Origin of the sequence: Streptomyces viridosporus, from assembly GCF_002078235.1 — a bacterium.
In the GTDB taxonomy this organism is placed as follows: Bacteria; Actinomycetota; Actinomycetes; order Streptomycetales; family Streptomycetaceae; genus Streptomyces; species Streptomyces viridosporus.
Map to the genome: position 1 here is coordinate 1 of NZ_MSGP01000062.1, position 57,671 is coordinate 57,671.

At 68.9% G+C, this 57,671-nt stretch carries 50 protein-coding genes and 1 tRNA gene (1 of these 51 running past the window's edge); 20 read left to right on the top strand and 31 right to left on the bottom strand.

Annotation, left to right across the window (positions count from 1 at the left end; all coding sequences use genetic code 11):
- Positions 1-83: 83 nt before the first annotated feature.
- From B7L92_RS04400 to dnaA, 10 genes are all read right to left on the bottom strand, one after another.
- Complete coding sequence (locus B7L92_RS04400; RefSeq protein WP_081236170.1) at positions 84-704, bottom strand: LysE family translocator; 621 nt, start codon at positions 702-704, stop codon at positions 84-86.
- Between the two features lie 164 nt (positions 705-868).
- Positions 869-942 (bottom strand) — tRNA-Ile (locus B7L92_RS04405).
- A 121-nt stretch (positions 943-1,063) separates the two neighbouring features.
- Entirely contained in the window at positions 1,064-1,807 is a 744-nt protein-coding gene (locus tag B7L92_RS04410; RefSeq protein ID WP_174703928.1) for a DUF3566 domain-containing protein, read from the bottom strand.
- Between the two features lie 17 nt (positions 1,808-1,824).
- Positions 1,825-4,419, bottom strand: a complete 2,595-nt coding sequence (gene gyrA / locus B7L92_RS04415; protein WP_081236171.1) for a DNA gyrase subunit A — start codon at positions 4,417-4,419, stop codon at positions 1,825-1,827.
- A gap of 42 nt (positions 4,420-4,461) precedes the next feature.
- Entirely contained in the window at positions 4,462-6,501 is a 2,040-nt protein-coding gene (gene gyrB, locus B7L92_RS04420; RefSeq protein ID WP_174703929.1) for a DNA topoisomerase (ATP-hydrolyzing) subunit B, read from the bottom strand.
- Positions 6,502-6,934: 433 nt separating this feature from the next.
- Positions 6,935-7,489, bottom strand: a complete 555-nt coding sequence (locus tag B7L92_RS04425) for a DciA family protein (protein ID WP_081236173.1) — start codon at positions 7,487-7,489, stop codon at positions 6,935-6,937.
- Positions 7,486-8,607, bottom strand: a complete 1,122-nt coding sequence (gene recF, locus B7L92_RS04430; protein ID WP_081236174.1) for a DNA replication/repair protein RecF — start codon at positions 8,605-8,607, stop codon at positions 7,486-7,488. Before recF ends, B7L92_RS04425 begins: the two co-directional genes overlap by 4 nt.
- A gap of 37 nt (positions 8,608-8,644) precedes the next feature.
- Entirely contained in the window at positions 8,645-9,520 is an 876-nt protein-coding gene (gnd, locus tag B7L92_RS04435; protein WP_081236175.1) for a phosphogluconate dehydrogenase (NAD(+)-dependent, decarboxylating), read from the bottom strand.
- A gap of 241 nt (positions 9,521-9,761) precedes the next feature.
- On the bottom strand, positions 9,762-10,892 hold the full coding sequence (dnaN, locus tag B7L92_RS04440; protein WP_081236176.1) for a DNA polymerase III subunit beta: 1,131 nt from the start codon (positions 10,890-10,892) through the stop codon (positions 9,762-9,764).
- 971 nt (positions 10,893-11,863) lie between these two features.
- Positions 11,864-13,828, bottom strand: a complete 1,965-nt coding sequence (gene dnaA / locus B7L92_RS04450; protein WP_081236178.1) for a chromosomal replication initiator protein DnaA — start codon at positions 13,826-13,828, stop codon at positions 11,864-11,866.
- 375 nt (positions 13,829-14,203) lie between these two features.
- Here dnaA and rpmH point away from each other — a divergent pair, with 375 nt between their 5' ends.
- The 9 genes from rpmH (at position 14,204) to B7L92_RS04500 (ending at position 21,184) form a co-directional block, all read left to right on the top strand.
- A complete protein-coding gene (gene rpmH / locus B7L92_RS04460; RefSeq protein WP_003956500.1) occupies positions 14,204-14,341 on the top strand; it encodes a 50S ribosomal protein L34 in 138 nt (45 codons plus the stop codon).
- A gap of 21 nt (positions 14,342-14,362) precedes the next feature.
- The gene (rnpA, locus tag B7L92_RS04465; protein ID WP_004985924.1) at positions 14,363-14,734 is read left to right on the top strand and encodes a ribonuclease P protein component; all 372 of its coding nucleotides are present in this window, start codon (positions 14,363-14,365) and stop codon (positions 14,732-14,734) included.
- On the top strand, positions 14,731-15,105 hold the full coding sequence (gene yidD / locus B7L92_RS04470; protein ID WP_004985926.1) for a membrane protein insertion efficiency factor YidD: 375 nt from the start codon (positions 14,731-14,733) through the stop codon (positions 15,103-15,105). Before rnpA ends, yidD begins: the two co-directional genes overlap by 4 nt.
- Positions 15,106-15,108: 3 nt before the next feature.
- Positions 15,109-16,374: a membrane protein insertase YidC gene (yidC, locus tag B7L92_RS04475; protein WP_081236179.1), complete on the top strand. Its 1,266-nt coding sequence runs from the start codon at positions 15,109-15,111 to the stop codon at positions 16,372-16,374.
- A 15-nt stretch (positions 16,375-16,389) separates the two neighbouring features.
- The gene (locus tag B7L92_RS04480) at positions 16,390-16,902 is read left to right on the top strand and encodes a Jag family protein (RefSeq protein WP_004985933.1); all 513 of its coding nucleotides are present in this window, start codon (positions 16,390-16,392) and stop codon (positions 16,900-16,902) included.
- Positions 16,903-17,025: 123 nt separating this feature from the next.
- Positions 17,026-17,745, top strand: coding sequence for a 16S rRNA (guanine(527)-N(7))-methyltransferase RsmG (gene rsmG / locus B7L92_RS04485; RefSeq protein WP_081236180.1), 720 nt, complete (start codon positions 17,026-17,028; stop codon positions 17,743-17,745).
- Positions 17,746-18,074: 329 nt separating this feature from the next.
- On the top strand, positions 18,075-19,151 hold the full coding sequence (locus tag B7L92_RS04490) for a ParA family protein (protein ID WP_081236181.1): 1,077 nt from the start codon (positions 18,075-18,077) through the stop codon (positions 19,149-19,151).
- Positions 19,148-20,248, top strand: a complete 1,101-nt coding sequence (locus tag B7L92_RS04495) for a ParB/RepB/Spo0J family partition protein (RefSeq protein WP_081236182.1) — start codon at positions 19,148-19,150, stop codon at positions 20,246-20,248. The genes B7L92_RS04490 and B7L92_RS04495 overlap by 4 nt, the downstream gene beginning before the upstream one ends.
- Positions 20,249-20,566: 318 nt before the next feature.
- Positions 20,567-21,184 carry a GNAT family N-acetyltransferase gene (locus B7L92_RS04500; protein ID WP_081236183.1) on the top strand — a complete coding sequence of 206 codons (618 nt, stop codon included), beginning with the start codon at positions 20,567-20,569 and terminating at the stop codon, positions 21,182-21,184.
- Positions 21,185-21,270: 86 nt separating this feature from the next.
- Here the strand turns inward: B7L92_RS04500 and trxA are convergent, their stop codons facing one another.
- The 7 genes from trxA to B7L92_RS04535 form a co-directional block, all read right to left on the bottom strand.
- A complete protein-coding gene (trxA, locus tag B7L92_RS04505) occupies positions 21,271-21,603 on the bottom strand; it encodes a thioredoxin (protein WP_030847066.1) in 333 nt (110 codons plus the stop codon).
- Positions 21,604-21,647: 44 nt separating this feature from the next.
- Positions 21,648-22,616 carry a thioredoxin-disulfide reductase gene (gene trxB, locus B7L92_RS04510; protein WP_081236184.1) on the bottom strand — a complete coding sequence of 323 codons (969 nt, stop codon included), beginning with the start codon at positions 22,614-22,616 and terminating at the stop codon, positions 21,648-21,650.
- 194 nt (positions 22,617-22,810) lie between these two features.
- Entirely contained in the window at positions 22,811-23,719 is a 909-nt protein-coding gene (locus B7L92_RS04515) for an anti-sigma factor family protein (protein WP_081236185.1), read from the bottom strand.
- A complete protein-coding gene (gene sigM, locus B7L92_RS04520) occupies positions 23,716-24,441 on the bottom strand; it encodes an RNA polymerase sigma factor SigM (RefSeq protein WP_081236186.1) in 726 nt (241 codons plus the stop codon). Before sigM ends, B7L92_RS04515 begins: the two co-directional genes overlap by 4 nt.
- A 30-nt stretch (positions 24,442-24,471) precedes the next feature.
- Positions 24,472-26,172 carry a protein kinase family protein gene (locus B7L92_RS04525; protein WP_081236187.1) on the bottom strand — a complete coding sequence of 567 codons (1,701 nt, stop codon included), beginning with the start codon at positions 26,170-26,172 and terminating at the stop codon, positions 24,472-24,474.
- A 141-nt stretch (positions 26,173-26,313) separates the two neighbouring features.
- Entirely contained in the window at positions 26,314-28,617 is a 2,304-nt protein-coding gene (murJ, locus tag B7L92_RS04530; protein ID WP_081236188.1) for a murein biosynthesis integral membrane protein MurJ, read from the bottom strand.
- Between the two features lie 45 nt (positions 28,618-28,662).
- The gene (locus B7L92_RS04535; protein WP_081236189.1) at positions 28,663-31,047 is read right to left on the bottom strand and encodes a DUF6049 family protein; all 2,385 of its coding nucleotides are present in this window, start codon (positions 31,045-31,047) and stop codon (positions 28,663-28,665) included.
- 254 nt (positions 31,048-31,301) lie between these two features.
- Between B7L92_RS04535 and B7L92_RS04540 the strand changes: the two genes are divergently transcribed.
- Complete coding sequence (locus B7L92_RS04540; protein ID WP_391717060.1) at positions 31,302-32,768, top strand: CCA tRNA nucleotidyltransferase; 1,467 nt, start codon at positions 31,302-31,304, stop codon at positions 32,766-32,768.
- Positions 32,769-32,821: 53 nt separating this feature from the next.
- Here B7L92_RS04540 and B7L92_RS04545 read toward each other — a convergent pair whose 3' ends face one another.
- From B7L92_RS04545 to B7L92_RS04560, 4 genes are all read right to left on the bottom strand, one after another.
- Positions 32,822-33,325, bottom strand: coding sequence for an LppU/SCO3897 family protein (locus tag B7L92_RS04545; protein ID WP_081236191.1), 504 nt, complete (start codon positions 33,323-33,325; stop codon positions 32,822-32,824).
- A gap of 122 nt (positions 33,326-33,447) precedes the next feature.
- Positions 33,448-34,710 carry an MFS transporter gene (locus B7L92_RS04550; RefSeq protein WP_081236192.1) on the bottom strand — a complete coding sequence of 421 codons (1,263 nt, stop codon included), beginning with the start codon at positions 34,708-34,710 and terminating at the stop codon, positions 33,448-33,450.
- A gap of 79 nt (positions 34,711-34,789) precedes the next feature.
- Entirely contained in the window at positions 34,790-35,872 is a 1,083-nt protein-coding gene (locus tag B7L92_RS04555; protein ID WP_004985963.1) for an inositol-3-phosphate synthase, read from the bottom strand.
- A gap of 44 nt (positions 35,873-35,916) precedes the next feature.
- Complete coding sequence (locus B7L92_RS04560) at positions 35,917-36,600, bottom strand: PadR family transcriptional regulator (protein ID WP_004985967.1); 684 nt, start codon at positions 36,598-36,600, stop codon at positions 35,917-35,919.
- Positions 36,601-36,996: 396 nt separating this feature from the next.
- Here B7L92_RS04560 and B7L92_RS04565 point away from each other — a divergent pair, with 396 nt between their 5' ends.
- Entirely contained in the window at positions 36,997-39,681 is a 2,685-nt protein-coding gene (locus tag B7L92_RS04565) for a transglycosylase domain-containing protein (RefSeq protein WP_255310753.1), read from the top strand.
- 99 nt (positions 39,682-39,780) lie between these two features.
- Entirely contained in the window at positions 39,781-41,289 is a 1,509-nt protein-coding gene (locus tag B7L92_RS04570) for a glycosyltransferase family 87 protein (protein WP_081236194.1), read from the top strand.
- Positions 41,290-41,405: 116 nt separating this feature from the next.
- On the opposite strand, the gene B7L92_RS04575 is transcribed toward B7L92_RS04570, so the two are convergent.
- The 3 genes from B7L92_RS04575 to B7L92_RS04585 form a co-directional block, all read right to left on the bottom strand.
- Positions 41,406-42,437, bottom strand: a complete 1,032-nt coding sequence (locus tag B7L92_RS04575) for an alanine racemase (protein WP_081236195.1) — start codon at positions 42,435-42,437, stop codon at positions 41,406-41,408.
- Between the two features lie 83 nt (positions 42,438-42,520).
- Positions 42,521-43,642, bottom strand: coding sequence for a peptidoglycan bridge formation glycyltransferase FemX (gene femX / locus B7L92_RS04580; protein ID WP_004985976.1), 1,122 nt, complete (start codon positions 43,640-43,642; stop codon positions 42,521-42,523).
- A 164-nt stretch (positions 43,643-43,806) separates the two neighbouring features.
- Positions 43,807-44,121, bottom strand: coding sequence for a hypothetical protein (locus B7L92_RS04585; RefSeq protein ID WP_081236196.1), 315 nt, complete (start codon positions 44,119-44,121; stop codon positions 43,807-43,809).
- A 318-nt stretch (positions 44,122-44,439) separates the two neighbouring features.
- On the opposite strand from B7L92_RS04585, the gene rpsF reads away from it, so the two are divergent.
- From rpsF to rplI, 4 genes are all read left to right on the top strand, one after another.
- A complete protein-coding gene (gene rpsF, locus B7L92_RS04590; RefSeq protein WP_081236197.1) occupies positions 44,440-44,730 on the top strand; it encodes a 30S ribosomal protein S6 in 291 nt (96 codons plus the stop codon).
- A gap of 76 nt (positions 44,731-44,806) precedes the next feature.
- Positions 44,807-45,379 (top strand): single-stranded DNA-binding protein, encoded by a 573-nt coding sequence (locus tag B7L92_RS04595; protein ID WP_016825495.1) that lies wholly within the window; start codon positions 44,807-44,809, stop codon positions 45,377-45,379.
- Between the two features lie 42 nt (positions 45,380-45,421).
- Positions 45,422-45,658: a 30S ribosomal protein S18 gene (gene rpsR / locus B7L92_RS04600; protein ID WP_003949403.1), complete on the top strand. Its 237-nt coding sequence runs from the start codon at positions 45,422-45,424 to the stop codon at positions 45,656-45,658.
- An 18-nt stretch (positions 45,659-45,676) separates the two neighbouring features.
- Positions 45,677-46,123 (top strand): 50S ribosomal protein L9, encoded by a 447-nt coding sequence (gene rplI / locus B7L92_RS04605; protein WP_081236198.1) that lies wholly within the window; start codon positions 45,677-45,679, stop codon positions 46,121-46,123.
- Positions 46,124-46,272: 149 nt separating this feature from the next.
- Here rplI and B7L92_RS04610 read toward each other — a convergent pair whose 3' ends face one another.
- Positions 46,273-47,610 carry an MATE family efflux transporter gene (locus B7L92_RS04610; RefSeq protein ID WP_081236210.1) on the bottom strand — a complete coding sequence of 446 codons (1,338 nt, stop codon included), beginning with the start codon at positions 47,608-47,610 and terminating at the stop codon, positions 46,273-46,275.
- 460 nt (positions 47,611-48,070) lie between these two features.
- Here B7L92_RS04610 and dnaB point away from each other — a divergent pair, with 460 nt between their 5' ends.
- Together dnaB and B7L92_RS04620 are read left to right on the top strand one after the other, a co-directional pair.
- Positions 48,071-49,546: a replicative DNA helicase gene (gene dnaB, locus B7L92_RS04615; protein WP_081236199.1), complete on the top strand. Its 1,476-nt coding sequence runs from the start codon at positions 48,071-48,073 to the stop codon at positions 49,544-49,546.
- 374 nt (positions 49,547-49,920) lie between these two features.
- On the top strand, positions 49,921-51,309 hold the full coding sequence (locus tag B7L92_RS04620) for a serine hydrolase domain-containing protein (protein WP_081236200.1): 1,389 nt from the start codon (positions 49,921-49,923) through the stop codon (positions 51,307-51,309).
- A gap of 73 nt (positions 51,310-51,382) precedes the next feature.
- On the opposite strand, the gene B7L92_RS04625 is transcribed toward B7L92_RS04620, so the two are convergent.
- Both B7L92_RS04625 and B7L92_RS04630 read right to left on the bottom strand, forming a co-directional pair.
- Positions 51,383-51,835: a GNAT family N-acetyltransferase gene (locus B7L92_RS04625; protein WP_081236211.1), complete on the bottom strand. Its 453-nt coding sequence runs from the start codon at positions 51,833-51,835 to the stop codon at positions 51,383-51,385.
- 57 nt (positions 51,836-51,892) lie between these two features.
- Positions 51,893-52,357, bottom strand: coding sequence for a MarR family winged helix-turn-helix transcriptional regulator (locus B7L92_RS04630; RefSeq protein WP_004986007.1), 465 nt, complete (start codon positions 52,355-52,357; stop codon positions 51,893-51,895).
- A gap of 140 nt (positions 52,358-52,497) precedes the next feature.
- Between B7L92_RS04630 and B7L92_RS04635 the strand changes: the two genes are divergently transcribed.
- Positions 52,498-53,706 carry an MFS transporter gene (locus B7L92_RS04635; protein WP_081236201.1) on the top strand — a complete coding sequence of 403 codons (1,209 nt, stop codon included), beginning with the start codon at positions 52,498-52,500 and terminating at the stop codon, positions 53,704-53,706.
- Positions 53,707-53,810: 104 nt separating this feature from the next.
- Positions 53,811-54,230: a GlcG/HbpS family heme-binding protein gene (locus tag B7L92_RS04640; RefSeq protein WP_081236202.1), complete on the top strand. Its 420-nt coding sequence runs from the start codon at positions 53,811-53,813 to the stop codon at positions 54,228-54,230.
- A gap of 97 nt (positions 54,231-54,327) precedes the next feature.
- Here B7L92_RS04640 and B7L92_RS04645 read toward each other — a convergent pair whose 3' ends face one another.
- From B7L92_RS04645 to B7L92_RS04660, 4 genes are all read right to left on the bottom strand, one after another.
- On the bottom strand, positions 54,328-55,194 hold the full coding sequence (locus B7L92_RS04645; protein ID WP_081236203.1) for a GNAT family N-acetyltransferase: 867 nt from the start codon (positions 55,192-55,194) through the stop codon (positions 54,328-54,330).
- Between the two features lie 379 nt (positions 55,195-55,573).
- Positions 55,574-56,056: an NUDIX domain-containing protein gene (locus B7L92_RS04650; protein ID WP_004986011.1), complete on the bottom strand. Its 483-nt coding sequence runs from the start codon at positions 56,054-56,056 to the stop codon at positions 55,574-55,576.
- 87 nt (positions 56,057-56,143) lie between these two features.
- Entirely contained in the window at positions 56,144-57,049 is a 906-nt protein-coding gene (locus B7L92_RS04655; RefSeq protein WP_081236204.1) for a LysR family transcriptional regulator, read from the bottom strand.
- Positions 57,050-57,280: 231 nt separating this feature from the next.
- Positions 57,281-57,671: the 3' end of a cystathionine gamma-lyase gene (locus B7L92_RS04660; RefSeq protein WP_081236205.1), read on the bottom strand. 782 nt of this gene lie beyond the right edge of the window; only the last 391 of its 1,173 coding nucleotides appear in the window; the start codon falls outside the window, past its right edge — the gene reads right to left on this strand; it ends in the stop codon at positions 57,281-57,283.

Below are 57,671 nucleotides of genomic sequence, written 5' to 3' on the forward strand. Positions count from 1 at the left end.
GGGACCACCGGGACCACCGGGCCCTCGACGGCGGAGGCGGCTCCGCGTCCTCCCGACGTCCCCACGCCCCGCCCGTCACCGGGTCATGGCCGAGTCGTGGCGACCTTGATGCCGAAACCGATCAGAACGACACCGGTGACACGGTCCATGGTCCGCCGCACGACGGGCCTCTCGAAGAACACGCGGGCCCTGGCCAGCAACAGCACGTAGCCGCCGAGCCAGACGAGGGTGAGCACGGCGTGCAGGAGAACGAGGAGGGCCATCCCGGCGGGCGCCGCCATGCCGGAGGGCGCGAGCGTCGGCAGCAGCCCGGTGTAGAAGACAGCGACCTTCGGGTTGAAGACGTTGCTCAGGAAGCCCGTCCGCCACGGGTTTCCCTTCGGAGCGGGAGGGGCCGGCTCGGGAGTGCCGGAACGGTCACGCCGGCTGTGGAGCAGCGCCTGCACCCCGAGGAGCGCCAGATAGGCGGCGCCGACCAGCTTGACCACCGTGTAGGCGGTGGCGGACGCGGCCAGCACGGCCGCCAGCCCCACCACCGTGAGCACGCCCCAGGTGAGCAGGCCGGCGGTGATGCCGCCGACCGTGCGCAGCCCGTCCCTCCAGCCGCACGCCACGGCTCGTTTCGTCACGACGGCCATGTCCGGGCCGGGAACCATGGTCAGGACGGCGAGCACACCGGCCGCGGCGAGGAACTGCACGAACATGTGTTCATCATCTCAGTCGGCCACAGGCGCCGGACCCGTCCGCGCGGTGCTCGGCCCACGCCGGCAGGACATCGGAATGCGGGACCGACCGCTTCACCCCGGTCGATGTCAGCCGTGGACGACAAAGACCCCCGGTCCTGATCGACCGGGGGTCTTCTCGTCGGTGGGGCTAACAGGATTTGAACCTGTGGCCTCATCCTTATCAGGGATGCGCTCTAACCAACTGAGCTATAGCCCCGCCGCGCTCTGCGGTGTGTGTTCCGCGCGCTGACTCCTGAAGATTAGCGCACGACCGGGGCAGTCCCAAAATCGGTTGCCGGGGGACCGTGGGCGGAGGCCGGGAACGTGATCCGCGCCGCTCACTCGTCCTCGGCCAGCGTGAGCTCGACACCGCCCACGAAGCCCGCGGAGAGGTTGTAGATGAAGGCGCCGAGCGTCGCGAGGGCCGTCGCCAGGACGACGTCGATGACCGCGATGATCGCGGTGAACATCAGGACGTTGGGCAGCGACAGGAACGACTGGAGGTCGAAGCCGTTCGACTCGTTGGAGCCGGTCGCCTCGGAGATCGTGCCGCCGACCGTCGAGAACACGCCCATGGCGTCCATGACCATCCACAGCACGGCGGAGGCGACGATCGTGCAGATGCCGAGCGCGATGGAGAGCAGGAAGCTGACCTTCATCACCGACCACGGGTCGGCCTTCGCCACGCGCAGACGCGCCTTGCGCACGCGCGGCGTGGTGCGCGCCCCCGTGCGCGGCCGCCGCACACCGGCCGTGCCTCCCGCCGTGCCGTCCTGCGCCGGGTAGGCCTGCGGCGGGTGGTACGGCCCCGCCTGCTGCTGCGACTGCCGTTCCCCCGGCAGCGGTGAGGCCGTCTGAGCAGCAGCGCCCTGGTGCGGCGCGGCCTGCTGCGGGCCTCGGGTGTCGGTCACCGTTCCCCCCTGGGATCCCTGCGGGCCGGCCGAGGACGCGTCCTTGGCGGGCGCCTTGATCGCTTTGAGATTGGTCGTGTGCGGATCGGTCGCCCGCGCGGCGGAGCCACGGCCACCGCCGTCCGTTCCCGTACTGGTACCGGCCGATCCGGCGCCCGTGGCTCCGCTCACGTGACTCACTCCTCGTCCTACTCGGACGAGGGCGCCTCACCCTCGTCCGTGCCGGTGGCCGCGGCCCCCTCGCCGGACTCGTCCACGGCCACGTCGCCGTCGACTTCCTCCGCCTCGCGCCCCGCCTCGGCGTTACGGGCGATGCCGACCACGGCATCGCGCTTGCCCAGGTTGATCAGTTGGACGCCCATGGTGTCACGGCCCGTCTCCCTGATCTCATTGACTCGCGTACGAATCACACCACCTGACAACGTGATGGCGAGAATCTCGTCGGTCTCCTCGACCACCAGCGCGCCGACGAGGGATCCGCGGTCCTCGACGATCTTGGCGGCCTTGATGCCGAGACCGCCGCGTCCCTGGACGCGGTACTCGTCGACAGCGGTCCGCTTCGCATACCCGCCGTCTGTGGCAGTGAACACGAACGTACCGGGTCGAACAACATTCATCGAGAGCAGCTCGTCCCCTTCGCGGAAACTCATGCCCTTGACGCCCGAGGTCGCACGCCCCATGGGGCGCAGCGTGTCATCCGTCGCGGTGAACCTGATCGACTGCGCCTTCTTGCTGATCAGCAGCAGATCGTCATCGGCCGAGACGAGTTCGGCCCCGATCAGTTCGTCGTCGGTACCGTCCTCGCGCTCACGCAGGTTGATGGCGATGACGCCGCCCGAGCGCGGGGAGTCGTAGTCCTTGAGCGGAGTCTTCTTCACCAGGCCGGACTTGGTGGCCAGCACCAGGTACGGCACCGCCTCGTAGTCGCGGATCGCCCGGATCTGCGCGATCGTCTCGTCCGGCTGGAAGGCGAGCAGGTTCGCCACGTGCTGGCCGCGCGCGTCCCGGCCCGCCTCGGGCAGCTCGTAGGCCTTGGCGCGGTAGACCCGGCCCTTGTTGGTGAAGAACAGCAGCCAGTGGTGCGTGGTGGAGACGAAGAAGTGGTCGACGATGTCGTCTTCCTTCAGCTTCGTGCCGCGCACGCCCTTGCCGCCGCGCTTCTGGGCCCGGTAGTCCTCGGTCCTGGTGCGCTTGATGTAGCCGCCGCGCGTGACCGTGACGACGATGTCCTCCTCGGCGATCAGGTCCTCGATGGACATGTCGCCCTCGTAGGGGATCAGCTTGGTCTTGCGGTCGTCGCCGTACTTCTCGACCAGCGCGGCCAGTTCCTCGCTGACGATGCCCCGCTGGCGGACCGGGGAGGCGAGGATCCCGTTGTACTCGTCGATCTTCGCCTGGAGTTCGTCGTGCTCCTGGACGATCTTCTGGCGCTCCAGGGCGGCGAGCCGGCGGAGCTGCATCTCCAGGATCGCGTTGGCCTGGATGTCGTCGATCTCCAGGAGGTCCCTCAGGCCCCCGCGCGCGATCTCGACGGTGTCGCTGCGCCGGATCAGCGCGATGACCTCGTCGATGGCGTCCAGGGCCTTCAGCAGGCCGCGCAGGATGTGCGCCCGCTCCTCGGCCTTGCGCAGCCGGAAGCGCGTACGGCGGACGATGACCTCGATCTGGTGCGCCACCCAGTGCCGGATGAACGCGTCCAGGGAGAGCGTGCGCGGCACGCCGTCGACCAGCGCCAGCATGTTGGCGCCGAAGTTGGTCTGCAGGTCGGTGTGCTTGTAGAGGTTGTTCAGCACGACCTTGGCGACCGCGTCCCGCTTCAGCACGATGACCAGGCGCTGGCCGGTGCGGGAGGAGGTCTCGTCGCGGACGTCGGCGATGCCGCCGACCTTGCCATCCTTCACCAGGTCGGCGATCTTCTGCGCGAGGTTGTCCGGGTTGACCTGGTAGGGCAGCTCCGTGACCACCAGGCACTGGCGGTTCTGGATCTCCTCGACCGCGACCACCGCGCGCATGGTGATCGAGCCGCGGCCGGTCCGGTACGCCTCCTCGATGCCCTTGCGGCCGACCACCAGGGCGCCGGTCGGGAAGTCGGGGCCCTTGATGCGCTCGATCAGCGCGTCCAGCAGCTCCTCGTGCGAGGCCTCCGGGTTCTCCAGGTACCACTGGGCGCCGGCCGCGACCTCGCGCAGGTTGTGCGGCGGGATGTTGGTCGCCATGCCGACCGCGATCCCGGCCGAGCCGTTGATCAGCAGGTTCGGGAAGCGGGCCGGCAGGACGGTCGGCTCCTGGGAGCGACCGTCGTAGTTGTCCTTGAAGTCGACGGTCTCCTCGTCGATGTCGCGGACCATCTCCATCGACAGCGGCGCCATCTTGCACTCGGTGTAGCGCATGGCCGCCGCCGGGTCGTTGCCCGGCGAGCCGAAGTTGCCGTTGGAGTCGACCAGCGGCATCCGCATCGCCCACGGCTGCGCGAGGCGGACCAGGGCGTCGTAGATCGAGGAGTCGCCGTGCGGGTGGTAGTTGCCCATGACGTCGCCGACGACGCGGGCGCACTTGTAGAAGCCCCGCTCGGGGCGGTAGCCGCCGTCGTACATGGCGTACAGCACGCGGCGGTGGACGGGCTTGAGGCCGTCCCGGACGTCCGGCAGCGCACGCGAGACGATGACGGACATCGCGTAGTCGAGGTACGAGCGCTGCATCTCCGTCTCGAGCCCGACGGGCTCGACACGCATCGCGACGTCGCCGCCCTGTTCCGGGGTGACGGGAGTGTTCTCGTCGGTCATTGCTGGTGAAGGTCCTTCCTGGTGCGGTCAGCTGAGACCGACTCAGATGTCGAGGAAGCGGACGTCCTTGGCGTTGCGCTGGATGAACTGGCGGCGGGCCTCGACGTCCTCGCCCATCAGGACCGAGAACAGGTCGTCGGCCTGGGCGGCGTCGTCCAGGGTGACCTGGCCGAGCACCCGGTGCTCCTGGTCCATCGTGGTCACGCGCAGCTCCTCGGCGTTCATCTCGCCGAGGCCCTTGAAGCGCTGGACGGAGTCCTCGCGGATGCGCTTGCCGGCCTGGCGGCCCATCTCGATCAGCGCGTCGCGCTCGCGGTCGGAGTACGCGTACTCGAAGTCGTCCTTGCCCCACTTGATCTTGTAGAGCGGGGGACGGGAGAGGAACACGTGCCCGGCCTCGACCAGCGGCCGCATGAAGCGGAAGAGGAACGTCAGCAGCAGGGTGTTGATGTGCTGGCCGTCGACGTCGGCGTCCGCCATCAGGATGATCTTGTGATAGCGGAGCCTCTCGATGTCGAAGTCCTCGTGCACGCCCGTGCCGAACGCGGAGATCATCGCCTGGATCTCCTGGTTTTGCAGGATGCGGTCGATGCGCGCCTTCTCGACGTTGAGGATCTTGCCGCGGATCGGGAGGATCGCCTGGTACTCGGGGTTGCGGCCGGACTTGGCGGAGCCGCCGGCGGAGTCACCCTCGACGATGAAGATCTCGCACTTGGTGGGGTCGTTCGACTGGCAGTCGGAGAGCTTGCCCGGCAGGGACGCCGTCTCCAGCAGGCCCTTGCGTCGGGTCAGGTCGCGCGCCTTGCGGGCCGCCACCCGCGCGGTGGCCGCCGCGATGCCCTTGCGGACGATGTCCGCGGCCTCGTTGGGATTGCGGTCCAGCCAGTCGTTGAGGTGCTCGTAGACGACCTTCTGGACGAAGGTCTTCACCTCGGTGTTGCCCAGCTTGGTCTTGGTCTGGCCCTCGAACTGCGGCTCGCTCAGCTTGACCGAGATGATCGCGGTCAGCCCCTCGCGGATGTCGTCGCCCGTGAGGTTGTCGTCCTTGTCGCGCAGCAACTTCTTGTCCCGCGCGTACTTGTTGATGAGCGAGGTCAGCGCCGCGCGGAAGCCCTCTTCGTGCGTACCGCCCTCGTGGGTGTGGATGATGTTGGCGAAGGAGTACACGCCCTCGGTGTAGCCGCCGTTCCACTGCATCGCGACCTCGAGGGACAGGTGCCTGTCCTTGTCCTCGGCCTCGAGGTCGATCACGGTGGGGTGCACCGGGTCTCCCTTGCGGGAGTTGAGGTACTTCACGAAGTCGACGATGCCGCCCTCGTAGTGGTACGAGACGGCCTTGACCTCGTACTTCTCGTCCTCGCCGGCCTCGTCCGCGCCGGCGGTGGCCTTCGCCGACTCGCGCTCGTCGGTGAGGTTGATCCTGAGGCCCTTGTTGAGGAACGCCATCTCCTGGAAGCGCCGGGAGAGCGTCTCGAAGGAGTAGTCGGTGGTCTCGAAGATGTCCGGGTCGGCCCAGAAGGTGACCGACGTCCCGGTCTCCTCGGTGGCCTCGTGCTTGGCCAGGGGCGCGGTGGGGACACCCAGCTTGTAGTCCTGCGTCCAGCGGTACCCGTCGGTCTTGATCTCGACGGCGACCCGCGTCGACAGCGCGTTGACCACGGAGACACCCACGCCGTGCAGACCGCCGGAGACCGCGTAGCCGCCGCCGCCGAACTTGCCGCCCGCGTGCAGCACGGTCAGGACGACCTCGACGGCGGGCTTGCCCTCGGAGGGGACGATGCCGACCGGGATGCCGCGGCCGTTGTCGACGACGCGGATGCCGCCGTCGGCGAGGATCGTCACGTCGATCGTGTCGGCGTAGCCCGCCAGCGCCTCGTCGACGGAGTTGTCGACGACCTCCTGCACCAGGTGGTGCAGCCCTCGCTCACCGGTGGAACCGATGTACATACCGGGTCGCTTGCGGACCGCGTCCAGACCCTCGAGGACGGTGATGGCACTGGCGTCGTACGAGGCGGCGACCTCGCTGTCCACGCCGGTGTCGGTGGACGGGATGTTCTCGTTGGGGTTGCCGGAATCGGCCACGAAGCGCCCTTTCTGGCACAGCACAAGCCAGGCTCGTCGGCGGGTTGCCGGAGCGGCTGCGGCATGTTGCGTTGGTAAGCCTTGATCAGCGTTGCTCAGCTTTTCCCGGACGGTCCCCACGAGTGGGGCGGGATTGTCTTCCAGTCTACCGGTAGCACTGACATCGATGGGGGTTTGCCGGTACCTGAGTTCGCATGTGCCGCCCTCAACCGGCCTCCTCCGACTCCCGATATGCGGATGGGGGCCCCAGGACGCTCACGAGGGCACTCAGCGCTTCGAGGCGTCAACCCTTGGCTACTTTGGAGTCAGGTATCGGTCCGCCCCTTTGTGCGATCGCACGACGAAGCGGGATCCGACGGCGCGAACCCGCCCCTGAGGAGCACTTTTGTGATGTCTGTCACGCTGGGGCGGCGAGCCGGAAAACGGCCTCCGCTCACCCGTACGTGTCCCCGGGGCCCGAGCTTCCGGGGGCGCGCAGCGGGCCGTAGCGGCGGACGGGCCCCCCGGGGCCGTTGACCTTGATCAGCCTCACGGCGCCGTGGCCGAGGTCCTCGTTGAGGCGGGCCACCAGGGTCGGGGCGAGCAGCCGCAGGTTCGTCGCCCAGGCCGTGGAGTCGCAGCGCACGACCAGCACCCGCTCGTCCTCGTCGTACCGCTCCGGCTCGCAGTGCTTGGCCACGTCCTCGCCGACGATCTCGGGCCAGCGCCCCATCACCCCGCCCACCGCGGCCGGGGCCTCCCAGCCGCGCTCGGACAGCAGGCGGTTGATCGCCGCGCCGAGCGCCATGGGGTCGCGCCGGTCGGCGCGCGCGCCGGAGCGCAGGCCGCCGCGCCGGGCCTGCTTCTTCTGCTGCGCCGCGTCCCCCCGCGCGCGTGCCGCCTCCCTGGCCGCCCGCAGCGCCACGCGCGCGAGGTCGACCCCGGAGGGCTCGGGCACCTTCCCGGGCACGTCCCCGGCCGCGCGGCCGGGCGCGTCGGATTCGCTCATACGCGCTCCACCGTCCCCTCCGCCACCGCGAACCGCGTTCCCGACAGCACATGGGGGACGTCGTCGTCGACGGCCGCGGTCACCAGGACCTGCTCGCCGGGCGCGACCAGCTCGGCCAGCCGCTCCCGGCGGCGCGTGTCCAGCTCGGCGAAGACGTCGTCGAGCACCAGCACCGGCTCGTTGCCCTCGGCCCGCAGCAGGTCGTAGGAGGCCAGGCGCAATGCCAGCGCGTAGGACCAGGACTCCCCGTGGGAGGCGTAGCCCTTGGCGGGCATCCGGCCCAGCTTGAGCAGCAGGTCGTCGCGGTGCGGACCGACCAGGGTGACGCCCCGCTCGATCTCCTGCTTGCGGGCCTCGGCGAGGGCGGCCGTCAGCTGCTCGAACAGGTCCTCGCGCGTGTGGGCCTCGCCGGGTGCGGAGGGCCTGTACTCCAGGGAGAGCGGTCCGCCGCCGGGGGCGAGCCGCTCGTACGCCTTGTCGGCCAGCGGCTGGAGTGTGGTGATCAGGTCCAGTCGCTGGGCGAGGAGCTCGGCGCCCGCGCGCGCGAGGTGCTGGTCCCACACGTCGAGGGTGGACAGGTCCATGGTGCGGCCGCCGTGCCGACGGGCCAGCGCGGCCGACTTCAGCAGGGTGTTGCGCTGCTTGAGCACCCGGTCGTAGTCGGAGCGGACGCCGGCCATGCGCGGGGAGCGCGCGGTGATCAACTCGTCCAGGAAGCGGCGCCGTTCGCCGGGGTCGCCCTTGACCAGGGCGAGGTCCTCGGGGGCGAAGAGGACGGTCCGGACTATGCCGAGCACGTCACGGGGCCTGACCTGCGAGGACCGGTTGATGCGGGCGCGGTTGGCCTTGCCCGGGTTCAGCTCCAGCTCGACCAGCTGCTGCCGCTCGCCCTGCCGGACCTGGGCGCGGATGATCGCGCGGTCGGCGCCCATGCGGACCAGCGGGGCGTCGGAGGAGACGCGGTGGCTGCCCAGGGTGGCGAGATAGCCGACCGCCTCGACGAGGTTGGTCTTGCCCTGCCCGTTGGGCCCGACGAAGGCCGTGACCCCCGGGTCGAGCGGGACCTCGACCCGGGGATAGGAACGGAAGTCGGCCAGCGACAGATGCGTGACGTGCATGGGCGTTTCGCCGGCCTCCCCAGCCCTCGGGTGTTGCTTACTTCTTCTCGACCGCGTGGCCGCCGAACTGGTTGCGCAGCGCGGCGATCATCTTCATCTGCGGAGAGTCCTCCTGACGGGAGGCGAACCGCGCGAACAGCGAGGCGGTGATCGCCGGCAGCGGCACCGCGTGGTCGATGGCGGCCTCCACCGTCCAGCGTCCCTCACCGGAGTCCTGGGCATAACCCCGGAGCCGGTCCAGGTGCTCGTCCTCGTCGAGGGCGTTCACCGCGAGGTCGAGCAGCCAGGAGCGGATGACGGTGCCCTCCTGCCAGGAACGGAACACCTCCCGGACGTCGGTCACCGAATCGGCCTTCTCCAGCAGCTCCCAGCCCTCGGCGTAGGCCTGCATCATGGCGTACTCGATGCCGTTGTGGACCATCTTCGCGAAGTGGCCCGCGCCGACCTTGCCGGCGTGCACCGAACCGAAGTCCCCCTCGGGCTTGAGGGCGTCGAAGATCGGCTGCACCTTGGCGACGTCCTCCTTGTCGCCGCCGTACATCAGCGCGTAGCCGTTCTCCAGCCCCCAGACGCCGCCGGAGACACCGCAGTCGACGAAGCCGATGCCCTTGGCCGCCAGCTGCTCGGCGTGCTTCTCGTCGTCCGTCCAGCGGGAGTTGCCGCCGTCCACGACGACGTCGCCGGGCTCGAGCAGCTCGGCGAGCGCGTCGACGGTGGACTGGGTGGGCTCGCCGGCCGGGACCATCACCCACACCACACGCGGGCCCTCGAGCTTGCCCACAAGTTCTTCCAGGCTGTGGACGTCGGCGAGGTCCGGGTTGCGGTCGTATCCGAAGACGGTGTGGCCCGCGCGGCGTATCCGCTCGCGCATGTTGCCGCCCATCTTGCCGAGGCCGACGAGACCGAGCTCCATCAGTTGTGTTCCTTAGGTTGCGACGTGACGTGGCGGCACGGCCGTGCCGCGGCACTTACGTACCCGCCCAGAGCCTAAACCCGGACGCTCACGCACATCTGTGGGCATACGCGCTCATACGCACGCCCACCTGCGGTTTCCTCCACAGCCGCTTCCAGGGCCCGGCCCGGTCCGGCCGTCCGCCGGGTCGCCCGGAAGCACTGTGCACAGCTGTGGACAGCTGTGCACAGTGGGGACGGCGTCAGCCGCTGAGTCGCACCGGCATGATCAGGTACTTGTAGGCCTCGTCCGCCTCCGCGTCCACCGCGGGCCTGCCGCTGAGGAGCGCGGGCTTGGTGGACGTGGTGAACGACAGCTGGGCCACCGGGGAGTCGATGGCGCTCAGGCCGTCCAGCAGGAAGGTCGGGTTGAAGGCGATCGAGATGTCGTCGCCCTCGAGCTGGGCGTCCACCCTTTCCACAGCCTGTGCGTCGTCGCTGGAACCGGCCTCCAGGATGAGCACGCCCTGCTCGAAGCTCAGCCGCACCGGGGTGTTGCGCTCGGCCACCAGGGCCACCCGCTTGACGGCCTCCACGAAGGGGGCGGTCTCGATCACGGCGACGCTGTTGAACTCGGTCGGGAAGAGCGTGCGGTACTTCGGGAGGTCGCCCTCCAGCAGCCGCGTGGTGGTACGGCGGCCCGCGCCCTCGAAACCGATCAGGCCCTCGCCCGCACCCGACCCGGACAGCGCCAGGATCACCTGGTCGCCGCTGGTCAGCGCCTTGGCGGTGTCCAGCAGCGTCTTGGCGGGCACCAGGGCGACCGCCGAGGCGTCGGGGTTCTCCGGCTTCCACAGGAACTCGCGGACCGCGAAGCGGTAGCGGTCGGTGGAGGCCAGCGTCACGGTGTCGCCCTCGATCTCGATGCGCACACCGGTGAGGACGGGCAGCGTGTCGTCGCGGCCGGCCGCGATGGCGACCTGCTGCACGGCGGAGGCGAAGACCTCGCCGGGGACCGTGCCCGTCGCGTTCGGCATCTGGGGCAGGGCCGGGTACTCCTCCACGGGCAGGGTGTGGAGGGTGAACCGCGAGGAGCCGCACACCACCGTCGCCCGTACACCGTCTGTGGAAATCTCCACCGGCCGGTTGGGGAGGGCGCGGGAGATGTCGGCGAGCAGACGGCCGGAGACGAGGACGGTGCCCTCCTCCTCGACCTCCGCCTCGACCGAGACTCGCGCGGAGACCTCGTAGTCGAAGCTGGACAGGCTCAGCTGGCCGTCCTCGGCCTTCAGCAGCAGGCCGGCGAGGACAGGGGCCGGCGGACGGGCCGGGAGGCTGCGCGCCGCCCAGGCCACTGCCTCCGCGAGTACGTCGCGTTCCACCCGGATCTTCACTGTTGCCGCCTCCTGCTGTTGCCGGCGCTTCTCGCCCTGCCTGGCTTTCGTCGTCTGACTCGGTGTCGTCGCCCCCTGTGAGGGGAAGAGCACCGGGGACCAGTCTGACGCACCGCACTGACAGTAGGTGCCCCTCGGGGTCAAGTCACGGCGAGGGGCAGCCGGGGTCGGGACAGCGAGTTGTGCACAGGGCCCTCTTCGAAGCGAATTCCCCGCTCTCTCTGGTCGGGAGTAGTAGTAGGGCCTGTGGATACCGTGGATAACCCTGTTTCCCCAGCTCAGCCCGGTGATTTTATCCACGGACCCTGTGGGCCGGAGCGGTGGACAACCGGGGGTCTTTGTGGAGAACGGAAAGTTCTGCACACCCCGTGCACAGGGCGGGGCGAGTTCTCCCCAGAGCCGTCCCCAGCTTTGGCAGTCTTTCCCACAGGCCCCTGCGGTACCTCGATGTGACGCCTTTCACTCGATGCGGTGAGGACGCACGTCGTGTTGCCGAACAGTGGACAGGCGTGTGGAGAAAGCGGTGATCGTTGGGGACAACGGGCTCCGATCTGTGGGTCACCGGTGGACAGCCCGGTGCACAGGCTGTGGACCGCCGCTCTGTCCACAGCCTGTGGAGATCGTTGATCCACGAATCCACAGCGGGCTGACCTGGTTCGATGGCGCCTCGGCCGGGGGAGCTGTGGACAGAGTCGGGATAACTTCGCGGTCCCCAGGATGTGGACGGGAAAAAGTCACCGAATCTGTGGAGGACGGCCGTAACCCGGCTGCGTAATCGAACAGTGGACGGCGGACCGGTTGCCGGCAGACAGCGGGCCGGTCGTCGGTTTTCGGTCGTCGGCTGTCGGCTGTCGGCTGTCGGCTGTCGGCTGTTGGCTGTCGGCCGGCCTCCGTCCGTCTCGTCGGCGGACGGCAGAAGGGCGTCCCCGGAGGTGTTCCGGGGACGCCCTCGGGTGTCCGTGCGGCGGCGCTCAGCCGGCCTTGATGCGGTTGGTGAGCTCGGTGACCTGGTTGTAGATGGAGCGCCGCTCGGCCATCAGGTTGCGGATCTTCCGGTCGGCGTGCATCACCGTGGTGTGGTCGCGTCCGCCGAACAGCGCGCCGATCTTCGGCAGGGACAGGTCCGTCAGCTCCCGGCACAGGTACATGGCGATCTGCCGGGCGGTCACCAGCGCGCGCCCGCGCGAGGTGCCGCACAGGTCCTCGACCGTGAGCCCGAAGTAGTCGGCGGTCGCGCTCATGATGGCCGTCGAGGTGATCTCCGGAGCCGAGTCGTCGCCCCCCGGGATCAGGTCCTTCAGGACGATCTCGGTCAGCCCGAGGTCCACCGGCTGCCGGTTGAGCGAGGCGAACGCCGTCACCCGGATCAGCGCGCCCTCCAGCTCGCGGATGTTCCGCGAGATCCGGGAGGCGATGAACTCCAGCACCTCCGGTGGGGCGTTCAGCTGCTCCTGCACCGCCTTCTTGCGCAGGATCGCGATGCGCGTCTCCAGCTCCGGCGGCTGGACGTCGGTGATCAGGCCCCACTCGAAACGGTTCCGCAGCCGGTCCTCCAGCGTCACCAGCTGCTTGGGCGGCCGGTCGCTGGAGAGCACGATCTGCTTGTTGGCGTTGTGGAGCGTGTTGAAGGTGTGGAAGAACTCCTCCTGCGTCGACTCCTTGTCCGCCAGGAACTGGATGTCGTCGACGAGCAGGATGTCCATCTCGCGGTAGCGCTTGCGGAAGCTGTCGCCCTTGCCGTCGCGGATGGAGTTGATGAACTCGTTGGTGAACTCCTCCGAGCTCACGTACCGCACGCGCGTGCCCGGGTAGAGGCTCCGCGCGTAGTGCCCGATCGCGTGCAGCAGGTGGGTCTTGCCGAGCCCCGACTCCCCGTAGATGAAGAGCGGGTTGTACGCCTTCGCCGGGGCCTCCGCGACGGCGACCGCGGCCGCGTGGGCGAAACGGTTGGACGCGCCGATGACGAACGTGTCGAACAGGTACTTCGGGTTCAGCCGCGCGGTCGGCTCACCGGGACCGGTCGCCGGCGCGGGCTGCGCGGCCAGCGGGCCGGGCGCCCCGGTGGTGGGCAGGTTCGGTCCGACGGGGCCGCCGCGGTGGACGTGCCCGGAGCCGGGGGGTGGTTCCGGCAGCTCGCGGCGCACGGCGTCGCGCTGGTCGTAGTCACCGCGCTCGTAGTCCCCGCGTGGCTCGTAGTCCCCGCGTGACGTGTCGTAGTCGGAGCGCTGCTGGTCGTAGGCCGGGCGCTCCATCGGCTGCGGACGGTAGTCCGGCGGGGGCGGGCCGCCGTAGGCGTCCTGCGGGCCGTAGGCGTCCTGCGGCGGTGGCGAGGCGTACGGGTCCCGCTCCGGGAAGCCGAGGCGCTGCTGCTGCCAGCCGTAGTCGTCCTGCGCCGGCCGCGGCCAGGAGCCCGGCTCCGGGCGCTGGTACTCGGAGGGGTAGGCGGGACGGGCGGTGGGGAGCTGGTCGCCCGAGGGGCCCGGCTGCTGGTCGACGCGGCGGCGGCCGTACCCGTCGTAACCGTCGTATCCCTCGTACGACTCGTACGGCTCGCGTTCCGGCCGGTCCTGCCGCTCGGGGCGGTCCGGGCGGACGGTGGGGAGTTCCGGTTCCTCGTAGCGCGGCTGCGGACGGGGCGCCGGCGGGGCGGGGGGTTCACCCGCGGTGTCGTCGACGGTGATCGCGATCCGGATCGGACGACCGCACTCGCGGCTCAGGCTCTCGCTGACGATGGGGGCGAGGCGGCCCTCGAGCACGCCCTTCGCGAACTCGTTCGGAACGGCGAGCAGGGCGGTGTCGGCGACCAGCGCGAGCGGCTGACAGCGCCGGATCCAGTGCTCGTCCTTGCTCTCGACCCCCTGCCCGTGGCCCTCGCCGAGGAGTTGCTCCAGTACGCGTGGCCACACTGCGGCAAGATCGGCAGGTACGTCAGCCACAGGGCACGCTCTCTCACAGGCCCCTCGAACGTGTGATGCGAGGGACGGGTCGGGATGTAAATCGGGTGGTGGAGGGTCAAGGGAACGAATCGGAGTCCAGCCAAGGTAGTCAGGGCGACCGGTACGGTTCAAGTTGTTGTCCCCAGGCTGTGGACAAGTGTCTCCCGGTGACCACTGGTTTGACCGAATGGCGCGGCCGCGCGTACCGTAACGAGGTCGAGTTGTCGATGGCTGCTGCCGCCTGCCTCCGATGGGCACAGATCGCTCAAGGCGATCGGTCAGCGGTGCACTCGGGCGTAACGCGAGCTTCTCGTGGGCGCACGGTGACAGCCAGGACGGCACCCCGCAAACCCCGATTTCTTCTGGAGCCCCCGAGTGAGCAAGCGCACCTTCCAGCCGAACAACCGTCGTCGCGCGAAGACCCACGGCTTCCGGCTGCGTATGCGCACCCGTGCCGGCCGCGCGATCCTCGCGTCCCGCCGCAGCAAGGGTCGCGCCCGTCTGTCCGCCTGATCCCGGTCAGGTCATGACATCGTGCTGCCCACCGAGAACCGGCTGAGGCGGCGCGAGGATTTCGCGACCGCGGTACGACGGGGGCGCCGGGCCGGGCGCCAGCACCTCGTCGTCCATCTTCGTAGCGGTGCCACGGACCCGCATGCGCCTGGGGAGAGCGCTCCCCCGTCGCGTGCGGGTTTCGTCGTGAGCAAGGCTGTGGGGGGCGCGGTGGTGCGCAACAAGGTGAAGCGCAGGCTTCGCCATCTGATGCGCGAGCGAGTCGACCAATTGCCCCCCGGTAGCCTGGTAGTCGTACGAGCGCTGCCCCCGGCGGGCGACGCCGACCACGCACAGCTGGCCCAGGACCTGGATGCCGCCCTGCAGCGGCTGCTGGGAGGGGGCGCGCGATGAAGTATCCGCTGCTGGCTCTGATCAAGATCTACCAGTGGACGATCAGTCCACTGCTGGGGCCGGTGTGCAAGTACTACCCGTCGTGTTCCCACTACGGCTACACGGCCATCGACCGGCACGGTGCCATCAAGGGCACGGCACTCACGGCCTGGCGCATCCTGCGGTGCAACCCGTGGTCGCTGGGTGGTGTGGACCATGTTCCGCCGCGCAAGCGCCCGCGGTGGCACGAAATGCTGCGTGACGCCTGGCGTGCACGCAGGGGCGGGCCCTCCGCCGCCGAACCGGCCACCGAAGGACAGACTCCTCCCACCAGTCCGACGAGTCCTTCGAGCCCGGCCGCAGAGACCCCGTCCCATGCCCAAGGAGCATGATCAGTGGACACGATTGCCAGCCTCTTCAGCTTCATCACAACCCCCGTCTCCTGGGTCATCGTCCAGTTCCACAGCGTGTACGGGGCCGTCTTCGGACCTGACACCGGGTGGGCCTGGGGCCTGTCCATCGTGTCCCTGGTGATCCTGATCCGCATCTGTCTGATCCCGCTCTTCGTGAAGCAGATCAAGGCGACGCGCGCGATGCAGACGCTCCAGCCGGAGATGAAGAAGATCCAGGAGCGCTACAAGAACGACCGGCAGCGCCAGTCCGAAGAGATGATGAAGCTGTACAAGGAGACGGGCACCAACCCGCTCTCCTCGTGCCTCCCCATCCTGGCGCAGTCGCCGTTCTTCTTCGCCCTGTACCACGTGCTCAACAGCATCGCGTCGAACGACACCATCGGTGTGATCAACGAGCGCCTGCTGGAGAGCGCCCAGAAGGCCCACATCTTCGGTGCCCCGCTCGCGGCGAAGTTCACGGACAGCTCGGAGAAGGTCGCGGCCCTCAACTCCTCGTTGACCGATGTCCGCGTCGTCACGGCGATCATGATCGTTCTGATGTCGCTGTCGCAGTTCTACACGCAGCGCCAGCTGATGACGAAGAACGTCGACACCACGGTGAAGACGCCGTTCATGCAGCAGCAGAAGATGCTGATGTACGTCTTCCCCGTCATCTTCGCCGTCTTCGGCATCAACTTCCCGGTCGGTGTCCTCGTCTACTGGCTGACCACCAACGTGTGGACCATGGGCCAGCAGATGTACATCATCCACAACAACCCCACCCCGGGTTCCAAGGCCCAGGCCGCGTACCTGGAGCGTCTCTCCAAGCACGTCGCGCGTAACGGCAAGACCCGTAACCGTCGTGAGCGGGCCATCGTCAAGGCCATCGTCGCCAAGGGCCGGGACCGCAACGAGTACGAGCGCAAGTTCATCAACGGTCTGAACAAGGCGGGCCTCGCGGCCCAGAGCGACGGCACGGTGATCAAGAGCGAGGCCACGGCCGCAGCCCAGGCCGAGGACGGGACGCCCACCACCGGGGCCCCCAAGCGGCAGCAGCCCAAGCGGCAGACGAAGGCCCAGCGCCAGTCGGCCCCGACCAAGGCCGATGAGCGCACCTCGCTGACCAAGTCCGACGAGCCCGAGAGCGACAGCAAGCCCGCCGCTGCTGCCAAGAAGGGCAGCGCCAAGACCGCCGGCAGTACCCGCAGCAGGGCCCAGTCCGGGCAGCGCAAGGGTCCGCAGCGGCCCAAGTCCCCGTCCAAGAAGTAAGAAGGAGTCCATCCCGTGACGGAAGGCACCACCTCCGCTGCTGCCGAGGGCGCAGACACCCTGACCCGCCTCGAGCAGGAAGGCGAGATCGCGGCGGACTACCTGGAGGGTCTGCTCGACATCGCCGACCTCGACGGCGACATCGACATGGACGTCGAGGCGGACCGCGCCTCCGTCTCGATCATCAGCGACACGGGCAGCCGGGACCTGCAGAAGCTGGTCGGTCGCGACGGCGAGGTACTGGAGGCGCTCCAGGAGCTCACGCGCCTGGCCGTGCACCGGGAGACCGGGGACCGCAGCCGCCTCATGCTCGACATCGCCGGTTACCGTGCCAAGAAGCGCACGGAGCTGTCCGAGCTGGGCGCGAAGGCCGCCGCCGAGGCCAAGAGCAGCGGTGAGCCCGTGAAGCTCGACCCGATGACCCCGTTCGAGCGCAAGGTCGTGCACGACGCGGTCAAGGCGGCAGGCCTGCGCAGCGAGTCCGAGGGCGAGGAGCCGCAGCGCTTCGTCGTCGTACTTCCCGCCTGACCGGCTCCATGTTTCCTCGGCCCCGTCTGTAGCGCAGGCGGGGCCGAACTTTGTCAGCCTGATAGTTCTGTGATTCTGGTGTCGGCTTCCTGTGTCGGCACGGTACGGAAGGAAGGTCCCCCCGTGACGGAGGCAGCGGAGCTTCCCCTCGCGCCCGAGCAGGCACGCGAGGTGTTCGGTGATCGCTTCGCGGATGCGGTCCGGTATGCGGAGCTGCTCGCCGAGGCGGGCGTGCAGCGCGGTCTGATCGGTCCGCGCGAGGTGCCCCGCTTGTGGGAGCGGCATCTGCTGAACTGCGCGGTGCTCTCGGAGGTCGTACCGGAAGGGGTGACGGTGTGCGACGTCGGCTCGGGTGCCGGCCTGCCGGGCATTCCACTGGCGCTGGTCCGGGAGGACCTCAAGATCACACTGCTGGAACCACTGCTACGGCGTACCACTTTCCTGACCGAGGTCGTGGAGCTGCTGGGCCTGGACCATGTGACGGTCGCGCGCGGCCGGGCCGAGGAGGTCATGGGGAAGCTGCCTCCGGTGCATGTCGTGACGGCGCGTGCCGTAGCACCGCTCGACCGCCTCGCCACCTGGGGCATCCCCCTCCTTCGGCCGTACGGGGAGATGCTCGCCCTCAAGGGCGACGCCGCCGAGGAGGAGTTGAAGAGCGCGGCGACGGCGCTGAGCAAGCTCGGTGCCGTGGCGACGTCGATCGTTCATGTGGGCGAAGGCGTGGTGGACCCGATGTCCACCGTGGTGCGGGTCGAGGTCGGGGAGAGCCCCGGCGGTGTGCGGTTCGCTGCGAAACGCGCGAAGGCTGCCCGGACGGGGCGGGCTCGTCGGCGCCGGGGCTAGAGCGCGATCCGTCTACGGGGGATCACGACCTATCCTGAGAACCAGACGTACTCCACACAAGCTGCCAAACCTCTGCATGCCGGAGTGTCGCGGCAGTGCGGCACCGGCCGCTGTGCATCGTGTTTCACGTGAAACATCGCTCACTGCTGCACGGCATCATCAATCGGGGCCGCGCTGCGGCCGAACCTCGGGGCCGTAAGCCTCTCGGTTCACTCGGGACGGGGTCGGCACCCGGCGAGACACAGGCCTCCCCCAGGGGCACGGAGCTGTCCACAGAGGTGGATTTCTCCACAGAACGTCAGGTCTCACTGGTTCACGACCCTGAAGGCATGGGAGGCTCTGTTCATTGCGAGCCTGAAGTCGAGGAGAGTGAATCCTTGCGGTCCGACGCCAACATCGCGGGACCGATGACCGATCCGGTCCCCGGTCCCCGTACCGAGTCGATGGGGGTGGATGTTTCACGTGAAACACCGCCCCCGATGGACGACACTCCCATCGGTCGTGCTGCCCAGTTGGCGGTGGAGGCTCTGGGCCGCGCCGGTGAGGGCTTGCCACGACCCGAGCAGACCCGCGTCATCGTGGTCGCCAATCAGAAGGGCGGCGTCGGTAAAACGACGACCACCGTCAATCTGGCCGCTTCACTCGCTCTGCACGGTGGCCGTGTTCTGGTGATCGACCTCGACCCCCAGGGCAACGCGTCCACCGCCCTGGGAATCGACCACCACGCCGAGGTCCCCTCCATCTATGACGTGCTGGTGGAGAGCAAGCCGTTGGCGGAGGTCGTCCAGCCGGTTCCCGATGTCGAAGGACTCTTCTGCGCGCCCGCCACGATCGATCTCGCCGGTGCGGAGATCGAGCTCGTATCGCTGGTGGCGCGGGAGAGCCGGCTGCAGCGAGCGATTCAGGCCTATGAGCAGCCGCTGGACTACATCCTCATCGACTGCCCGCCCTCCCTCGGCCTGCTGACGGTCAACGCCATGGTGGCGGGCCAAGAGGTCCTCATCCCCATTCAGTGCGAGTACTACGCCCTGGAAGGTCTGGGGCAGCTGCTGCGCAACGTCGACCTGGTGCGGGGCCACCTCAATCCGACGCTGCACGTATCGACGATCCTGCTCACCATGTACGACGGCCGTACGCGGCTCGCGTCACAGGTCGCGGAAGAGGTGCGCACCCACTTCGGCGACGAGGTGCTACGGACGAGCATTCCCCGGTCTGTCCGTATCTCGGAGGCCCCGAGCTACGGGCAGACGGTGCTGACTTACGATCCTGGATCGAGTGGTGCCCTCTCTTACCTCGAGGCGGCACGAGAGATCGCGCTGAAGGGCGTCGGGATCGGCTATGACGCCTCACAGGCACACATCGGCGCACAGCAGAACGGTCCGAACATGGTGGAGGGCGTCCAGTGAGCGAACGACGGAGGGGGCTGGGCCGTGGTCTCGGCGCACTGATCCCTGCCGCACCCACAGAGAAGACGGTGCCGCCGGCTGTGGCCGGAGGCACTGCTTCGACATCTCCCACAGCGGTCCCCGTGCTGCCGAACGAGCGAGGAGTGGCAGCCGCGAAGGTGACCATGCTGCCGCCTGTTCCACGTGAGAACGAGGACCCGTCGGCGAACGGTGCCTCGGCCACGCCCGCACCTTCTGTCGGTGCCCACTTCGCCGAGGTCCCCCTCGACGCCATCACCCCGAACCCCCGGCAGCCACGTGAGGTCTTCGACGAGGACGCGCTGTCCGAGCTGATCACTTCCATCAAGGAGGTCGGTCTCCTCCAGCCGGTGGTCGTACGGCAGGTGGGTCCCGCGAGGTATGAGCTCATCATGGGTGAGCGTCGCTGGCGGGCCTGCCGTGAGGCGGGGCTGGAGGCCATCCCGGCGATCGTGCGCGCCACGGACGACGAGAAGCTCCTCCTGGACGCGCTGCTGGAGAACCTGCACCGTGCTCAGCTGAACCCGCTGGAAGAGGCTGCCGCCTACGACCAGCTGCTGAAGGACTTCAACTGCACGCATGACCAGCTGGCGGACCGGATCGGCCGGTCCCGTCCGCAGGTGTCCAACACACTGCGTCTGCTGAAGCTCTCGCCGGCCGTCCAGCGTCGAGTCGCCGCCGGAGTGCTCTCCGCCGGACACGCACGCGCGCTGCTGTCCGTCGAGGACTCGGAGGAGCAGGAACGGCTGGCTCACCGGATCGTGGCCGAAGGGCTGTCGGTGCGTGCTGTCGAGGAGATCGTGACCCTGATGGGTTCGCGGCCTCAGAAGACCCAGCGGTCCAAGGGACCGCGGGCGGGTGCCCGGGTCTCTCCGGCGCTGACGGATCTGGCCACGCGTCTTTCGGACCGCTTCGAGACGCGGGTGAAGGTCGACCTGGGCCAGAAGAAGGGCAAGATCACCGTGGAGTTCGCCTCCATGGAGGACCTCGAGCGCATCCTCGGCACACTTGCCCCCGGCGAGGGCCCCGTCCTGCAGAAGAGTCTGGTGGAAGACGACTCCGAGGAGACGGACTCCTGATCCCCTCGGCTGGTCCAGGAGATCAGCCGACCAGGGCGGACCCTGTCCGGTGTGTACCGGAACATGGTCCGCCCTTTGTTTTTTGGCGGTATCGGTGGAATCGCTTCATGGATACGATGCGTTCGATACGGCGCATCTACCCGGCAGTACCTCTGAGACCAAGGCAGAAGCCATGCGAATGACGAGCCGTACCGGACTGGTGAGCGCGGGGCTGGGGGTGGGCGCCGTCGGCGGATTCATCGGCAGCCTGCTCAGGGAACGGAGTGCTCTGACAGCCGCCCGTGAGGCAGCGGGCGAAGGAAGCGAGGAACAGCCTTCATGGGGCGTCGGCTTGTACCGCTCACGCTGGACAACCTTCAGGACCTCCCCCAGCGCTGTCGCTCGTGTGTCTTCTGGGAGCTCGACCCCGTCAGCGGTGAGGCAGCGGTAAAAGCCGGCACATCCGCGTGGGAGAAGGAATCGTGGATCTCAGCCGTCCTCCTGGACTGGGGATCCTGCGGGAGGGTCGTCTATGTCGATGACGTTCCTGTGGGCTTCGTTCTTTACGCTCCCCCCGCTTATGTGCCACGTTCCACGGCGTTCCCCACCAGCCCCGTGTCGCCCGACGCGGTGCAGCTGATGACCGCGTTCATCGTGCCCGGTTACCAGGGACAAGGACTGGGCCGGGTGATGGTGCAGACGGTGGCGAAGGACTTGCTGCGCCGGGGCTTCAGAGCGATCGAGGCCTTCGGTGATGCCCGCTGGAAGGAACCTGCCTGTGTTCTACCCGCCGACCATCTGCTGGCCGTGGGCTTCAAGACGGTCCGCCAGCACCCCGCCTACCCCCGGTTGAGACTGGAACTGAGGACGACACTTTCCTGGAAGGAAGACGTCGAGATGGCGCTGGACCGGCTGCTCGGGGCTGTGCAGAAAGAACCGGCGTTGCGTCCCCTCTGAGGCACCTCATACGAATGGGCTGACCCGTGGGGTCAGCCCATTCGTGTTTCACGTGAAACATGCGCCGCCGACGAGGCGGTCCGCCCTCACTCAGCGATGAATTCCTCGAGGTCGCGAACGATCGCAGCCTTCGGCTTGGCCCCGACGATGGTCTTGGCGACCTCTCCGCCCTGGTAGACGTTCAGGGTCGGGATGGACATGACGCCGTACTTGGCAGCCGTCCCCGGGTTCTCGTCGATGTTCAGCTTGACGATCTCGATCTTGTCCCCGTACTCCGAGGCGATGGCCTCGAGGGAGGGAGCGATCTGGCGGCACGGACCGCACCAGGCGGCCCAGAAGTCCACCAGGACGGGCTTGTCGCTCTTGAGGACGTCCTGCTCGAAGGAGTCGTCGGTCACATTCTTCAGGGTGCCGGCCACGGCGGGCTCCTTAACTGGGTTGATGCGTGAGGCGGTGGGTGGGGTCAGACAGCGGTCTTCTCGGGCTCGGCCTTCTCCCCGTCCGTGAGGGCGGCGAGGAAGCGCTCGGCGTCGAGAGCGGCGGCACAGCCCGTACCGGCCGCGGTGATCGCCTGGCGGTAGGTGTGGTCGACCACGTCGCCGGCGCCGAAGACACCGGCGATGTTCGTGCGCGTCGAGGGCGCTTCGACCTTCAGGTAGCCCTCCTCGTCCAGCTCCAGCTGGCCCTTGAAGAGCTCGGTCCGCGGGTCGTGGCCGATCGCGATGAACAGGCCGGTCACTGCCAGGTCCGAGAGTTCGCCGGTCTTGACGTTGCGCAGCTTCAGGCCCGAGAGCTTCTGGTCGCCCTGGACCTCGGCGACCTCGCTGTCCCAGGTGAACGAGATCTTCGGGTCGGCGAAGGCGCGCTCCTGCATCGCCTTGGAGGCGCGCAGGGTGTCACGGCGGTGGACGACCGTCACGGACTTGGCGAAGCGCGAGAGGAAGGTGGCCTCCTCCATCGCGGTGTCGCCACCGCCGATCACGGCGATGTCCTGGTCCTTGAAGAAGAAGCCGTCACAGGTGGCGCACCACGAGACACCACGGCCGGAGAGGGCGTCCTCGTTCGGCAGGCCGAGCTTGCGGTGCTGCGAACCCGTGGCGACGATGACGGCCCTCGCCTTGTGCACCGTGCCTGCGGTGTCCGTGACGGTCTTGATCTCACCGGTCAGGTCGACGGCGACCACGTCGTCCGGAACGAGCTCGGCACCGAAGCGCTCCGCCTGGGCGCGCATGTTGTCCATGAGCTCGGGGCCCACGATGCCGTCCTGGAAGCCAGGGAAGTTCTCCACCTCGGTGGTGTTCATCAGGGCACCGCCGGCGGTGACAGCCCCCTCGAACACCAAGGGCTTCAGCGACGCACGGGCGGTGTAGAGCGCCGCCGTGTAGCCGGCGGGCCCCGAGCCGATGATGATCACGTTACGGACGTCGCTCACGGCTTGTTTCCTCGTCTCTGGTCTGCGTCGTTCGACCGGTGGGAGCTTCTTTCAGGACTCTCACCCCACCCAACGGATCCTAAGGGGCGGGCATTCCCGCCGTGCCCGGGCACGGCGGAGACGGTCACGGGAGGGGCGCACGGCGGCCCCTTGTCGCACGGGTGACCACGTGGGGAAAGACGAAGCGCCGCTCGTCAGGAGCGCAGGTAGGAGTGCTTCAGCAGAACCTTCGCCGCAGTGCCCGAGGAGGGGTTGTCCACACAGGTCGCCTCGACGATGTACGCGGTCACACGGGTGTCGTCAGAGGCATCGGGGAGCACGACGAGCAGCGCCTCCTTCCCCTTGTACCTGCCCTGCTCGGTGGCGAGCGCGGCGTCATTGCTGCCGATGCCTTCACGGACACATCCCGGTACCGCGGGCTGCTTGAGGACCTTGGGGCGGGCGGCGCCGGACTCCGACTGTGTTCCGAAGGTGTCCGGAGTCCGGGAGCCGCCACCTTCCTGCTGACTTTGCGCGAGGAGGTCGGTGACCTGCTTCTCCAGCTTTCCCTCGGAGAAGGTGTCCGCGGCGGTGGTACGCGGTTCTTCACTCGGCCCTGTGCCGTCGTTCCAGGACGACAGCACCACCGACCCCAGCCCGAGCGCGGCGACGGTGAACACGGTTCCCAGGACGGCGACCCGTCGACGGCCTCCCCGCAGACGGGTCTTGCGGCCCGGACCGGTGGTGGAGGAGCGAGGACGCCCGGTCGGTCGGTCCGGAGGCGTCGACGTTTCACGTGAAACATGTGTCGGCTCGTCGCTGAGCGCCCCGGGAGACGTGTCGAGGGCTTCCTCGGTGTCCGGTGCGGTGGCATGGAGCAGGGCCTCTGCCGCGAGTGCGGCGTCGATGCGCCCCGCGACCTCGGCGGGCATGCGGGGCGGGCCCGGCAGGGTGCCGAGCAGGCCCCGGATCTCTTCGAGCGAAGCATGGACGTCCGCGCAGAGCTCGCACTCGTCCAGATGCCGGCGCACATCGGCGGTCCGGGCCGGTGGAAGAAGACCTTCGGTGAGGTCGGAGATCTCCGCGACGTCCGGGTGCTCCGCCTTGCCTGTCGTCGACGTCACGCTCGCCCACCTCCGCCCTTCAATGCCGCCGGGTCACTCGATCCTGTGTCTGGGGGATCCGCTCGACGCGGTCCTGCTGCGGGTGGGACGGATGCTCCCTGCATCCGGTTCCGTTCCCCCTCCTGTTCCTTTCCCTCGTCGGCGCCCTCCCACCTCAGGTGGGCGAGCAAGGGCAGGAGCCTGGCTCTGCCCCGGGCACAGCGACTCTTCACCGTGCCGGTGGGCACGTCGAGGATGCGGGCGGCTTCGGCGACCGGATAGCCCTGCATGTCCACGAGGACGAGGGCCGCTCGCTGATCGGGCGGGAGCGTGCCCATCGCCTCGATCAGCTGGCGGTGCAGATCATTGCGCTCCGCAGGCGCCGAGGCGGACTCATGGGGCTCCAGCAGCTGCTCCAGGCGCTCGGTGTCGTCGACCGGGGCGGTTTTCCGGGAAGCCGCCTTGCGGGCACGGTCCAGACAGGCGTTCACCGTGATCCGGTGCAGCCATGTGGTGACGGCCGACTGGCCGCGGAAGGTGTGGGCGGCCCGGTAGGCGGATACAAGGGCGTCCTGAACCGCGTCTGCGGCTTCCTCCCGGTCTCCCAGCGTCCGCAGGGCCACGGCCCAGAGCCGGTCGCGGTGACGGCGCACGAGCTCACCGAAGGCGTCGGGGTCGCCCTCCACGTGGCGGGCGAGCAGGTCTTGATCGCTCTCCCTGTCGTATCCGCCGGCGTCCGCCACTGGTCCCCCTTCCCCTGGGTGCAGAAGACCTCAGCTGCTCACCTTGACGTCCACGACCCTGCCGCGCCATTTGCCGTCGTCCGCCTGTACCGGCAGCTCGGTCAGCCAGACCAGCAAGTACCGGGACTCGAGCGCCTTCTCGGGCTTGAGGGTGACGCTGTCGCCCGTCCCCTCGGCAACCTTGGTGTAGGCGTCGAAGGACGTCGGTTGCCCCCCGGCACCGCTGGAGGCGGCGCGGAGCTCGACCGATGTGTTCCCCATGAAGGAAACGGTGACCTTCCCGATCTGCTGGGTCTTGCCGAGGTCGAGGATGACACCCACGCCCGGCTTCAGTCGGCCCAGGTCAGCGCTCTCGTAGTAGCTCGTCTGCCAGTACGTACCCGGAACGCTGTCGTAGACCTTGTCTATGTCCCTCGGGTTCTCGGATCCGTCGGAGCCGAACGGGTCGAAGTCACGGGCGCTCTCGATGGCGATGGGCTTGCCGCTCACCGGCTTCTTCGGGCTCCTGTCGTCCCCGTCCGTCGTCTGGGTCTCGTTCGTTTCGTCCGCCTTGCCGCCCTGGTCCATGAGGGCGTCCGCCAGCTGCCAGCTGCCCAGGCCGAGCGCGGCGATCAGCAGGGCCGAGACGGCCCACTTCAGCGCCTTGCCGGTGCGGCTCTGGAGCGGGGGAGGCGGAACCGGAACCGGCTGGGTGGCGCCGGGACGCGGCGCCGGACGGCCGTACGTGCCCTGCTGGTAGGTCGTGCGCTGGTACTCGGGCGGGGTGGTGAACGCGGGCTCCGGCGGGCGGATGCGGGGCATCTCACCGATCGCCTTCACCAGCTCCTCCGGCGTGGTGCACGGCGACTCATGACGTGAGGCGGTGGCCCCCTCGTTGACGAGCGCCCGCATCGCGAGCTCGGACAGGCCGCGGTGGACACCGGCCCGCACCTGGTCCGGCGGGATCAGACCGATGTCCTTCGGCAGACCGGACATGCCGTAGGCGTCGTTCTCGTACGGCCAGCGTTGGGTGAGAGCGGCGTAGAGGAGGGCACCGATGGACTCGGTGTCGGTGCGCTGCGGGGTGTCGGAGCCGATGCCGCGTAGCGCCGCGTTCACGGCGAGGCCGCGGATGCGCCACTGGCCGGTCGAAGTGCGCAGTACGGCGTTGGGGTTCAGGCGCAGATGGGCGAGGCCCTCGCGGTGGGCCGCGGCCATGGCGGAGGAGACCTGACTGACCATCTGGTAGGCGTCGTACACCTCCAGCGGGCCGGCGGCCAGGAGCGTGGTCAGCTCGGTGGCGTCGGGGAGCCATTCGTGTACGACGTAGACGAGGTCGTTCTCCTCGACGGCGTCCAGGACCTGGACGAAGCGGGGATCGCCCAGCAGGGCGGAGGAGCGGGCCGCAGCCAGGACGGACCGGGCACGCGAGTGGTCCGCGGGCAGGGTGTGCACGCCGACGGCACGGCGGAGCTTCTCGTCCACGGCACGCCAACTGCTGAACCCGTCCAGACGGGTGACGCACTCCTCGAGTCGGTAGCGTCTGGCCAGCTTGTGACCACTGTGCAGCTCGGGCGGCGAGGTCTTTCCGGGACCGTCGGTCCCGGTGCTCTCCTGTGCCTCGTCGCTGTCCGTGTCCCGCTCCCGGTTCTTGGCCACCCCGTCGGCCGTGGACTGGTCCGCCTGTGCGGTCAGCGACTGGTCGCCGCTGTTGTCTGCCACGTCGACGGCAGCTGTGCTCCGTTCCGCCACCGTCGTTCCCTGCCTCCCCATCCATTGCGCGCGGACCGGCGTCCGTTGCGCGCCGTCCCACGCCGAAACCAATTGTGCCCACAGTCCGCCGCTATGCACGACACGCGGTGGCTGACGATGGTTGTGCGCCTACCCCCTGCCTCAGCGTCCCAGGCGTCCGCGGACCATGCCGACCAGGGAGTTGAGCTCCTCGATGCGCATCCGGCGGGCGGCGACGAAGAAGACGCCGAGCAGGACGGCCCCGCCGGCCAGGATCGCGGCGAACGAGCCCACGACCCCCTGGCCGAGCGTCTGGCTGATGCCGTAGCAGGCCGCGCCACTGAGCAACGCGGCCGGCACCGAGGCGATGCACAGCCGGGCGTACGTGCGCAGCACCCGGGCGCCGTCCAGGTCCCCGCCCAGCCGCTGGCGCAGCCGGCGCCAGGCGATGCCGACGCCGAGCGCGTAGGCGACACCGTACGAGGCGGCCATGCCGACCACGGCCCAGCGGGCCGGGAGCACGAAGAAGCAGATGAGCGAGGCGACCGCGTTGCCCGCAGCCACGATGACCGTGTTGTAGAAGGGGGTCCGGGTGTCCTCGTAGGCGTAGAAGGCGCGCAGGACGACGTACTGCACGGAGTACGGGATCAGACCGAGACCGAAGGCCATCAGCATGTAGCCCATGTTGGTGGCCGCGCCGGTGCCCGAGGAGCCGAAGATCAGCGTGCACATCGGGATGCCGAGCGCGAGGAAGCCGAAGGCGATCGGCACGATCGCGACGGCCGTGGTGCGCAGGCCCTGGGAGATGTCGTCCCGGACGGCGCCACCGTCCTCCTCGGCCGCGGAGCGCGAGATACGGGGCAGCAGGGCGGCCATCAGGGAGACCGTGATGATGGCCTGGGGCAGGCCCCAGATCAGCTGGGCGTTGGCGTAGGCGCTGAAGCCCGTGCCGGCGATCTTCGTGTCGACGACCGACGCGGTGGCCAACTGGCTGACGACCAGTGCGCCCGCCTGGTTGGCGAGGACGAACAGGATCGTCCACTTGGCGAGCATGGCGGCCTTGCCGAGACCGTGGCCCTTCCAGTCGAAGCGCAGACGGATCCGGAACCCGGTCTCGCGGAGGTAGGGGATCATCGCCAGGGCCTGGACCACCAGGCCGAGGAGGACGCCCACGCCGAGCAGCCGCTCGCCCTCCGGCGGGATGTTCTCGACGGTCATGCCGGAGTCGGCGGCGGTGCCGTAGACCCAGATGAACACGCCGAGCGTGACGATGATGACGATGTTGTTCAGGACCGGGGTCCACATCATCGCGCCGAACCGGTCGCGGGCGTTGAGGATCTGACCCATCACCACGTGCACGCCCATGAAGAAGATCGAGGGCAGGAAGTAGCGGGTGAAGGTGACGGCGACGTCGTTGGCGGCGGGGTCGTTGGCGACCGGGTTCGACAACGCGCGCACGAGGAGCGGGGCGGCCAGCCACGCGAGGGCGGTGAGCGCGGCCAGGGCCACCATGACGAGCGTCAGCAGGCGGTTCGCGTACGCCTCGCCTCCGTCCTCGTCGTCCTTCATCGCCCGCACGAGCTGCGGCACGAAGACGGAGTTGAGGCCACCGCCGACGGTCAGGATGTAGATCATCGTCGGCAGCTGGTACGCGATCTGGAACGACTCACCCAGCAGAGCGAGGCCGAGCGCCGAGACGATCATCGCGGACCGGATGAATCCGGTGAGGCGGGACACCATCGTGCCCGCCGCCATCACGGCACTGGACTTCAGCAGGCCTCCGGCCCGTCCGCCCTTCTTCGGAGCGGGCGCGGGAGCCGGTTCCGGGGCCGGAGCCTCGGCGGCGGGAGGGGGCGTGGCCCCCGCGTAGTGGCCGGGGGCCGCGGACGGGCCGGCCACCGATGCGGCGGACGCGTAGGGCTGCCGGACACCCGCCGCCGGCGGCCGGCCGGGGTGTCCACCGCCCTGCTGCTGGTCGGGGAAGGCACCGCTCTGCTGCTGGTCGTGGAAGAGGTGGGCGAAGGCGTCCGACTCGCGGCGCTGGTCCCCGGCCTGGCCGACCAGGTCGTCCACGCCCACGTACTGCGTCGTGCGCGGATCGTCGCCGTACGGCAGGTACTGCGTCGGCCCGTCCGGCTCCGGTGCGGGGGTCTGGGCCCACACCCGCGGATCGGGGGCGTACGGCGACTGGGGCGGCTGCCCGTAGAGCGGCTGCTGAGGGGGGTACGTGCCCGGAGGAGGCGGAGGGTGCGCGGCACGGTCGTAGAGCGCCTCCGCGACGGGATCCTGGGCGGCGATGTCCTGCGCCCGGTAGGGATCCTGGCCGTAGGCGTCCCGGAGGTACGGGTCGGCGGACGGCTGCGGCGCCTGGTCGTGCCCGGGCGGCGGACCCTCGGGGGGATCCGACTCGGGGTGGCCCGAGTTGCCCGCGGCATGGCCGCGGTCACCGTCGTACGGCGCGTTCATGGTTTACCCCACCTCATCGTCCCCGGCCCACCGGCCACGACATCCTCAACGGTCCACTCTCTCACCCGTGCCGGACGGGTCTGCGCTTTCCGGTGCGGTGTCCGGTGCCGGGTCACCCGGCTGCTCCGGCGTGTCTGCCCGTGCACCGGCACCGGACTCCTCGAGACGCGCAGCGGAGGCTCCCGGGTTCGGTGCGCCGTCGACGTCCTTGCCCGCCTCGTCGTGCTGCTCCTCGGCCTCGCGGGCCGCGGCACGCTTGCGCTGCGTGTACATACGGAAGCCGGCGAGGACGAGCAGCAGCACGCCGCCGCCGATGACCAGCATCACCGTGGCGGTGATCTCGGTGACCTTCACGTCGAAGGTGACGGGGTCGCCGTACTTCTGACCGTCCTGGGTGTACAGCTGGGCGACCACCGTCGCCCGGCCGTTGGCGTTGGCGGACGTGGTGAACTTCACCGACTGGCTGTGCCCGCCGGAGACGGCGATGGGCTGCTCCTCGTAGGCGTCCCCACCGATCTCGAGACGGGTCGGGTTGGTCGAGGAGAGCCGCAGCACCAGGTGCTCGACGCCCTGCACCAGGTTGTTCTGGACCGTCACGGGGATCGTGGCGCTGCGGCCGGAGAGCTTCGTCTCCGACTTGTCGATGAGCTTCACCTGGTCGATGAGCGTGTCGAGATACGCCTCGACACCGCTCCGGTAGACCGCGGCCTCGGTGCTCCGGCCCCGCCAGGACACGGACATCCCCCGGTTCAGGGCGCGTCCGAACGGGGTCACCACCCGGGACTGGTCGGAGAGGATCACCTTGAACCTGTCGAGCTTGTCCTGCGTCCTCGCGATCTGCTCGAACGCCGACCGCGGCAGCTCGTGCCTGCGCAGCGAGGAGGGGTACGCGGAGGCCGAGGGAACCTTGGTGGTGGCGGCGGGGTCCGGCTTGGTCCTCGCGGCCGCCGTGAGGTCCTGGGACTCGGACCAGGCCCTGTCCTGGAGGGCGGCCAGCGCCTCGGCCATCGTCTGGGCCTGGCTCGCGGACGGGGTGCGCTGCGGGGCGACGACGACGCTGCGCTGCTTGCCCGTCTGGAGGCCGAGCGTCAGGCTCTGGGCCAGGAACCGCTGCACCGCCTGCGTGGACGTGGAGGCCTTGGTCATGTCGCCCTGGAAGGCCGTGGAGAGCCGGGCGTCCGCCACGACGGCCGTGGTGCCGCCGCCGATGGGACGGGGCGCGGAAGGCGTGTACGACAGGTCGCCGCTCTCCTCGAAGGTGTCGCTGCGGGCGATCACCTTGTCGGCGCCGGCGGACGTGGCGACCTTGACGATGGAGGGGTCGACCGCGCCGTTGACGGGCCAGGCGAACTCCGTGGTGGGTTTCACGTGGAGGATCGACTCCACCGTGTCCGAGGCGACGCCGGTGGCTTCCTTGAGGTGGCTCAGTGAGCCGGTGACAGCGGTGCCGGTGTGGGCGAGGGAGGCCAGGTCGGGATCGCCGAACGGCAGCGCGACGACCTCCCGGTCCGCCACCGCCTGCTGCACCTCGGCGAGCCATCGCTTGGCGACCGCCTGATGGCTGCCGACCGTGTCGGTGTCACCCTCGCCCTGTACCTCGTACCTTTCGGTCATCGCGTCGACGGACGCCAGCAGGTCCGGATCGATCACCCAGGTGACGTCGAGGTCCCGGCCCAGTGCCACCATGCGGTCCAGCCGTCCGCCCGGAGAGATCTCCTCGGCGAGGTCGTCGTCGCGGAAGAGCGGCGTCTGCTGCTCGTTCGAACCCGTCTCCGCCGTCATGTGGGCGGTGGAGATCAACGGCCACAGGAACGTCGTCTTCGTCCGGGTGCCGGTTTTCCCGGGCTGCCACGGCAGGAAGGTCTGCTGGACGCCGAGGACCTGCTCCCAGGGCTGCGCGGGGGTCTGCCCGGCGAGCGACACGGCCAGCGGGTAGACGCCGTCCTCCCCGAGGTCCAGCTTGGCGGCCGGGACGGAGATGCTGAAGGGCCGCGAGACGCCCGGGGTGAGCCTGGGGAACTCCTCGGAGTACTTGCCGCCGATCTCGGGGCTGACGACGCTCTGGACGTCGTCACTGTTCCGGGCGAGGCTGTCGATCCCCGAGCGGGTGTTCAGCAGCGGGCCCACCCGCAGGCCGACGCGGGCGTCGGTGACCGTCTGTTTGCTCTTGTTGGTCACCGTGCCCGTCACGGTGACGGTGTCCCCCTCGGTGGGGGCACTGGGAGTGAGCGAGTCCACGGAGACGGAGACCGAGCCGACGCCGGAGGCGGCCTGCGGCGTGCCCTGCCCGGTGGCGTCCGCGGGGGCCGCGGCCGGTAGCTGGAGGAGCCCCGCCAGCAGGAGCCCTCCGGTGAGCAGGGCTCCGATGCGCCGCAGCCGACGGAGGGCAGGTGAGGGACGGGTCCCCTGGAAGTCTGCCGCCTCGGCCACGCGCTCGCCCGTCCCTCGTCGTCGTCAGTGGTCGTCGGAATGTGCGTCCACGCATGGTAACGATGCTCGCTGAGGGGAAGTGCCGCGGACCGTTCCGCAAGATCGGGGACAGAGTCGGCCTGCCCCGTATGCGACCGTATGAAGAGGAGTAGGGCCCCGCGTCCCAAGCGGAGGCTTTGTGCACGTATCGACGGGGGCCGTAGGCGCGGAATGGAGGAGATTCCGGCCGCCCGCGCCACGTACCCTCTTCTGTTGTGCCGAACGCCAACGAAGAAACCAGTGCCCTGAGCCAGGTGCAGGACCGCGCCGTGAGTGAACTGCTGCGGGTAGCCCCTGTCGCCGACGACCTCGCCCGCCGTTTCCAGGAGGCCGGGTTCTCACTCGCCCTGGTCGGCGGTTCGGTGCGGGACGCACTGCTCGGCCGCCTCGGCAACGACCTGGACTTCACGACCGACGCCCGCCCACAGGACGTGCTGAAGATCGTGCGCCCCTGGGCGGACGCCGTCTGGGAGGTCGGGATCGCCTTCGGGACGGTCGGGGCGCAGAAGGAAGCCCGCGTCGGAGACGCTGATCGAAGCTTTCAGATCGAGGTGACCACTTACCGGTCGGAGGCGTACGACCGCACCTCGCGCAAGCCGGAGGTGTCGTACGGCGACTCCATCGAGGAGGATCTGGCCCGCCGTGACTTCACCGTGAACGCGATGGCCGTCGCGCTCCCGGAGAAGCGGTTCGTCGACCCGTACGGCGGCCTCGACGACCTCGCGACGCGTGTGCTGCGCACCCCGGGCACGCCCGAGGAGTCCTTCTCCGACGACCCGCTGCGGATGCTGCGGGCCGCACGCTTCGCCGCTCAGCTCGACTTCGAGGTGGCGCCCGAGGTCGTGGCGGCGATGAAGGAGATGGCCGGGCGCCTCGAGATCGTCTCCGCCGAGCGCGTCCGGGACGAGCTGAACAAGCTGATCCTCTCCTCTCACCCGCGCAAGGGTCTGACCCTGCTGACCGAGACCGGGCTCGCGGAGTATGTGCTGCCCGAGCTGCCGGCCCTGCGTCTGGAACGTGACGAGCACCACCGGCACAAGGACGTCTACGACCACACGCTGATCGTTCTGGAGCAGGCGATGGCCCTTGAGGACGAGGGCCCCGACCTGACCCTCCGCCTGGCGGCCCTGTTGCACGACATCGGCAAACCGCGCACACGCCGTTTCGAGAAGGACGGACGGGTCTCGTTCCACCACCACGAGGTGGTCGGGGCGAAGATGACCAAGAAGCGCATGACGGCGCTCAAGTACTCCAACGAGCTGGTGAAGGACGTCTCACGGCTCGTCGAGCTCCATCTGCGGTTCCACGGCTACGGCACGGGAGAGTGGACGGACTCCGCCGTCCGCCGCTACGTCCGGGACGCGGGTCCGCTCCTGGATCGGCTCCACAAGCTGACCCGCTCGGACTGCACCACACGCAACCGGCGCAAGGCCGCCGCGTTGTCGCGCGCGTACGACGGTTTGGAGGAGCGGATCGCCCAGCTTCAGGAGCAGGAGGAGCTGGACGCCATCCGCCCGGATCTCGACGGTAACCAGATCATGGAGATCCTGGGGATCAAGCCGGGGCCGGCCGTCGGGCAGGCGTACCAGCACATGTTGGAACTCCGCTTGGAGAACGGCCCGATGGAGCACGATGCGGCGGTCAAGGCGCTCAAGGAGTGGTGGGCCGAACGGCAGGGCTGAACCCGCGAAACGGGGTCGTGTTTCACGTGAAACACCGCCCTCCGTCGTCTGTCTTACTTGTCCTTCAGGCAGAGGAGGAAGCTCTTGCTGCCATTGGTCTCCGTGTACACGTACTGGAAGTCCTTGGACGCCGCCTCGCACTTGCTCTGAGCCGTGATACCGGAGAAGTTGCCCTCCACCTTGGCGAGCACCGTGTACTGCGCCTTCGAGGAGCCGCAGTCGACGACCTCGAGGTCCGGGTCGTTGTCGTCCGTGCTGCCGCGGCTCATGCAGTCGCCGACCGCGGCGGTATTGGCGTCGTCCCGGCTGGCGATGAAACCACCGATGGCCACACCGGCGACCACTACGGCGATGACGATGTTCTTGATCGTCTTGAAGCTGAGCTTGCGACGCGGCTGCTCCGGCGGAACGGGAGCACCCGGAGGGGGGAACCCAGGCTGACCGGCCTGCTGCGGGAAACCGCCCTGGGGCGGGTACGGAGCCTGGCCCTGGGGCTGGCCGTGGGGCTGCTGCTGGCCCTGCGCGAAAGGGTTGCCCTGGGGCGGCGGAGTGGTCACTGGGGGTCCCCCTAGAACGTGGATGCGTGACGCGAATGGTGCGTTGATAAGACGCACGTAAGCTATCGGCCACCACTGACAACTCTGTAGCTCAAAAGGCCTCTGTGGCATTGATGTGACACTTATTGGTGCTCAAAACGGGCCGTAACCACAGCTACTGCCCCGTAGATAACGGCGATTGTTATCACCAGCGGGACCGATCGGCCGTCAGGCGGCAGCATCAGGGCGGCCACGGCGGCGGCTCCGACGAAAGCCACGTTGAACAGGACGTCGTAGAGGGAGAAGATCCGGCCACGGAAGCCGTCGTCGACGGAGGACTGGACGATCGTGTCCGTGGCGATCTTCGCGCCCTGGGTGGTCAGGCCCAGGACGAACGCCCCTGCCAGCAGCGGACCCGAGGCGAAGGGCAGGCCGAGCGCGGGTTCCAGAACCGCTGCGGACCCGGAGCACACCATGATCCAGCGGCCGGGACCGAGTCGCCCCGCGGCCCAGGGCGTCATGACGGCCGCGACGAAGAAGCCGGCTCCGGAGACGCCCAACGCCAGCCCCAGCAGGGCGATTCCCTCGTCCGTGGTCGAGGTCAGGGCGTACCGGCACAGCATCAGCAGCATCACGAGCATGGCGCCGTAGCAGAACCGCATCAGTGACATCGCCGTGAGCGCCCAGGCGGCCTCCCTGCGCGGCGGCGCGGCGAGGTGGCGCAAGCCTGCCAGCAGGTCGCGCGCCGTCCCGGTGAGCGCCGTGGTCAGCCGCGGATGCACCAAGGCGCGGTCCGGGCCCAGGAGTTCCTTCGCGATGCGCAGCGACGCCACGGCCGCGCACAGATACAGGGCCGCGCCCACGAGCACCACGGCCGCGTCGGAGTCGGCGATGACCAGACGGACGAGGAAGGCGAGGCCGCCGCCCGCCGTCGCGGCGAGTGTCCCGGCGGTCGGGGAGAGGGAGTTGGCGATGACCAGTCGTTCGGCGTCGACCACGCGCGGAAGCGCGGCGGACAGTCCGGCGAGGACGAAGCGGTTGACGGCGGTGACGCACAGGGCGGAGAGGAGGAGGAGCCAGTCGGGGACCCGGCCGAGGATGAGGACGGCGGTCACCGTGGCCATCAGGGCGCGCAGCAGGTTGCCGTACAGGAACACCTGGCGGCGGCGCCAACGGTCCAGCAGCACTCCGGCGAAGGGGCCGACCAGCGAGTACGGGAGGAGCAGGACCGCCATCGCGGAGGCGATCGCCGCGGCCGACGTCTGCTTCTCCGGCGAGAAGACCACATAGGCGGCGAGGGCGACCTGGAAGACGCCGTCGGCGCCCTGGGAGAGCAGCCGGACGGCGAGCAGACGTCTGAAGCCCTGGAAACGCAGCAGGACGCGCAGGTCACGGACGACGGCCATGGGGCTCAGCCTCACATACGGGGAGGGTCTCCGGGACGTGCGACCCCGGAGACCCTCCTCTGCCCACGGTGAGCGGGTCCTAGCGCTCGACCTCGCCCTGGATGAACTTCTCGACGTTCGCGCGGGCTTCGTCGTCGAAGTACTGCACCGGCGGGGACTTCATGAAGTACGAGGAGGCCGACAGGATCGGGCCACCGACCCCCCGGTCCTTGGCGATCTTCGCGGCGCGCAGGGCGTCGATGATGACACCGGCGGAGTTCGGGGAGTCCCAGACCTCGAGCTTGTACTCCAGGCTCAGCGGGACGTCACCGAAGGCGCGGCCCTCGAGGCGGACGTAGGCCCACTTGCGGTCGTCCAGCCAGGCGACGTAGTCGGACGGGCCGATGTGGACGTTCTTCTCGCCGAGCTCCCGGTCGGGGATCTGGGAGGTGACGGCCTGCGTCTTGGAGATCTTCTTGGACTCCAGGCGGTCGCGCTCGAGCATGTTCTTGAAGTCCATGTTGCCGCCGACGTTCAGCTGCATCGTGCGGTCCAGGATGACGCCGCGGTCCTCGAACAGCTTCGCCATGACGCGGTGCGTGATGGTGGCGCCGACCTGGGACTTGATGTCGTCACCGACGATCGGAACCCCGGCCTCGGTGAACTTGTCCGCCCACTCCTTGGTGCCGGCGATGAAGACCGGGAGGGCGTTGACGAAGGCGACCTTGGCGTCGATGGCGCACTGGGCGTAGAACTTCGCCGCGTCCTCGGAGCCGACGGGCAGGTAGCAGACCAGGACGTCGACCTGCTTGTCCTTGAGGACCTGGACGACGTCGACCGGCGCCTCGGCGGACTCCTCGATGGTCTCGCGGTAGTACTTGCCGAGACCGTCGAGGGTGTGGCCGCGCTGGACCGTCACACCGGTGCGGGGGACGTCGCAGATCTTGATGGTGTTGTTCTCGGAGGCGCCGATGGCGTCCGCGAGGTCGAGACCGACCTTCTTGGCGTCCACGTCGAAGGCGGCGACGAACTCGACGTCGCGGACGTGGTAGTCGCCGAACTGGACGTGCATCAGGCCCGGCACCTTGGACGCCGGGTCGGCGTCCTTGTAGTACTCGACTCCCTGCACCAGCGATGCGGCGCAGTTGCCCACGCCGACGATGGCTACGCGAACCGAACCCATTCCGGTTGCTCCCTGTGTGTACGAGTGAGGCCCTGAGTGGGGTCTCACGTGGCGGTGTCGTCGGGCGTATCCGGCCGGGGGTCGTCCCCGGGCCGGGGCAGGCCGCCCGTCGCTCCAGATGTGGTGTCCTGCTGAGCGGACCCCCCGGTGGCGGACCCCTTCAGGTCCCGCCCTGCCCGCTCGCTCTCGATGAGCTCGTTCAGCCAGCGCACTTCGCGCTCCACGGACTCCATCCCGTGGCGCTGGAGCTCGAGCGTGTAGTCGTCGAGGCGCTCCCTGGTGCGGGCCAGGGAAGCACGCATCTTCTCGAGGCGTTCCTCCAGCCGGCTGCGGCGGCCCTCGAGGACGCGCATGCGCACATCACGGGAGGTCTGCCCGAAGAAGGCGAACCGCGCGGCGAAGGTCTCGTCCTCGTACGCGTCCGGCCCCGTCTGGGAGAGCAGCTGCTCGAAGTGCTCCTTACCTTCCGCCGTCAACCGGTAGACGATCTTGGCGCGACGGCCCGTGAGCGGAGCGGCGGGGGCGTCCTCGGCGGTGTTCCCCGGTTCCTCGATCAACCAGCCGTTGGCGACCAGCGTCTTGAGGCAGGGATAGAGCGTCCCGTAGCTGAACGCACGGAACACACCCAGTGACGTATTGAGTCGTTTGCGCAGCTCATAGCCGTGCATCGGAGATTCGCGGAGCAGACCGAGTACGGCGAACTCGAGGATCCCGGAACGCCGGCTCATCGTCGCCTCCCCTCTGCCGCGGCCCTGCCGTGACGGGCCCGTGTCCGGCCCATCGCCGCCCTTATGTCGAGCTGATGTATCGACTCGATACATCACGACGATAGAACGGCCTCCCGGATGCGACAAGGGGAGGTGGGGTGAACGGGATCACATCATCGATTCACAAGGACCAAGTTGCCTGATTTGAGGTGAACTTCTGTGCTCGGAGGGTTTTGGCGATGCGTAGTCTGTGCGCCATGCAGACCACCGGGAACCGAGTGACGCCCGGGGACGTCCCTGTCCCCGGTGCAGTACGGGTGAATGCGGAAAGCGCCGCATCCGTACTTCGGGGGGACCGGAAACCAGCCGCCGTTGCCAGGCGCGCAAGGGTGCGCCTGCCCGAGGAGTAGTCGTTCGATGAGCGAGCACCGTCGCAAACCGCCGCAGCCGCAGGGAGGCGGACGTGCCGCGGCCCGACGCGGCCAGTCCGGCTCGTCCTCCGGCCGCCGCGCGGCACCGCGAGGCGCCACCGGGTCTCCGTCCGATTCCTATGGGTCGGGTGCCCGCGGCCCGGGGGATGAGGGCCGTACGTATGGAAGTCGCGCCGAGGCGCGACGCGCGGCACAGAGAGGCGGGAGCCGCCGGGCCGGTTCCACCGGGCCCGGACGTGGCAGAGGGCGCGCGGCGCCTCCCGGCAAGAAGCGGATGATCGACTATCCCCGCTACGACAAGGACGGCTGGCGCCGCTGGATGCCGTCCTGGAAACTCGTCTCCGGGCTCTGCATCGGCTTCTTCGGAAGTCTGGTGGCCGTTGCGGGAATCGGCTACGCCATGGTGGAGGTGCCCAACCTCGCCCTGACGGCCACGGCGCAGAACAACGTCTACTACTGGTCCGACGACTCGCCGATGGTCGCCACGGGCGGTGAGCGCAACCGCCAGATCATCGGTCTCGAGCAGATCCCCAAGGACATGCGGAACGCCGTCATCTCCCAGGAGAACAAGACGTTCTACAGCGACAGCGGCATCGATCCGAAGGGCATCGCCCGCGCCTTGTTCAACATGGCCCGCGGCGGCAACACGCAGGGTGGCTCCACGATCACCCAGCAGTACGTCAAGAACGCGATGCTGGACGACCAGTCGCAGACGATCTCCCGGAAGTTCAAGGAGATCTTCGTCTCGGTCAAGGTGGGCACCACCGAGCCCAAGGACAAGATCCTCGAGGGCTACCTGAACTCCGCGTACTACGGTCGCGGGGCCTACGGGATCCAGGCGGCCTCCCGCGCGTACTTCAACAAGGACGCCAAGGACCTGGACGCGGGCGAGTGCGCCCTCCTGGCGGCGGTGCTCAAGGGCGCCACCTACTACGACCCGGCCGGCGCGAGCTCCATCGACCGGGTCGAGGCCACTCCCGAGAAGAACCGGGCCCGTGCCCTGAGGCAGATGCAGGACACGCTGGACAAGATGGTCGAGTACGAGCACCTGAGTGCCGAGGAGCGGGCCAAGCACACCAAGCTGCCCAAGTGGCAGAACCCGCGGTCGAACACGGCGCTGAGCGGTCAGACCGGCTACCTCGTCGACCTGGCCAAGGCGTACATCATCAACAACAGCGAAGAGACCGGCATCACCGAGGCCGATCTGGCGAAGGGCGGCTACTCGATCTACACGACCTTCGACAAGGAGAAGGTCGAGGAACTCGAGAAATCGATCAAGAAGGTCTACAAGAAGAACATCAAGCCCGAGGAGCGACCGGACACGGACACCCACGTCCAGTTCGGTGGGGCATCGGTGGACCCCGCGACCGGCGCGATCAAGGCCATCTACGGCGGTGAGGACGCGACCAAGCACTTCACCAACAACGCCGACGAGACCGGTGCCCAGGTCGGTTCGACGTTCAAGCCGTTCGTGCTGGCGGCGGCCATGAAGTGGGGCGTCCGGGACCCGGACCTGGACCCGGTGCAGGCACAGGACGAGCGCACCCTCGTGTCCCCGAAGAGCCTCTACAACGGCAAGAACAGGCTCAAGATCCAGGAGTACAACGGGAACGTCTGGCAGAACGAGAAGGGCGAGCAGTGGGAACAGGTCAATGACGGCGACAAGACATACGGCTCGCCGCCCGACTACAAGATCGACCTGCGTGAGGCGATGCGCTTTTCGGTGAACTCCTCCTTCGTGCAGCTCGGCATGGACGTCGGCCTGGACAAGGTGAAGGAGGCGGCGGTCGACGCCGGTGTCCTGGAGAGCAGTCTCGCCGGTACCGACTACCCCTCGTTCTCCATCGGTACCTCCAACCCCAGCGCGATCCGCATGGCAGGCGCGTACGCCACGTTCGCGGCGAGCGGCAAGCAGCGCGAGCCGTTCTCGGTGAAGAAGGTGACGAGCAAGAACGGCACGGTCTTCACCCACAAGACGGTGACGGAGCAGGCGTTCACCGCGAAGGTCGCCGACAACATCACGGACGTCCTGAAGACCGTCGTCGAAGAGGGAACCGGTAGCAACGCCCAGCTCGACGGCCGCGAGGTGGCCGGAAAGACCGGTACGACCGACGGCAACAAGTCCGCCTGGTTCGTCGGGTACACCCCGCAGTTGTCCACCGCGATCAGCATGTTCCGGTACCCCGACGACGAGACCATCAAGGACCGCCAGTTCCTGAAGATGTTCGGAACGGGTGGCCAGAAGAAGATCCACGGTTCCTCGTTCCCGTCCGAAATCTGGGCGGACTACATGGGGAATGCGCTGAAGGGGCAGCCGGCGAAGAAGTTCCCGATCCCCGAGCCCATCGGGGTGATCATCAACGACGATCCGACGCCGACGCCCACCCCCACGCCCACCGAAACCGAGGAGGCGACCCCGTCGACGAGTCCGACGCCCACGGAGACCGAGACCACTCCGACTCCTACGGCCACCAACACGTGCAGGCCGTTCGACTTCAGGTGCAAGGACGACGACGACACGGGCGGCACCGGAACGGGCGGTGCCGACACCGGTGGCACGGACGGAGGAGTGACCGGGTCGCCGACGCCCACGGACTCGGATGAGCCCGGGGAGAACAGAGGCAACGGCAACAACAACGGTGGTGGTCTCTTCGGAGGTCCGGGCAGCTAGCCCGCCTATCGCCCGGTTTGGGTGTTTCACGTGAAACACGGGCCGCCGTACCCCTCGGGTACGGCGGCCCTCGGCGTATCCCCGGCCGCGTACGGCAGGATGTGCGACATGCCCAGTGGAGAATCGACGCAAGCGAGCGACCACGAGCCCCAGCCGGTACGGCCGACCCGGGAGGACCGGGTCGCCGCCGCCGGCAGTGAGCTGATCGGCGGTCCGCTCGGGCGGCGTGCCCTGACCGGGACGTCCTGGTGGTCCCCGGTCCGGGTCATCGCGCTCGTGGCGATCGGCATGTTCGCCCTCGGCCTGGTGCAGAAAGCGCCCTGCTACAACGGAGGCTGGTTCTTCGGGGCCGGCTCCCAGTACACGCATGCCTGCTACTCGGACATCCCCCACCTCTACCAGGGGCGCGGCTTCGCCGACGGACTGGTGCCGTACTTCGACAAGCTCCCCGGGGACATGCAGTACCTCGAGTACCCGGTGCTGACCGGCGTGTTCATGGAGGTCGCCGCCTGGCTCACGCCCGGCAGCGGCAGCCTCCAGGACCAGGCGCAGTGGTACTGGATGGCCAACGCCGGGATGCTCATGGCATGCGCGGCCGTCATCGCCGTCTGCGTGACCCGTACGCACGCCCGGCGGCCCTGGGACGCTCTGCTGGTCGCGCTGGCGCCCGCCTTCGCGTTGACCGCGACCATCAACTGGGACCTGCTGGCCGTCGCCCTGACGGCCGCGGCGATGCTGATGTGGTCGCGGGGGCGTTCCCTCGCCTTCGGCGTCCTCCTCGGGCTCGCCACGGCCGCCAAGCTCTATCCCGTGCTGCTGCTCGGGCCGTTGCTGGTGCTGTGCTGGCGCGCGGGCCGCTGGCGGGAGTACGGAAAGGCCCTGGGGGGCGCGGTCGTCGCCTGGGCCGTCGTCAACGTGCCCGTCATGCTCTTCGCCTTCGAGGGCTGGTCGAAGTTCTACACGTTCAGCCAGGAGCGGGGCGTCGACTTCGGGTCCTTCTGGCTGATCATGGCCCAGAACTCGAGCGATCCGCTCAGCACCGAGAACGTCAACACGTTCGCCACGCTCCTGATGCTGCTCTGCTGTGCGGGCGTCGCGGTGCTCGCGCTCACGGCCCCGCGCCGGCCGCGGTTCGCCCAGCTCGCCTTCCTGATCGTCGCGGCGTTCATCCTCACCAACAAGGTCTACTCGCCGCAGTACGTCCTGTGGCTGGTGCCGCTGGCGGCCCTCGCCCGGCCGAAGTGGCGGGACTTCCTCGTCTGGCAGGCCTGCGAGGTGGCGTACTTCCTGGGCATCTGGATGTACCTCGCGTACACGACCAGCGGGGACGCGCACAAGGGACTGCCCACCGACGGCTATCACTGGGCCATCGGCCTTCATCTGCTGGGGACGCTGTACCTGTGCGTCATGGTCGTGCGCGACATCCTGATGCCGGAGCGGGACCCGGTACGGCGGTCGGGTGAGGACGACCCGTCGGGCGGGGTGCTCGACGGAGCCGAGGACGTGTTCGTGCTCGGTCCCGCGGCCCACCCCATGCGGCACGCGGTCCACTTCGAGGGACCACGGGTCAAGTGGGGCACGACCGGAGCCACGGGCAGTTCGCTCTGAGCGAACGGGCCGGGGCACGCGACCACCGAGGCAGACGAAAGGCCGTACACGGGTCACCCGTGTACGGCCTTCTCACTGCCCGTGCGAGGGCGGGCCCCCGGCCGCCCCCGGTGCGCTCAGCGGTCGATCAGGCGGTCGAACTGCGTGGTGGTGTGCCGGAGATGGGCCACGAGTTCCTCGCCGACCTTCGGCTCCGGCGCATCCGTCGGCACGAACAGGATCGACACCTGCATGTGCGGCGGTTCGGCGAACCAGCGCTGCTTGCCGCCCCAGACGAACGGGGAGAGGTTCCGGTTCACGGTGGCGAGTCCGGCGCGGGCGACGCCCTTGGCGCGCGGCATGACGCCGTGCAGCGCCTTGGGGGCCTCCAGGCCCACCCCGTGCGACGTACCGCCCGCCACGACCACCAGGAAGCCGTCGGAGGCGGCCTTCTGCTGCCGGTAGCCGAACCGCTCCCCCTTGGCGACGCGTGTGACGTCCAGGACCGCACCGCGGTACTCGGTGGCCTCGTGGTCCCCCAGCCACAGCCGGGTGCCGATCCGGGCGCGGAAGCGGGTCTGCGGGAACTGCTGCTGCAGCCGGACGAGTTCGTCAGCCTTGAGGTGGCTCACGAACATCGTGTGCAGCGGCAGGCGGGCCGCCCGCAGGCGGTCCATCCAGCCGATGACCTCCTCGACGGCGTCCGAGCCGTCGGTGCGGTCCAGCGGGAGGTGGATGGCGAAGCCCTCCAGCCGGACGTTCTCTATGGCGGCGTGCAGCTGGGGCAGGTCCTGCTCGCTGATGCCGTGCCGCTTCATCGAGGACATCACCTCGATGACCACCCGGGCGCCGACCAGTCCGTACACGCCGTCGACCGACGACACCGAGCGGATGACCCGGTCGGGAAGCGGTACGGGCTCCTCGCCGCGCCGGTACGGCGTCAGCACCAGCAGGTCACCGCTGAACCAGTCCTTGATCCGGGCGGCCTCGTACGTCGTGCCGACGGCGAGGACGTCCGAGCCCAGCCGTGTGGCCTCCTCGGCCAGCCGCTCGTGGCCGAAGCCGTAGCCGTTGCCCTTGCAGACCGGGACGAGTCCCGGGAACTGCTCCTGCACGTGCTTGTGATGCGCCCGCCAGCGCGCGGTGTCGACGTAGAGCGTGAGCGCCATGGCCGGACCTGGAACCTTTCTCGTGGCTGCGGTGTATCAGAGGTGTGGAAGCTGTTGAAGCCGTCGGAGCGACGAAGCAGAGGTCAGCGGCGCGACATGTAGATGTCGAGCGCCTTGTGGAGCAGTTTGTTCAGCGGGAAGTCCCACTCGCCGAGGTATTCGGCGGCCTGGCCGCCCGTGCCGACCTTGAACTGGATCAGACCGAAGAGGTGGTCGGTCTCGTCCAGGGAGTCCGAGATGCCGCGCAGGTCGTAGACGGTGGCGCCGAGCGCGTAGGCGTCGCGCAGCATCCGCCACTGCATCGCGTTCGAGGGCCGGACCTCACGGCCGATGTTGTCGGAGGCTCCGTAGGAGTACCAGACGTGCCCGCCGACGATCAGCATCGTCGCCGCGGACAGGTTCACGCCGTTGTGCCGGGCGAAGTACAGCCGCATGCGGTTGGGGTCCTCGGTGTTGAGGGCCGTCCACATGCGCTGGAAGTACGACAGCGGGCGGGGCCGGAAGTGGTCGCGCACGGCGGTGATCTCGTACAGCCGCTGCCATTCGGCCAGGTCCTCGTAGCCGCCCTGGACGACCTCGACGCCGGCCTTCTCGGCCTTCTTGATGTTGCGGCGCCACAACTGGTTGAAGTTCTTGTGGACCTCTTCCAGGGAGCGGTTCGCCAGCGGCACCTGGTAGACGTAGCGGGGCTGGACGTCGCCGAAGCCGGCGCCGCCGTCCTCACCCTGCTGCCAGCCCATGCGGCGCAGCTTGTCGGAGACCTCGAAGGCGCGGGGCTCGATGAAGTCGGCCTCCAGGTCACGCAGACGCTTCACGTCCGGGTCCTGGATGCCCTTCTTGATGGTCGAGGCCTCCCAGCGCCGGATGATCACCGGCGGACCCATCTTCACCGAGAACGCGCCCTGCTGCTTCAGGTGCGCGAGCATCGGCTCGATCCACTCCTGGAGGTTCGGCGCGAACCAGTTGATGACCGGGCCCTCGGGCAGATAGGCGAGGTAGCGCTTGATCTTGGGCAGCTGCCGGTAGAGGACGAGCCCGGCGCCGACCATCTCACCGGTCCGGTCGTCGAACCAGCCGAGGTTCTCCGAGCGCCATTCCGCCTTGACGTCCGCCCAGGCCGGAACCTGCATGTGACTCGCCGACGGCAGGCTCTGGATGTACGCCAGATGCTGCTCTCGACTGATGGTCCTCAGGGTCAGGCTCATTCGGGGCGCTCCTCGGGCTGGTGTGTCCCCATGGGGTCAGGGGCTCCGGCTCTCGCGCGAAGCCTACTGCGCCCGGGGAGCGCCCTGGATGGGCGCACAGGGCCTTCGCCCCGGCCTGTTGCCGGGGCGAGGTGTTCGACGGTGTTCGGAAGGGGTGTCCGACGTCAGTCGACGAGCCCGCCGAAGAGGCCACCGTGCGCCATGCCCAGGAAGAACCCGACCGCCGCGGCACCGAGGCCCAGGATGAGACCGAAGCGCTCACGCGTCGTCACCGAGATCCACTGGCCGTACGCGCCGGTGAGGATTCCCACCAGACCGGTCCAGGAGCTGAGCAGGTGCAGATGGTGGAACATCGCCGTGATGAAGGACGTGATCCCCAGCACCAGGGTCACCGCGAGCAGGGCGCCCTGGAGTGGATGGGACTTGCCGTCCGTGGCGAAAAGGCCGCCGGCGGTGTTGGGTCGCATTGCCTGTGCCATAGGGCACCTCCTGCGAAAGGCGGCGCATCGTAGCGCCATACACACCCGATGCGTACAGATTGACGGGCACCCCGGCCGGATTTCAACCGGAAGCCGCAGTGTGGGTACCCTGTACCGTCCGCACCGATGTCCGTCCGGACAACGCCGGCCGAGAAGCGGGGCAGGACCACGGTCCGTCCCGGCCGGCCCGGAAGGCCGCCGACCGACCCCGATTGTCAGTGGCGGCTGTTGTACTGACAGACATCGTTGCGCAACGCATCACGACCCTCCTGCCACGGAACGACCGTGGCCGCTGAGTCCAAAGGAGGTGGGTTCCACATGCGTCACTACGAGGTGATGGTCATCCTCGACCCCGATCTCGAGGAGCGTGCTGTCTCCCCGCTGATCGAGAACTTCCTTTCCGTCGTCCGTGACGGTGGCGGAAAGGTCGAGAAGGTCGACACCTGGGGCCGTCGTCGTCTCTCGTACGAGATCAAGAAGAAGCCCGAGGGCATCTACTCGGTCATCGACCTGCAGGCCGAGCCTGCGGTCGTCAAGGAGCTCGACCGCCAGATGAACCTGAACGAGTCGGTCCTCCGGACCAAGGTCCTCCGCCCCGAGATCCACTGAGCCTCCCGCTCAGTCGGTCCCGGGACTCGAGTAGCAGCACAAGCAGCCAGCAGCAAACCCGCCGAGAGGTTCCCCCATGGCAGGCGAGACCGTCATCACGGTCGTCGGCAACCTTGTCGATGACCCCGAGCTGCGCTTCACCCCGTCCGGTGCGGCCGTCGCGAAGTTCCGTGTCGCGTCGACTCCCCGCACCTTCGACCGTCAGACGAACGAGTGGAAGGACGGCGAGAGCCTGTTCCTGACCTGCTCGGTCTGGCGCCAGGCGGCGGAGAACGTCGCCGAGTCGCTCCAGCGAGGCATGCGCGTCATCGTGCAGGGCCGGCTGAAGCAGCGGTCCTACGAGGACCGTGAGGGCGTCAAGCGCACGGTCTACGAGCTGGACGTCGAGGAAGTCGGCGCCAGCCTGCGCAACGCCACGGCCAAGGTCACCAAGACCACCGGCCGCGGTGGCCAGGGCGGCTACGGCGGCGGTGGCGGCCAGCAGGGCGGCGGCTGGGGCGGCGGCCCCGGCGGCGGCCAGCAGCAGGGCGGCGCTCCCGCCGACGACCCCTGGGCGACCGGCGCTCCCGCCGGTGGCCAGCAGCAGGGCGGCGGCTGGGGCGGCGGCTCCGGCGGCGGTGGCGGCTACTCGGACGAGCCCCCCTTCTAGGCGGGCCGTACCCGCACTTCTTGATCACACAGGAGAAACATCATGGCGAAGCCGCCTGTGCGCAAGCCGAAGAAGAAGGTCTGCGCATTCTGCAAGGACAAGGTCACGTACGTGGACTACAAGGACACGAACATGCTGCGGAAGTTCATTTCCGACCGCGGCAAGATCCGTGCCCGCCGCGTGACCGGCAACTGCACGCAGCACCAGCGTGACGTCGCCACGGCCGTCAAGAACAGCCGTGAGATGGCGCTGCTGCCCTACACCTCCACTGCGCGCTAAGGGAAGGGTGACCGACTCATGAAGATCATCCTCACCCACGAGGTCTCCGGCCTCGGTGCCGCGGGCGACGTCGTCGACGTCAAGGACGGTTACGCTCGCAACTACCTGGTCCCGCGCAAGCTCGCGATCCGCTGGACCAAGGGCGGCGAGAAGGACGTCGAGCAGATCCGTCGTGCTCGCAAGATCCACGAGATCCAGACCATCGAGCAGGCCAACCAGGTGAAGGCCCAGCTCGAGGGGGTCAAGGTCCGCCTGGCCGTCCGCTCCGGCGACGCCGGTCGTCTCTTCGGCTCCGTCACCCCGGCCGACATCGCTTCCGCGATCAAGGCCGCCGGTGGACCCGAGGTCGACAAGCGCCGCATCGAGCTGGGGGCGCCGATCAAGACGCTGGGCGCTCACGAGACGTCCGTGCGTCTGCACCCCGAGGTTGCCGCCAAGGTCAACATCGAGGTCGTCGCGGCCTGAACGCCGCGCTCGCTGAAGCAGTGAGCACAGGGGCCGCACCCTTTCGAGGGTGCGGCCCCTGTCGTCGTGTCCACGGGTGTAAAGGTGGACGAGACCGGCCGACGGGCGGTGCGTGCTGCAGGCGAAACGCGGTGTTTCACATGAAACGGTCAGCGCGTCGCACCCGTGACGACCCAGCGGCCCGAGCGGCTGCGGAGCCACAGAGTCAGCATCCGCACGGACATCATGAGCGTCATCGTGCCCCACAGCGCGGTGAGTCCGCCCCCGAGCACGGGGACCAGCAGGGCGGCCGGCGTGAAGACCACCAGGGTCAGCAGCATCGCCCATGCCAGATACGGCCCGTCGCCCGCACCCATCAGAACCCCGTCCAGGACGAAGACGATGCCGCAGATCGGCTGGGAGAGCGCCACGAGCACCAGAGCGGGCAGCGCCGCGTCCTTGACGGTGGCGTCACTGGTGAACAGGGGCAGGAACACCGGGCGGGCGAGTACCACCAGCACGCCGAGCACGACTCCTACCGCGATGCCCCACTCCACCATGCGACGGCACGCCTCACGGGCACCCTGGGCGTCGCCGGCTCCCAGATAACGGCCGATGATGGCCTGACCGGCGATGGCGATGGCGTCCAGTGCGAAGGCGAGGAGGCTCCAGAGGGAGAGGATGATCTGGTGGGCCGCGATGTCGGCGTCGCCCAGGCGGGCGGCGACGGCTGTCGTGATCATCAGGATGGCCCTGAGGGAGAGGGTGCGCACCAGCAGAGGGACGCCGGCCTGAGCCGACGCCCTGATCCCGGCGGAGTCCGGGCGCAGGGAGGCACCGTGCTTGCGTGCCCCGCGCAGCACCACGGTCAGGTAGACCGCGGCCATGCCGCACTGGGCGATGACGGTGCCCCAGGCGGAGCCCGCGATGCCGAGGCCGGCGCCGTAGACCAGCCCGACATTGAGCACGGCGTTCGCGAGGAAACCGGCGACGGCGACGTAGAGCGGTGTCCGGGTGTCCTGCAGCCCGCGCAGGACACCCGACGCGGCGAGTACGACGAGCATGGCCGGTATGCCGAGCGCGGAGATGCGCAGATAGGTGATCGCGTAGGGCGCCGCTGTCTCCGAGGCGCCGAAGAGATCGACGAGGCCCGGCGCCGTGGGCAGGACGACGGCGATGACGGCGGCACCGAGCAGCAGGGCCAGCCAGATTCCGTCCATGCCCTGGCGGATGGCTCCCTGGAGGTCGCCCGCCCCGACGCGCCGGGCGACGGCGGCAGTCGTGGCGTAGGCCAGGAAGACGAACACGCTGACGGCGGTCATCAGCAGGGCCGAGGCGATGCCGAGACCGGCGAGCTGTGCCGTGCCGAGGTGGCCGACGATGGCGCTGTCGGCCATGACGAAGAGCGGCTCGGCGACGAGGGCGCCGAAGGCCGGTACGGCCAGCAGGACGATCTCTCTGTCGTGCTGCCGTCGGGCGGCTCGGGGGCGCGCGGGGGCCTGTGTCATGTGCACCAATCTAATCGTCCACAGGTAAGAGATGCAAAGCTCTCATGACCCTTACTTCGTGGCTTGGGGTACGGGCTTGTGCACGCCGCTCGAAGTGATCTTGATCCGACTGGGGAAGTTTTTCTTCTGCACAGCCGGTGGACGGTAAACGTGCAGGTCAGGCGTGTGTTGTGGAGTGCCTTGCGGTCTTGTTCACAGGGCTGTCCACCGGGTCGTGCACAGGTTTCGCGGGTTTCTCCACAGCATTGGGGCGGTCGTCCACAGGGGCTGTGGATAACCAGATTGGCTGACGCTGCCGACGGGCCTACGGTGGTCCGGCGCTCGCTCCGTCCGCCGACTTCGAGAACCCCCGCAAAACCGGCGCGCGGCAACCGGAGTTGGGCCTCTTATCTGTCAGTGCCGTGCCGTAGAACAAGAGGGCGCGGCGAGGTCCGCTCGGCGGACGGGAGGAGGTGGCTCGGTGAGCATTTCCGAGCCCTTGGACGATCCGTGGGCCGACAGCGGCCCCAGTGATCGTCTGCCCGCCTCCCGCCGCGAAGGCGGCGGCCGTGGCCGCGACGAGCAGCACGACCGTGGCCGGGACAGCGGTGTGTGGGACGGCGGAGGCTCCGCGTTCGAGCGGGTGCCGCCGCAGGACCTCGAGGCCGAGCAGTCCGTTCTGGGCGGCATGCTGCTGTCCAAGGACGCCATCGCCGACGTCGTCGAGATCCTCAAGGGCCACGACTTCTACAAGCCGGCCCACGAGACCGTCTACACGGCCATCCTCGACGTCTACGCCAGGGGCGAGCCGGCCGACCCCATCACGATCGCCTCGGAGCTGACCAAGCGGGGCGAGATCAACAAGGTCGGCGGGGCCTCGTACCTGCACACCCTCGTCCAGACGGTGCCCACGGCGGCCAACGCGGCGTACTACGCGGAGATCGTGCACGAGCGTGCCGTGCTGCGCCGTCTGGTCGAGGCCGGTACGCGCATCACGCAGATGGGATACGCGGCCGACGACGACGTCGACGAGATCGTCAACCGGGCCCAGGCCGAGATCTACGCGGTCACCGAGCAGCGCACCAGCGAGGACTACCTCCCGCTCGGCGACATCATGGAGGGCGCGCTCGACGAGATCGAGGCGATCGGATCGCGCAGCGGTGAGATGACCGGTGTGCCGACCGGGTTCACCGACTTCGACTCGCTGACCAACGGCCTGCATCCGGGACAGATGATCGTCATCGCCGCGCGTCCCGCGATGGGCAAGTCGACGCTCGCGCTGGACTTCGCGCGGGCCGCGTCGATCAAGCACAACCTGCCGAGCGTCATCTTCTCGCTCGAGATGGGGCGCAACGAGATCGCGATGCGCCTGCTGTCCGCCGAGGCCAGGGTCGCCCTGCACCACATGCGGTCCGGCACGATGACCGACGAGGACTGGACGCGCCTGGCACGCCGGATGCCGGACGTCTCGGCGGCGCCGCTCTACATCGACGACTCCCCGAACCTGTCGATGATGGAGATCCGCGCGAAGTGCCGCCGTCTGAAGCAGCGCAACGACCTGAAGCTGGTCATCATCGACTACCTCCAGCTGATGCAGTCCGGCGGCTCCAAACGCGCCGAGAGCCGTCAGCAGGAGGTCTCGGACATGTCCCGTAACCTCAAGCTGCTCGCCAAGGAGCTGGAGATCCCGGTCATCGCCCTCTCCCAGCTCAACCGTGGTCCCGAGCAGCGCACCGACAAGAAGCCGATGGTCTCCGACCTGCGTGAGTCCGGGTCCATCGAGCAGGATGCCGACATGGTCATCCTGCTGCACCGCGAGGACGCCTACGAGAAGGAGTCCCCGCGCGCGGGCGAGGCCGACCTCATCGTGGCCAAGCACCGAAACGGCCCGACCGCGACGATCACGGTCGCCTTCCAGGGCCACTACTCGCGCTTCGTGGACATGGCACAGACCTGATCGGGTTTCCGCGGGGTCTCCGGCGCCATGTCATTTCCCCGAGGTGGTCGGGACGTTCCGAGCGCCGCGCTCACTGCTGTCGGCCTGGTCCACCACCCCGCGGAGGGGTGGCACCGGTCATGCGGAGGTCGTCACCGGGCCCTGCTGACAGGAGCAGCAGTCGCCCACCACGGGCCCGGGGACCTCGGCCGGCCGACCTTCCGGAGTTCGCACCGGGCGGGAGCCCGGTGAAGCTGAAGCGTGGCCGACGGAGTCGTACGGGGTGATCCGGTGGCCGTGGGGGAGCCGCACGCTCCCTCTTCCCCTCTTCCCACGCGGTCCTGTCACCGCTCGGGGGGCAACGGAGGATGTGAAGTTCCTGGTGGACTGAGGGCATGACGACACCTCAGGAAGAACTGTTGCCGGGAACGCGTCGTGCACTGCTGCACCGGATCGCCGTCGCCCAGGCGGAAGGGCGTGCGCCGTCGCTCGTCGCGACCGTGGTGCGGGGTGGGGAAGCCGTGTGGACGGGGGCACGGACATCGGTGGAGGGGCAGGCTCCGGACGGGAACGTCCAGTACCGGATCGGTTCGATCACCAAGACCTTCACCGCTGTTCTGGTCCTCCGGCTCCGCGACGAGGGGGTGCTCGATCTCGGCGACCCCTTGGAGGAGCACCTGCCGGGGACGGGCGCGGGCGAGGCGACCATCGCCGAACTGCTCGCACACAGCGGCGGGCTGGCCGCCGAGACACCCGGCCCTTGGTGGGAGCGGACCCCCGGCACCCTGCGGCCCGACCTCGCCGACGTGCTGGGCGAGCGGCCCTTCGTGCACCCCGTCGGCCGGCGGTTCCACTACTCGAACCCCGGATACGCGTTGCTCGGTGCACTGGTCGAGAAGGTGCGCGGCGCCTCGTGGGAGGAGGTGCTTCGGCGCGAAGTGCTCGAACCCCTGGGGCTGCGTCGTACGAGCGTGCATCCCGAGGCGCCGCACGCGGAGGGCTGGGCGGTGCATCCGTGGGCCGACGTGATGCTGCCTGAGCCCGTGGAGGATCTCGGACGGATGGGGCCCGCCGGGCAACTGTGGTCCACCACCGATGACTTGGCGCGCTTCGCGGCCTTCCTGGCCGGCGGTGACGACCGGGTGCTGAGCGCCGAGTCGTTGCGGGAGATGAGGACACCGGCGGCGTCGATGGGGACGGCGGACGTGGCGAGCGGCTATGCGTACTGTCTGGGCCTGGAGATCCGCCACCAGGACGGGCGGACTCTCGTCGGGCACACCGGGTCGCTGCCGGGCTTTCTCGCCTGCCTGGTGATCAGCGTGGTGGACGATGTCGCCGCGGTGGTCCTGGCCAACTGCACCTCGGGGCCGGCGCCGTTCACGGTCGCCGCCGATCTCGTCCGGATCGTCGCGGAGGCGGAGCCTCGCATCCCCGCTCCCTGGCGGCCGCTGCGGGAAGCCGAACCGGCGGCGGTACTGGAGTTGGTGGGGCAGTGGTACTGGGGCACCCAGGCCTTCGCGCTGCGGTGGTCGGCCGATGATGGCGTCTCGCTGGAACCGCTGTCCGGCATCGGCCGGCGTTCGCGCTTCCGTTCGAACGGGGACGGTACCTGGACGGGTCTGGAGGGCTACTACGCCGGAGAGCTCCTGAAGCCCGTACGGCGACCGGACGGGTCGGTGAGCCACCTCGACCTCGGGTCGTTCGTGTTCACGCGTCAGCCGTACGACGAAAGGGCTCCCGTGCCGGGTGGAGTGGAACCGGGCGGGTGGCAGGGGATCCGGTAGGCCGGTGGGCCCCGGTTGTCCGGGGCCTGGGAGGGGCTCTGTTCCACGTGGAACAGAGCCCCTCGTCCCGCTGTCACAGCTGCAGCTTGAAACCCACGTGTGAGGCCGTGAAGCCGAGTCGCTCATAGAAGCGGTGGGCATCGGTGCGGGTGTTGTCGGAGGTCAGCTGGACCAAGTGACAGCCGTGGCGACGGGAGGCGTCGATCGCCCACTCGATGAGCCGGGTTCCCAGGCCGCTGCCGCGCTCGTCGGCGTGGATGCGAACCCCCTCGATGATCGCCCTGGTGGCGCCACGACGGGACAGCCCGGGAACGATCGTGAGCTGGAGCGTGCCGACGACACGGTCTCCGCGGACGGCGACGACCAGGTTCTGGTTCGGGTCCGTGCTGAGCCGTTCCAGGGCGGCCAGGTACGGACCGAGGTCGTCCGGCGACTCGCGCTGCGCGCCCAGAGGGTCATCCGCGAGCATGCCGACGATCGCGGGGATGTCGGCGGCCGCCGCGGCACGTATGTCAAGGTCTCCCATGTCGGCCACCCTACGCAGGCGCGGCCGGAACGGGTGATGCCGATTCCGGCGCGACCGTCAGGCGGGTACGGGAGCCTTCAGCGTCTCCACCGCCCTGACCAGCGGGGCCAGTTCCGGGTTCTCCGCCGCCTCGTCGAGGGCTTCGCGCAGGGCGGTGTCATTGGTCGGCCGGGCCTCCTCCAGGAGCTTGAGGCCGGACTCCGTCACGTTGGTGTAGATGCCGCGCCGGTCAGTGGGGCACAGATAGCGCTCCAGCAGGCCGCGGTCCTCGAGCCGCGTGACCAGGCGGGTGGTCGCGCTCTGGCTGAGTACGACCGCGTCGGCGACCTGCTTCATCTGCAGATGGCCGCCCTCGCCGTCGTGCTGCCGGCTCAACACGTCGAGCAGGGAGTACTCCCGCGCGCTCAGGTCGTGCCGGGCCTGAAGGGCGCGCTCGATGTGCGTCTCGATCTTTCCGTGCAGCAGGGAGAGGGCGCACCAGCCCTGGGCGAGGGCGGTGAGTGCGGGGTCCGTGGCTGTCATGGCGTTTCCTCCGTCCAGGAGCTGCTGACACCAGGGTAGAGCAAGGGCGCAATATACGGCGTTTGCAAATAACCCGCGTGTGCAATTATTGTGATGACACCTAAAGCGCTCCTGCAACTACTTGGAAGGTCCACTCTCCCATGCCTCTCGCGCTTCTGGCCCTCGCGATCGGGGCCTTCGGGATCGGAACGACGGAATTCGTGATCATGGGCTTGCTGCCCGAGGTCGCGGGTGACTTCGGTGTCTCCATCCCCACAGCCGGCCATCTGGTGACCGGCTACGCCCTGGGCGTCGTGTTCGGCGCACCGCTGATGACCGTGCTCGGCACCAAGGTCTCCCGCAAGCGCATGCTGATGCTGCTCATGGGCCTGTTCATCGCCGGAAACCTGCTCTCGGCGCTGGCCCCGGTCTTCGGCGTCATGCTGATCGGGCGGGTGGTCGCCTCACTGGCCCACGGTGCCTTCTTCGGCATCGGTTCGGTGGTCGCGGCCGATCTGGTCGCCCCGGACAAGAAGGCCGGAGCCATCGCCATGATGTTCACGGGGCTGACCGTCGCCAACGTCATCGGCGTCCCGCTGGGCACGCTCATCGGGCAGTCCATCGGCTGGCGCGTCACCTTCGGTGTCGTCGCCGCCCTCGGTCTCGTCGGTCTGGCCGGCATCGCCCGGCTCGTGCCCGACATGTCCAAGCCCGAGGGCGTACGGCTGCGCCACGAGCTGGCCGCCTTCAAGAACGTCCAGGTTCTGCTCGCCATGGCGATGACCGTCCTCGGTTTCGGCGGCGTCTTCGCGGCCATCACCTACATCGCGCCGATGATGACCCACGTCGCCGGCTTCGCCGACGGATCCGTCACCTGGCTGCTGGTCCTCTTCGGCCTCGGCATGGTCGGCGGCAACCTCATCGGCGGCAGGTACGCCGACCGCGCCCTGATGCCGATGCTGTACGTGTCGCTGGGCGCCCTTGCCGTCGTCCTCGCGCTCTTCACCCTGACCGCGCACAACAAGATCGTCGCGGCCGTCACCATCGCCCTGATCGGTGCCCTGGGCTTCGCCACGGTTCCGCCGCTGCAGAAGCGTGTTCTCGACCAGGCGCACGGTGCCCCCACCCTGGCCTCGGCCGTGAACATCGGTGCCTTCAACCTCGGCAACGCGCTGTCCGCCTGGCTCGGCGGCATCGTGATCGCCGCGGGCCTCGGTTACACCGCGCCCAACTGGGTCGGCGCACTCCTTGCCGCCAGTGCCCTGGTACTGGCCTTCGTCTCGGCCGCCCTCGAGCGCCGCGACCAGGTCACCGGCACCGTGCCCGCCGGCTCGGTGCCCGCAGGGGAGCGGACCGCCGTCTCCCACTGATCCGCGGGACCCGCCCGGTGCGGGGCCAGGGCCGCCCCCGCATCCGTCCGTGCTTCCTTCCACCGCACAACCGACCACACCCGTACTCCGAGGAGAACCTCTTCATGAGCACCATCGCCGTCGCCCCGCTCACCATCGCGGACGCCGAAACCCTCATCACCGCCGCACACCGGGCCGCCGAGGCCACCGGTGTCACGGTCAGCGTCACCGTCCTCGACGCCGGTGGGAACCTGCTCGCGTTCCGGAGGGACGACCGCGCCGTGCTGATCTCCGGCGAGACCAGCACCCGCAAGGCGTACACCGCTCTCCAGCTGGACGCGCCCACCGCCGACCTCGTGGACGCCGTGCAGCCCGGGGGCCTCTTCCACACCCTTCCCACCGCGCTCGACCGGCCGCTGCTGTTCATCGCCGGGGGTGTGCCCATCCGGCGCGACGGCCGGCTGATCGGTGCGATCGGCGTCGGCGGCGGGGCCCCGGAGCAGGACCACGCCTTCGCCACGTCCGCCGTGGAGACCCTCGCCTGACGACGGGCCCCGCGACACGACGATGCCGGTTCCCGATCCTGTCGGGCGCCGGCGTCGTCGTGTCGGCGGACGGGTGTCAGGTCTCGGCGGTCAGACGTCAGCCCGCCGCGACCGTCACCGGGGCGAACCGGCGTCCCCAGTCCCCGGGCAGCTCCGTGATTCCGTAGGTCATGACGGCATGGAGCGTGACGGACGCCAGCCCGTGCTCCTTCGCCCAGCCCAGCAGCTCTTCGTGCCGTACGTCGATGTCGGTGCGCAGTGGCCGGTCCGTGTGGGCGGCGAGGGAGGCGAGGAGCGCCTGAGCCGTCGGGGTGTCGCGGGCGATCAGCGGGCCGACGACATGGGTGTCCATGTTGGGCCAGGCGGCCGCATATCCGATGAGCCGTCCGTCCTCCTCGGCGACCCGCAACCGGTCGGCGAAGGCGGGCAAGCGGGCGATGACGTGGGTGCGGTCGGTCCCGAACACCTCCTCGTCCAGCCGGAGGATCGCGGGGAGGTCCTCGGCGGTCGCGGCACGGGTGGCGACCTCGTGCTGTGCTCCTGTGGGGACGAAGCGACCTCGCAGCATCTCCGCCCGGCCGGTGACCTTGAAGCCCAGTTCCTCGTAGAGAGGACGGCCGTAAGGGGTCGCGTACAGAGTGAGCGGCGTGGTGCCCATCGACGAGAGGACGTGGCGCATCAGCCGACGCCCCACCCCCTGACGGGCATGCCGTTCGGCGACCAGGACCATGCCGATGGCTCCCAGGTCGGGACGCTCCTGTGGCCCGTACTCGGTGACGACGCAGGCGGTCACCAGACCACCCTCGGGGTCGTCGATGCCGTAACCCTTTCCGGCCGAGAGGAGGAGTCCCCACTTGTGCTCCTCCCGCGGCCACCCCCGGTCCTCGGACAAGTCGGCGCAGGCGGTGAGATCGCGGAGCGTCAGACGGCGGATGGGCAGAGAGATAAGGGAAGGTGTCGACACGCAGGTCAGGCTGTCCGACCGGGGGCAGGGACGTCCACCTGTTTCCGGAGGCTCGGCCCGCTTTCGGCCATGCCGCGGCCGATGACGGAACGCGTGCCCGGGCGGGGGATGTTTCACGTGAAACCGCAAGGACGCCCCATAGACCGTTTCTCCCGCCACGCCGGGAGATCGGGGCGGAGCTCACACGGAACGATGACCACCGCGCCCTGGTGTCGCTGTCCCTTCCTTCCTTTCTTTCCTTCTTCATGGAACGGCTCATCCTTCGTGGAACGGCTCATCGGCTGGGGTGCACACGCGATGTGCGGGTCACGTTTCCCCGCCGGACCGTTCATGGAGCCGGTGGGCCCGGCAGGCGTGCCCAACGCGGCGGCCTCGGACGTCAGCCGAGGTCGGGGGCGTGCATCGCGCGTACACCCTCGATGTTGCCGTCGAGATAGTGCCGCAGCGAGAGCGGTACGAGATGGACCGAGGCGATGCCGACACGGGTGAACGGCACACGGACGATCTCGTACTCGCCGGCGGGTTCGTCGACCTCCGGCCCGTGCCGGAGGGACGGATCCATGGATGCCAGGCGGCACACGAAGAAGTGCTGCACCTTCACACCGGTGGTGCCTCCGTCCTCACCGATGTGCTCCACGGTGTCGACGAAACAGGGCACCACATCGGTGATCTTGGCACCGAGTTCCTCGTACACCTCTCGGTGCAGGGCGTCGACGACTGTCGGGTCATCCGGCTCGACTCCGCCGCCGGGGGTGACCCAGTAGGGATCCACGCCGGGCTTGGTGCGCTTGATCAGGATCAGATGGTCGTCGTCCAGCAGAACGGCACGAGCGGTGCGCTTGACCACGGGTCGGACGGTCATGGGGGAAATGTGGCCCGGATGGTTCCACGTGAAACCTCGCGCAACGTCATCAACCGGGTTCCCGGAACGGGTCGTCCGTCCGGAAGGTCAGCACCAGTCGGTGGCCGCCTGCTGCAACCGCTCGTGGGCACGGGCGATGTGCGGCATGGCCAGGGTGCCGGTGCGGGCCGCCAGGAAGTAGGTGCGCAGCGGGGGCACCGTCGGTTCGTACAGGGTGATCACCTCTTCCCGCTCGAGCGCCGCCGTGCACAGATAACGGGGCAGTACCGCCAGCCCCGCGCCCGCTACGGCGCAGGTCAGCACTGCCCGTAGATCCGGGACGATCACGGTCCCCGGGCTGACCGGGCGGGAGTCGAACACGGAGGCCCAGTAGCGGGAGACGAACGGCAGCGACTCGTGCACCTCGATCACCGGGACCTGCTCCAGGACGGCTGTCCCGGTGCGGCGGAGGGCGCCGGGGCCGATCTGCCCGGCCCAGCGCGGAGCGGCGATCAGAACGTGCTCCTCGTCGCAGAGCGCGGTCGCCGAGAGCAGGGCACCACGCGGCCGGAGCGTGCTGATGGCCAGATCATGATGTCCGGCGGCCAGCCCTTCCAGGGTTTCCTCGGCGGTGCCGAAGGAGGCGCGCAGGGCGAAGCCCTGGCCGTCGTCGCCGGCCAGCTCCGTGAGCACGGGCAGCGCCCGCTCGGCGGTGAACTCCGGAGGACCGGCCAGATGGAGGGTGCGTAAGGAGGAGTCCTCCTCGAGACCGGATTCTGCTATCTCCACGAGGGCGTCGAGGTGCGGTGCCGCCTTGTGGGCGAGTTCGTCCCCGATGGACGTCGGTGTCACGCCGCGGGCCTGCCGCAGGAACAGAGGCCGCCCCAGCTGCCGTTCCAGCGTCCGGATCTGGGAGGTGACGGCCGGCTGGGAGAGGCCGAGCAGGGCGGCGGCACGAGTGAAGGAGCCGGCCCGGTGCACGGTCACGAAGGTCCGCAGCAAGGCCAGATCCACGCCGTGTCATCCCCTTCTCGTCAGCCCCGCTGCCGGCCCCGGGCAGGCCCAACTATAAATAAGTCGATAGGTCGCTGTCGCTACTGTGATTGGACACTGACAGTGAGTCAACTAGCCTAGTGCGCGCGGTTCTTCGCGCGCGGAACCGGGGACGGTCCGAGCCACGAGGGGGGAGGCTCGGACCGTCCGTCACGACGAGCGGAACACCTGGCGGCCCGACCGCACCGGCCCTCAGCCAGCGGATTCGTCCAGTGCGCGGAGCACGTCCGCCACCAGGTCCTCGGGGTCCTCGGCGCCCACGGAGAAGCGGACGAAACCCTCCGGCACCGCGTCCCCGCCCCACCGGCCGCGCCGCTCCGCGGTCGAGCGCACGCCACCGAAGCTCGTCGCGTCGTCCACGAGCCGCAGCCTGTCGAGAAAGAGGTCGGCACGCGCGCGGGTGGGCAGCGTGAAGGACACCACGCACCCATAGCGCCGCATCTGCTGCGAGGCGATCTTGTGCGAGGGGTCGTCCGGCAGCCCCGGGTAACGGAGCCCCGTCACCTCGGGCCGCTTCCGCAGCGCCTGGGCGAGGACCAGGGCGGTGGCGTTCTGCCGGTCGACGCGCAGCTGGAGCGTGGCG

Coding starts and splice junctions, on each gene's coding strand:
- B7L92_RS04550 (WP_081236192.1), bottom strand. CDS start 34,710: ATGGCCGTCGTCCGTGACCTGCGCGTCCTGCTGCGTTTCCAGGGCTTC.
- B7L92_RS04595 (WP_016825495.1), top strand. CDS start 44,807: ATGGCAGGCGAGACCGTCATCACGGTCGTCGGCAACCTTGTCGATGAC.
- recF (WP_081236174.1), bottom strand. CDS start 8,607: ATGCACGTCACGCATCTGTCGCTGGCCGACTTCCGTTCCTATCCCCGG.
- B7L92_RS04620 (WP_081236200.1), top strand. CDS start 49,921: ATGACGACACCTCAGGAAGAACTGTTGCCGGGAACGCGTCGTGCACTG.
- B7L92_RS04575 (WP_081236195.1), bottom strand. CDS start 42,437: ATGGCGCTCACGCTCTACGTCGACACCGCGCGCTGGCGGGCGCATCAC.
- rpsF (WP_081236197.1), top strand. CDS start 44,440: ATGCGTCACTACGAGGTGATGGTCATCCTCGACCCCGATCTCGAGGAG.
- B7L92_RS04560 (WP_004985967.1), bottom strand. CDS start 36,600: ATGAGCCGGCGTTCCGGGATCCTCGAGTTCGCCGTACTCGGTCTGCTC.
- murJ (WP_081236188.1), bottom strand. CDS start 28,617: ATGAACGCGCCGTACGACGGTGACCGCGGCCATGCCGCGGGCAACTCG.
- gnd (WP_081236175.1), bottom strand. CDS start 9,520: ATGGAGCTCGGTCTCGTCGGCCTCGGCAAGATGGGCGGCAACATGCGC.
- B7L92_RS04640 (WP_081236202.1), top strand. CDS start 53,811: ATGAGCACCATCGCCGTCGCCCCGCTCACCATCGCGGACGCCGAAACC.
- B7L92_RS04500 (WP_081236183.1), top strand. CDS start 20,567: ATGGGGCGTCGGCTTGTACCGCTCACGCTGGACAACCTTCAGGACCTC.
- B7L92_RS04570 (WP_081236194.1), top strand. CDS start 39,781: ATGTGCGACATGCCCAGTGGAGAATCGACGCAAGCGAGCGACCACGAG.
- B7L92_RS04400 (WP_081236170.1), bottom strand. CDS start 704: ATGTTCGTGCAGTTCCTCGCCGCGGCCGGTGTGCTCGCCGTCCTGACC.
- rplI (WP_081236198.1), top strand. CDS start 45,677: ATGAAGATCATCCTCACCCACGAGGTCTCCGGCCTCGGTGCCGCGGGC.
- B7L92_RS04630 (WP_004986007.1), bottom strand. CDS start 52,357: ATGACAGCCACGGACCCCGCACTCACCGCCCTCGCCCAGGGCTGGTGC.
- B7L92_RS04650 (WP_004986011.1), bottom strand. CDS start 56,056: ATGACCGTCCGACCCGTGGTCAAGCGCACCGCTCGTGCCGTTCTGCTG.
- B7L92_RS04585 (WP_081236196.1), bottom strand. CDS start 44,121: ATGGCACAGGCAATGCGACCCAACACCGCCGGCGGCCTTTTCGCCACG.
- rpsR (WP_003949403.1), top strand. CDS start 45,422: ATGGCGAAGCCGCCTGTGCGCAAGCCGAAGAAGAAGGTCTGCGCATTC.
- gyrA (WP_081236171.1), bottom strand. CDS start 4,419: ATGACCGACGAGAACACTCCCGTCACCCCGGAACAGGGCGGCGACGTC.
- yidD (WP_004985926.1), top strand. CDS start 14,731: ATGAAGTATCCGCTGCTGGCTCTGATCAAGATCTACCAGTGGACGATC.
- B7L92_RS04635 (WP_081236201.1), top strand. CDS start 52,498: ATGCCTCTCGCGCTTCTGGCCCTCGCGATCGGGGCCTTCGGGATCGGA.
- femX (WP_004985976.1), bottom strand. CDS start 43,642: ATGAGCCTGACCCTGAGGACCATCAGTCGAGAGCAGCATCTGGCGTAC.
- B7L92_RS04610 (WP_081236210.1), bottom strand. CDS start 47,610: ATGACACAGGCCCCCGCGCGCCCCCGAGCCGCCCGACGGCAGCACGAC.
- B7L92_RS04425 (WP_081236173.1), bottom strand. CDS start 7,489: ATGAGCGAATCCGACGCGCCCGGCCGCGCGGCCGGGGACGTGCCCGGG.
- B7L92_RS04555 (WP_004985963.1), bottom strand. CDS start 35,872: ATGGGTTCGGTTCGCGTAGCCATCGTCGGCGTGGGCAACTGCGCCGCA.
- B7L92_RS04625 (WP_081236211.1), bottom strand. CDS start 51,835: ATGGGAGACCTTGACATACGTGCCGCGGCGGCCGCCGACATCCCCGCG.
- B7L92_RS04565 (WP_255310753.1), top strand. CDS start 36,997: ATGAGCGAGCACCGTCGCAAACCGCCGCAGCCGCAGGGAGGCGGACGT.
- B7L92_RS04490 (WP_081236181.1), top strand. CDS start 18,075: ATGGGAGGCTCTGTTCATTGCGAGCCTGAAGTCGAGGAGAGTGAATCC.